At 41.0% G+C, this 57,160-nt stretch carries 60 protein-coding genes (1 of these 60 running past the window's edge); 34 read left to right on the top strand and 26 right to left on the bottom strand.

Going from position 1 to position 57,160, the window contains the following annotated elements:
- Window positions 1-310 carry the end of an NAD(P)/FAD-dependent oxidoreductase gene (locus SY85_RS21685; protein WP_082886647.1) on the top strand. Its footprint begins 1,022 nt before the window's first position, so the window shows 310 of its 1,332 coding nt (coding positions 1,023-1,332); the start codon falls outside the window, past its left edge; its stop codon occupies window positions 308-310.
- 379 nt (window positions 311-689) lie between these two features.
- Here SY85_RS21685 and SY85_RS21690 read toward each other — a convergent pair whose 3' ends face one another.
- The gene (locus tag SY85_RS21690) at window positions 690-1,145 is read right to left on the bottom strand and encodes a hypothetical protein (RefSeq protein WP_066407636.1); all 456 of its coding nucleotides are present in this window, start codon (window positions 1,143-1,145) and stop codon (window positions 690-692) included.
- Between the two features lie 335 nt (window positions 1,146-1,480).
- On the opposite strand from SY85_RS21690, the gene SY85_RS21695 reads away from it, so the two are divergent.
- The 7 genes from SY85_RS21695 to SY85_RS21720 all read left to right on the top strand — a co-directional run bounded on the left by SY85_RS21695 (window position 1,481) and on the right by SY85_RS21720 (window position 11,717).
- The gene (locus tag SY85_RS21695) at window positions 1,481-4,693 is read left to right on the top strand and encodes a SusC/RagA family TonB-linked outer membrane protein (RefSeq protein ID WP_066407638.1); all 3,213 of its coding nucleotides are present in this window, start codon (window positions 1,481-1,483) and stop codon (window positions 4,691-4,693) included.
- A gap of 20 nt (window positions 4,694-4,713) precedes the next feature.
- Window positions 4,714-6,150 carry a SusD/RagB family nutrient-binding outer membrane lipoprotein gene (locus SY85_RS21700; RefSeq protein WP_066410065.1) on the top strand — a complete coding sequence of 479 codons (1,437 nt, stop codon included), beginning with the start codon at window positions 4,714-4,716 and terminating at the stop codon, window positions 6,148-6,150.
- A 249-nt stretch (window positions 6,151-6,399) separates the two neighbouring features.
- Entirely contained in the window at window positions 6,400-6,564 is a 165-nt protein-coding gene (locus SY85_RS25505; protein WP_148661254.1) for a calcineurin-like phosphoesterase C-terminal domain-containing protein, read from the top strand.
- 290 nt (window positions 6,565-6,854) lie between these two features.
- Entirely contained in the window at window positions 6,855-7,205 is a 351-nt protein-coding gene (locus SY85_RS21705) for a VOC family protein (protein ID WP_066407641.1), read from the top strand.
- Between the two features lie 556 nt (window positions 7,206-7,761).
- Window positions 7,762-9,390 (top strand): NHL domain-containing protein, encoded by a 1,629-nt coding sequence (locus tag SY85_RS21710; RefSeq protein ID WP_158513018.1) that lies wholly within the window; start codon window positions 7,762-7,764, stop codon window positions 9,388-9,390.
- A 123-nt stretch (window positions 9,391-9,513) separates the two neighbouring features.
- The gene (locus SY85_RS21715) at window positions 9,514-10,947 is read left to right on the top strand and encodes a right-handed parallel beta-helix repeat-containing protein (RefSeq protein ID WP_066407645.1); all 1,434 of its coding nucleotides are present in this window, start codon (window positions 9,514-9,516) and stop codon (window positions 10,945-10,947) included.
- A gap of 155 nt (window positions 10,948-11,102) precedes the next feature.
- Entirely contained in the window at window positions 11,103-11,717 is a 615-nt protein-coding gene (locus SY85_RS21720; protein WP_066407647.1) for a GNAT family N-acetyltransferase, read from the top strand.
- Window positions 11,718-12,286: 569 nt separating this feature from the next.
- On the opposite strand, the gene SY85_RS21725 is transcribed toward SY85_RS21720, so the two are convergent.
- Both SY85_RS21725 and SY85_RS21730 read right to left on the bottom strand, forming a co-directional pair.
- Entirely contained in the window at window positions 12,287-12,853 is a 567-nt protein-coding gene (locus tag SY85_RS21725) for a GNAT family N-acetyltransferase (protein ID WP_066407650.1), read from the bottom strand.
- 261 nt (window positions 12,854-13,114) lie between these two features.
- A complete protein-coding gene (locus tag SY85_RS21730) occupies window positions 13,115-13,612 on the bottom strand; it encodes a hypothetical protein (RefSeq protein WP_148661255.1) in 498 nt (165 codons plus the stop codon).
- Between the two features lie 237 nt (window positions 13,613-13,849).
- Here SY85_RS21730 and SY85_RS21735 point away from each other — a divergent pair, with 237 nt between their 5' ends.
- Entirely contained in the window at window positions 13,850-14,275 is a 426-nt protein-coding gene (locus tag SY85_RS21735; RefSeq protein ID WP_226998938.1) for a rhodanese-like domain-containing protein, read from the top strand.
- A 15-nt stretch (window positions 14,276-14,290) separates the two neighbouring features.
- On the opposite strand, the gene SY85_RS21740 is transcribed toward SY85_RS21735, so the two are convergent.
- The 3 genes from SY85_RS21740 to SY85_RS21750 all read right to left on the bottom strand — a co-directional run bounded on the left by SY85_RS21740 (window position 14,291) and on the right by SY85_RS21750 (window position 17,110).
- On the bottom strand, window positions 14,291-15,109 hold the full coding sequence (locus tag SY85_RS21740; RefSeq protein WP_066407658.1) for a sterol desaturase family protein: 819 nt from the start codon (window positions 15,107-15,109) through the stop codon (window positions 14,291-14,293).
- Window positions 15,110-15,198: 89 nt separating this feature from the next.
- Complete coding sequence (locus tag SY85_RS21745) at window positions 15,199-16,125, bottom strand: lytic transglycosylase domain-containing protein (protein ID WP_066407660.1); 927 nt, start codon at window positions 16,123-16,125, stop codon at window positions 15,199-15,201.
- A gap of 385 nt (window positions 16,126-16,510) precedes the next feature.
- The gene (locus tag SY85_RS21750) at window positions 16,511-17,110 is read right to left on the bottom strand and encodes a hypothetical protein (protein ID WP_066407662.1); all 600 of its coding nucleotides are present in this window, start codon (window positions 17,108-17,110) and stop codon (window positions 16,511-16,513) included.
- Window positions 17,111-17,224: 114 nt separating this feature from the next.
- On the opposite strand from SY85_RS21750, the gene SY85_RS21755 reads away from it, so the two are divergent.
- From SY85_RS21755 to SY85_RS21765, 3 genes are all read left to right on the top strand, one after another.
- Window positions 17,225-17,473, top strand: coding sequence for a hypothetical protein (locus SY85_RS21755; protein ID WP_066407664.1), 249 nt, complete (start codon window positions 17,225-17,227; stop codon window positions 17,471-17,473).
- Between the two features lie 365 nt (window positions 17,474-17,838).
- On the top strand, window positions 17,839-18,105 hold the full coding sequence (locus tag SY85_RS21760; protein WP_066407667.1) for a hypothetical protein: 267 nt from the start codon (window positions 17,839-17,841) through the stop codon (window positions 18,103-18,105).
- A 10-nt stretch (window positions 18,106-18,115) separates the two neighbouring features.
- Complete coding sequence (locus SY85_RS21765) at window positions 18,116-18,319, top strand: hypothetical protein (protein WP_066407670.1); 204 nt, start codon at window positions 18,116-18,118, stop codon at window positions 18,317-18,319.
- Here SY85_RS21765 and SY85_RS21770 read toward each other — a convergent pair.
- Window positions 18,316-18,594: an acylphosphatase gene (locus tag SY85_RS21770; protein ID WP_066407674.1), complete on the bottom strand. Its 279-nt coding sequence runs from the start codon at window positions 18,592-18,594 to the stop codon at window positions 18,316-18,318. The two genes, SY85_RS21765 and SY85_RS21770, sit on opposite strands and share 4 nt — an antisense overlap.
- A 73-nt stretch (window positions 18,595-18,667) precedes the next feature.
- On the opposite strand from SY85_RS21770, the gene SY85_RS21775 reads away from it, so the two are divergent.
- Window positions 18,668-19,066: a DUF5684 domain-containing protein gene (locus SY85_RS21775; RefSeq protein WP_066407675.1), complete on the top strand. Its 399-nt coding sequence runs from the start codon at window positions 18,668-18,670 to the stop codon at window positions 19,064-19,066.
- 58 nt (window positions 19,067-19,124) lie between these two features.
- On the opposite strand, the gene SY85_RS21780 is transcribed toward SY85_RS21775, so the two are convergent.
- Window positions 19,125-19,640, bottom strand: a complete 516-nt coding sequence (locus tag SY85_RS21780) for a YdeI/OmpD-associated family protein (RefSeq protein WP_066407678.1) — start codon at window positions 19,638-19,640, stop codon at window positions 19,125-19,127.
- 105 nt (window positions 19,641-19,745) lie between these two features.
- On the opposite strand from SY85_RS21780, the gene SY85_RS21785 reads away from it, so the two are divergent.
- From SY85_RS21785 to SY85_RS21805, 5 genes are all read left to right on the top strand, one after another.
- Window positions 19,746-20,213, top strand: coding sequence for a nucleoside deaminase (locus SY85_RS21785; protein WP_066407679.1), 468 nt, complete (start codon window positions 19,746-19,748; stop codon window positions 20,211-20,213).
- Window positions 20,214-20,289: 76 nt separating this feature from the next.
- Window positions 20,290-20,544, top strand: coding sequence for a hypothetical protein (locus SY85_RS21790; RefSeq protein WP_066407681.1), 255 nt, complete (start codon window positions 20,290-20,292; stop codon window positions 20,542-20,544).
- Window positions 20,545-20,559: 15 nt separating this feature from the next.
- Window positions 20,560-20,775, top strand: a complete 216-nt coding sequence (locus SY85_RS21795) for a hypothetical protein (protein WP_066407682.1) — start codon at window positions 20,560-20,562, stop codon at window positions 20,773-20,775.
- Between the two features lie 190 nt (window positions 20,776-20,965).
- Complete coding sequence (locus SY85_RS21800) at window positions 20,966-21,565, top strand: hypothetical protein (protein WP_066407684.1); 600 nt, start codon at window positions 20,966-20,968, stop codon at window positions 21,563-21,565.
- Window positions 21,566-21,630: 65 nt separating this feature from the next.
- On the top strand, window positions 21,631-22,854 hold the full coding sequence (locus SY85_RS21805; protein WP_066407686.1) for a DUF4339 domain-containing protein: 1,224 nt from the start codon (window positions 21,631-21,633) through the stop codon (window positions 22,852-22,854).
- A gap of 51 nt (window positions 22,855-22,905) precedes the next feature.
- Here SY85_RS21805 and SY85_RS21810 read toward each other — a convergent pair whose 3' ends face one another.
- Window positions 22,906-24,336 (bottom strand): S41 family peptidase, encoded by a 1,431-nt coding sequence (locus tag SY85_RS21810; RefSeq protein ID WP_066407688.1) that lies wholly within the window; start codon window positions 24,334-24,336, stop codon window positions 22,906-22,908.
- A gap of 622 nt (window positions 24,337-24,958) precedes the next feature.
- Here SY85_RS21810 and SY85_RS21815 point away from each other — a divergent pair.
- Complete coding sequence (locus tag SY85_RS21815) at window positions 24,959-25,381, top strand: response regulator (RefSeq protein WP_066407689.1); 423 nt, start codon at window positions 24,959-24,961, stop codon at window positions 25,379-25,381.
- Window positions 25,382-25,400: 19 nt separating this feature from the next.
- Here SY85_RS21815 and SY85_RS21820 read toward each other — a convergent pair whose 3' ends face one another.
- Complete coding sequence (locus SY85_RS21820) at window positions 25,401-25,859, bottom strand: hypothetical protein (RefSeq protein ID WP_066407690.1); 459 nt, start codon at window positions 25,857-25,859, stop codon at window positions 25,401-25,403.
- Window positions 25,860-26,471: 612 nt separating this feature from the next.
- Here SY85_RS21820 and SY85_RS21825 point away from each other — a divergent pair.
- The gene (locus SY85_RS21825) at window positions 26,472-27,233 is read left to right on the top strand and encodes an oxygenase MpaB family protein (protein ID WP_066410066.1); all 762 of its coding nucleotides are present in this window, start codon (window positions 26,472-26,474) and stop codon (window positions 27,231-27,233) included.
- Window positions 27,234-28,089: 856 nt separating this feature from the next.
- Window positions 28,090-28,785 carry a helix-turn-helix transcriptional regulator gene (locus SY85_RS21830; RefSeq protein WP_066407695.1) on the top strand — a complete coding sequence of 232 codons (696 nt, stop codon included), beginning with the start codon at window positions 28,090-28,092 and terminating at the stop codon, window positions 28,783-28,785.
- 185 nt (window positions 28,786-28,970) lie between these two features.
- Here the strand turns inward: SY85_RS21830 and SY85_RS21835 are convergent, their stop codons facing one another.
- A complete protein-coding gene (locus SY85_RS21835; RefSeq protein WP_148661256.1) occupies window positions 28,971-29,198 on the bottom strand; it encodes a hypothetical protein in 228 nt (75 codons plus the stop codon).
- Between the two features lie 210 nt (window positions 29,199-29,408).
- Between SY85_RS21835 and SY85_RS21840 the strand changes: the two genes are divergently transcribed.
- Window positions 29,409-30,173, top strand: coding sequence for a YdcF family protein (locus SY85_RS21840; RefSeq protein ID WP_066407701.1), 765 nt, complete (start codon window positions 29,409-29,411; stop codon window positions 30,171-30,173).
- 319 nt (window positions 30,174-30,492) lie between these two features.
- Here the strand turns inward: SY85_RS21840 and SY85_RS21845 are convergent, their stop codons facing one another.
- Window positions 30,493-31,389: a phosphatase PAP2 family protein gene (locus SY85_RS21845; protein WP_066407704.1), complete on the bottom strand. Its 897-nt coding sequence runs from the start codon at window positions 31,387-31,389 to the stop codon at window positions 30,493-30,495.
- 611 nt (window positions 31,390-32,000) lie between these two features.
- Between SY85_RS21845 and SY85_RS21850 the strand changes: the two genes are divergently transcribed.
- From SY85_RS21850 to SY85_RS25205, 6 genes are all read left to right on the top strand, one after another.
- Window positions 32,001-32,957 carry a hypothetical protein gene (locus SY85_RS21850; protein ID WP_066407707.1) on the top strand — a complete coding sequence of 319 codons (957 nt, stop codon included), beginning with the start codon at window positions 32,001-32,003 and terminating at the stop codon, window positions 32,955-32,957.
- A gap of 99 nt (window positions 32,958-33,056) precedes the next feature.
- Window positions 33,057-34,481, top strand: a complete 1,425-nt coding sequence (locus SY85_RS21855) for a PP2C family protein-serine/threonine phosphatase (protein ID WP_066407708.1) — start codon at window positions 33,057-33,059, stop codon at window positions 34,479-34,481.
- Between the two features lie 2 nt (window positions 34,482-34,483).
- A complete protein-coding gene (locus SY85_RS21860; protein WP_066407711.1) occupies window positions 34,484-38,569 on the top strand; it encodes an FtsW/RodA/SpoVE family cell cycle protein in 4,086 nt (1,361 codons plus the stop codon).
- Between the two features lie 242 nt (window positions 38,570-38,811).
- Window positions 38,812-39,588, top strand: a complete 777-nt coding sequence (locus SY85_RS21865) for an FHA domain-containing protein (RefSeq protein ID WP_066410067.1) — start codon at window positions 38,812-38,814, stop codon at window positions 39,586-39,588.
- 9 nt (window positions 39,589-39,597) lie between these two features.
- Window positions 39,598-41,280: a serine/threonine protein kinase gene (locus tag SY85_RS21870; RefSeq protein ID WP_066407714.1), complete on the top strand. Its 1,683-nt coding sequence runs from the start codon at window positions 39,598-39,600 to the stop codon at window positions 41,278-41,280.
- Between the two features lie 211 nt (window positions 41,281-41,491).
- A complete protein-coding gene (locus SY85_RS25205; protein WP_082886648.1) occupies window positions 41,492-43,438 on the top strand; it encodes a serine/threonine-protein kinase in 1,947 nt (648 codons plus the stop codon).
- Between the two features lie 83 nt (window positions 43,439-43,521).
- Here the strand turns inward: SY85_RS25205 and SY85_RS21880 are convergent, their stop codons facing one another.
- Complete coding sequence (locus SY85_RS21880; RefSeq protein ID WP_066407722.1) at window positions 43,522-43,998, bottom strand: hypothetical protein; 477 nt, start codon at window positions 43,996-43,998, stop codon at window positions 43,522-43,524.
- Window positions 43,999-44,199: 201 nt separating this feature from the next.
- Here SY85_RS21880 and SY85_RS21885 point away from each other — a divergent pair, with 201 nt between their 5' ends.
- Window positions 44,200-45,153: an NAD(P)/FAD-dependent oxidoreductase gene (locus SY85_RS21885; RefSeq protein ID WP_066407723.1), complete on the top strand. Its 954-nt coding sequence runs from the start codon at window positions 44,200-44,202 to the stop codon at window positions 45,151-45,153.
- Between the two features lie 5 nt (window positions 45,154-45,158).
- On the opposite strand, the gene SY85_RS21890 is transcribed toward SY85_RS21885, so the two are convergent.
- The 3 genes from SY85_RS21890 to SY85_RS21900 form a co-directional block, all read right to left on the bottom strand.
- Window positions 45,159-45,431 carry a hypothetical protein gene (locus SY85_RS21890; RefSeq protein WP_148661257.1) on the bottom strand — a complete coding sequence of 91 codons (273 nt, stop codon included), beginning with the start codon at window positions 45,429-45,431 and terminating at the stop codon, window positions 45,159-45,161.
- Between the two features lie 99 nt (window positions 45,432-45,530).
- Window positions 45,531-45,797, bottom strand: coding sequence for a short-chain dehydrogenase (locus tag SY85_RS21895; protein WP_066407730.1), 267 nt, complete (start codon window positions 45,795-45,797; stop codon window positions 45,531-45,533).
- Window positions 45,798-45,829: 32 nt separating this feature from the next.
- Window positions 45,830-47,077 carry a DEAD/DEAH box helicase gene (locus SY85_RS21900; protein WP_066407732.1) on the bottom strand — a complete coding sequence of 416 codons (1,248 nt, stop codon included), beginning with the start codon at window positions 47,075-47,077 and terminating at the stop codon, window positions 45,830-45,832.
- 657 nt (window positions 47,078-47,734) lie between these two features.
- Here SY85_RS21900 and SY85_RS21905 point away from each other — a divergent pair.
- From SY85_RS21905 to SY85_RS21915, 3 genes are all read left to right on the top strand, one after another.
- Window positions 47,735-48,229 (top strand): DUF4251 domain-containing protein, encoded by a 495-nt coding sequence (locus tag SY85_RS21905; protein WP_066407735.1) that lies wholly within the window; start codon window positions 47,735-47,737, stop codon window positions 48,227-48,229.
- Window positions 48,230-48,477: 248 nt separating this feature from the next.
- Entirely contained in the window at window positions 48,478-49,398 is a 921-nt protein-coding gene (locus SY85_RS21910) for a YihY/virulence factor BrkB family protein (protein WP_082886649.1), read from the top strand.
- A 308-nt stretch (window positions 49,399-49,706) separates the two neighbouring features.
- A complete protein-coding gene (locus SY85_RS21915) occupies window positions 49,707-50,810 on the top strand; it encodes a BON domain-containing protein (protein WP_066407741.1) in 1,104 nt (367 codons plus the stop codon).
- Between the two features lie 199 nt (window positions 50,811-51,009).
- Here the strand turns inward: SY85_RS21915 and SY85_RS21920 are convergent, their stop codons facing one another.
- Both SY85_RS21920 and SY85_RS25730 read right to left on the bottom strand, forming a co-directional pair.
- The gene (locus tag SY85_RS21920) at window positions 51,010-51,621 is read right to left on the bottom strand and encodes a c-type cytochrome (RefSeq protein WP_066407743.1); all 612 of its coding nucleotides are present in this window, start codon (window positions 51,619-51,621) and stop codon (window positions 51,010-51,012) included.
- A gap of 34 nt (window positions 51,622-51,655) precedes the next feature.
- Window positions 51,656-51,811, bottom strand: a complete 156-nt coding sequence (locus SY85_RS25730; protein ID WP_158513019.1) for a hypothetical protein — start codon at window positions 51,809-51,811, stop codon at window positions 51,656-51,658.
- Window positions 51,812-51,905: 94 nt separating this feature from the next.
- Between SY85_RS25730 and SY85_RS21925 the strand changes: the two genes are divergently transcribed.
- A complete protein-coding gene (locus SY85_RS21925; protein ID WP_066407746.1) occupies window positions 51,906-52,184 on the top strand; it encodes a YMGG-like glycine zipper-containing protein in 279 nt (92 codons plus the stop codon).
- A gap of 35 nt (window positions 52,185-52,219) precedes the next feature.
- Here the strand turns inward: SY85_RS21925 and SY85_RS21930 are convergent, their stop codons facing one another.
- Window positions 52,220-52,519, bottom strand: coding sequence for a hypothetical protein (locus SY85_RS21930; RefSeq protein WP_066407749.1), 300 nt, complete (start codon window positions 52,517-52,519; stop codon window positions 52,220-52,222).
- Between the two features lie 85 nt (window positions 52,520-52,604).
- Entirely contained in the window at window positions 52,605-53,177 is a 573-nt protein-coding gene (locus SY85_RS21935) for a hypothetical protein (RefSeq protein WP_148661258.1), read from the bottom strand.
- A gap of 438 nt (window positions 53,178-53,615) precedes the next feature.
- On the opposite strand from SY85_RS21935, the gene SY85_RS21945 reads away from it, so the two are divergent.
- The gene (locus SY85_RS21945; protein ID WP_066407754.1) at window positions 53,616-53,924 is read left to right on the top strand and encodes a hypothetical protein; all 309 of its coding nucleotides are present in this window, start codon (window positions 53,616-53,618) and stop codon (window positions 53,922-53,924) included.
- A gap of 77 nt (window positions 53,925-54,001) precedes the next feature.
- Here SY85_RS21945 and SY85_RS21950 read toward each other — a convergent pair whose 3' ends face one another.
- From SY85_RS21950 to SY85_RS25735, 6 genes are all read right to left on the bottom strand, one after another.
- Window positions 54,002-54,220, bottom strand: coding sequence for a hypothetical protein (locus SY85_RS21950; RefSeq protein WP_066407757.1), 219 nt, complete (start codon window positions 54,218-54,220; stop codon window positions 54,002-54,004).
- Window positions 54,221-54,339: 119 nt separating this feature from the next.
- A complete protein-coding gene (locus SY85_RS21955) occupies window positions 54,340-54,987 on the bottom strand; it encodes a YdcF family protein (protein ID WP_066407759.1) in 648 nt (215 codons plus the stop codon).
- Between the two features lie 72 nt (window positions 54,988-55,059).
- A complete protein-coding gene (locus SY85_RS21960) occupies window positions 55,060-55,248 on the bottom strand; it encodes a hypothetical protein (protein ID WP_066407761.1) in 189 nt (62 codons plus the stop codon).
- Between the two features lie 155 nt (window positions 55,249-55,403).
- On the bottom strand, window positions 55,404-56,285 hold the full coding sequence (locus SY85_RS21965) for a bestrophin family protein (protein WP_066407763.1): 882 nt from the start codon (window positions 56,283-56,285) through the stop codon (window positions 55,404-55,406).
- Between the two features lie 462 nt (window positions 56,286-56,747).
- Window positions 56,748-56,930 (bottom strand): hypothetical protein, encoded by a 183-nt coding sequence (locus SY85_RS25510; RefSeq protein ID WP_148661259.1) that lies wholly within the window; start codon window positions 56,928-56,930, stop codon window positions 56,748-56,750.
- Between the two features lie 25 nt (window positions 56,931-56,955).
- Entirely contained in the window at window positions 56,956-57,117 is a 162-nt protein-coding gene (locus SY85_RS25735; protein ID WP_158513020.1) for a hypothetical protein, read from the bottom strand.
- Window positions 57,118-57,160: the final 43 nt, after the last annotated feature.

The following is a 57,160-nucleotide window of genomic DNA, read 5'->3' on the forward strand; positions in this document are numbered from 1 at the left end:
ATTTGCTTACAAGGATAAAGGTAGCATGGCCATCATTTCAAAATACAAGGCAGTAGCTGACTTACCGAAGATTTCATTTAAAGGATTCTTTGCCTGGCTGGTGTGGTTGTTCATACATATTATTCCGCTCATTGGTTTTCGCAATAAGGCGAAGCTGGCGTTTAGCTGGTTCTGGTCGTTTATTACTAACGATCCAACATTACGATTGATTATACGCCCTGATGACAAAGCCGTACAAAAATTGAAAGCAATGAAGGGGCACTGTGATGACGAGCCTGTTTCTTTGAGTAGCAAAAGACAGGCAATCTAAATAAGGCAATAGTTTGAGTTTGGTTATACTGCGGGGGAGCTTAGGCTTCCCCGTATTTTTTTGAACTAGGATTATTAAGATATAGATGGATTAAGAAGAAATAATTACATACCTATTATTGCAAGAGTTGACTTTTATAGGTCAACTTTTTTGTTCAATCTGAAACAGGGAGGCATACGATTTTGTCTGATTAACTTATCAAATGCAGGCCCGTTCCTTTAGAAGTAATTTTCCTTAATAATAACACAACAGCTTGTTTACAAATAGGTAACATACCTCTACTTACTTTGCCTTTACATTCATATAGCAAGCAATTTTTCTCCGCCTTTTGTATCTACAAGAGGCTTTTTTATGTTGGCACAGGAATGATCGTACTTCGTTATGCGGATAAGCCGTTGATCATCTGATAGGTGCTTTCTGATCCTATAGCCGGAAAGATCCAGGCCAGGGAAAATAATAGCGAGGCCACTTCAAATATACCCAGCTCGGAAATAAAGTCTACGCCTATGCTCACAACCCGCTGTTTCTGTTTGTCAAAAAGCTGAATGTTGGCGTGGTCTTCTTTATAATGGTATTTTAAATCGTTTACAGTAACAGCCCCGCTTTGACCATGTCGTTGCGGCTGAAACTCACCAAGTGTGATTCCATACTCCGATTTTAAGGCAATCTTCTGTTGCAATACGCCTACATCTTCTAAAAAGAATAAACGATGGTGCGTGTAATGTAAGCGGAATGCTTTTGACTCAGGACTGAAGGTTAACTCAGCTATTTGTTCAGGTCCTTCCAATGTCCAAAGGTGTAAACCATTGGCTTGTACATGTTCAATCCACTGCATAAACTTATGTATTAAATAAAGAAACTGTACGGCAAAATTTACTTCTTTTAAATTAGAATAACACCTCTGCAATTAAACTTCATAATTATTTAATACAGATATAGACCTATGGATGAGGTATAGGAGGGCGGTTGAAGAATTATGATTGTAAGATTATCGGTTATTCATTTATGTTAATGCTTCGTTCATAATAAGGTTACATTTTGTTTAGTTTCCCTTAACAATTTAGAAATATTACAACGCCATCTTGCACACGAAAAGCACAACATCATAAAGTGCAAATGATAAGTGCTAACTGCTTTTTGCTTTTTTCAATCTAAAAATATTTGCTTCACATGAAACTATTGACTGCAGCATCGTTGATGCTAAGCAGTGTGCTGCTGCCGTATGCAATGCAGGCACAGACTGCGACCAACAACCAAACCGACAAAGTCACTGCCTTATTAAGAGTGTCGGGTATTGTAAGGGATGCTGAAAGCAAGCAGCCTCTAACAGGTGTTACAGTAATGAACAATGGAAAAAAAGTATTGGGTACAACTGATGCTGATGGAAACTTTTCTGTTTCAGTAGCACAAGGTAGTACAATGATCTTTTTATCTGTATCTTTTTCACCACGATATTATTCTGTTACAGCTGAAGAAAAGGGAATCAATATTTTCTTAGAGCGTGATGCTAAACAGTTGGATAATGTGGTAGTTACTGCCTTGGGTATTAATCGTAAAGAAAAGGCGCTGGGTTACGCTGCTCAAAGCTTAGGTGCTAAAGATGTAAGTGATGCACGTACGAACAACTGGTCTAGTGCACTTTCCGGAAAAGTAGCGGGTTTAAATTTAATTGCTCCCGGTTCAGGCCCTGTAAACTCTACCCGTATTACATTAAGAGGTGATGGATCTATGGATCCTACGCTTAACCAGGCGCTGGTTATTGTTGATGGTGTGCCTATTCAAACAGGTATTCAATCTTCTGGTGTGGGTAACGCTTACCAGGCAGGTAGTGGTAACGACGTCCCTGTAGACTTTGGTAACGGTATTCAAGATATCAATCCTGATGATATTGAAAGTATTTCTGTATTGAAGGGACCCGGCGCAACAGCCTTGTATGGTAGCCGTGCAGCTGGTGGTGCTATCCTGATCACTACGAAGTCGGGTAAAAGTAACAACAAGGGTATAGGTATTACTGTTAACTCAAACTATAGTATCAATACGGTATTGAAGTGGCCCGACTACCAGTATGAGTATGGCCAAGGCACTGGTACCGCTCGTAACGCAGCTGGTCAAAACTATTACTCGTATGGCGCTTCTGCCGATGGCGCTAACACCGGTAGTACCAGTAGTGCCTTTGGACCAAAGTTCGACGGCCAAATGTATTATCAATACGATCCTTCATTAGAAGGACAAGGAAAGGAGCGTACTTTATGGCGTCCCTATAAAGACAATATCAAAGGCTTTGGGAGAACAGGCTTTACCCTTACCAATAATATTGCTTTAGAAGGCGGAAATGACAATGGTGGCATGCGTGCTTCTATCACCCATACCAAGAATGAATGGATCATGCCGAATACTGGCTTTGAACGTTTAACAGTACAGGGAACCGCTAATTATAAGATCTCTGATAAGCTGAAGGTTAATACCAAACTATCTTTTACCAATAAGAAAAGCGATAACCTGCCAGCAACAGGCTATAACAATCAGTCCATTGCTTACTTTATGATCTTCCAAAATCCAAGCATTCCACTGGAATGGTACCGCCCTGTCTGGAAGAAAGGTTATGAAAACCGCCAGCAAATTCACCCTTTTAGCTCTTTCATCGACAATCCTTACCTGATTGCATACGAAATGACCAACGCTATGAACAGTAATGCGTTTGTAGGAACTATGTCATTTGCTTATGAAATCAATAAGAAGTTTGACCTGATGGTAAGGGGCGGTGTAAACTCAAACAGTGAAGATCGTGAAATGCGTCGCCCATTTAATACGGCCAACTTCCTGAATGGTTATTACAAGCAGCAGAATATCGCTTTCCTGGAATCAAACATCGACTTCTTGGCTTCTTATCATGACAAGTTCTTCTCAGATTTAGATCTAAAGGTTTCTGCAGGTGGTAATGCTATGTCACAAACTAACCGCACTTTGAATGCTTATGTTGATGGTCTGGTAGTTCCAGATGTATATAAGCTTACGAACGGTTTAGCTGCACCAACTATTATGGTGAATGATGGCAACCGTAAGGTGAACAGCTTGTATGGTTTATCGGCTCTTTCTTATAAAGACAAATATTTCTTAGACTTTACAGGACGTATGGACTGGTGGAGTACGCTTCCGATAAACAGCAACTCTATGTTCTATCCTTCTGTAAATGGTAGTGCTATCCTAAGTGACATCTTCGCATTATCTAGAACTATATCATTTGCCAAGCTGCGTGCGTCATGGGCACAGGCGGGCTTTGACGCTACTTCTCCTTACATGACACAGAAGTACTATGAGCAAAGTGAGTTTCCTGGTTCTGCTACAGCGCCAATTACCTTGTTTGCTGCTAAGTTGAAGCCACAAGTACAAACCAGTTATGAAACAGGTCTGGATCTACGTTTCCTGAAAAACCGCTTCCGTGTTGATGCTACTGTGTATCGCAACTTTACAGCAAACCAGATCCTTTCTATTCCTATTGATCCTACAACTGGTTATACAAGAAAAGTGATCAACGCAGGTAAGGTGCGTAACCAAGGAGTAGAATTATTGGCAAGCTCAAAGAATATCTCCAATAAGAACTTTACGTGGAGTACTACAGTTACCTGGTCAAAGAATGCAAACCGTGTGATGTCTTTACCTGACGAAATTGAAAGCGATTTCTTAGTCATCAACATAGGAGGTAATGCTACACAACAAACAAGAGTAGGCGGTACTACAGGCGATATCTACGGCTTTGGTTTCTTACGTGCACCTGATGGCCAGATCATTTATACTAAAGACGGTTTGCCTGCTCGTCCTGCAGATGTACAATACATTGGTAATGCCTATCCTTCTTGGAAGGGTGGTATTCAAAATGAGTTTTCTTACAAAGACTTCCGCTTTAGCTTCCTGGTAGATGGTCAATATGGTGGTATTATCTATTCACAAACACACCACAAAATGACAGAGCAAGGTAAGTTAGAACATACGCTGCGTGGCCGTGAAGAGAACTATATAATTGGTGATGGTGTGGTAGATGATGGTACTGGCAAGTTTGTTCCCAACACTACTAAAGTACTGCCTTCACAATACTATGCTGATTACTATCGTCGTGCCAACGTAGAAGCCAACTCTTTTGATGCTTCTTTCCTGAAATTGCGTGAAGCGCGTATCGAGTACAATCTGCCTAAGAAGTCTTTAGGAAACTTCTTTAAGCAAGCCAGCATTGCTCTGTACGGAAGAGACCTGTTACTGATCACAGACTTCCCAATGTTTGATCCTGAAACAGCAGCACTTAATGGCTCATCTATCATGCCCGGTGTAGAAATGGGACAACTACCTTCTTCCCGCACTATGGGCGCTAACCTGACACTTAAATTCTAATGCTTTCAATTTCTACAGTCATGAAAAAATTACGTAACTATTTCTATATACTACCACTAATTGCCTTACTAACTGCTTGTGAGAAAGGCTTTGAAGACATCAACAAAGATCCCAATCGTATCTCTGAGATCAGTCCTGGTACCTTGTTAAACCCCACATTGTATGAGCTATCCAGTTTCAACATGCAAAAGAGCGATGATATCACCTTCGACCTGATGCAGGTAGCGCTAAACTTTCCAAGTGTTTCGGGTGGCATACACCGTTATGACATTACCGAAAATGCCGGTAACAGCACCTGGAATACCTACTACCGCTGGTTGAACAACATCAAAGAGATGAAGCAAATGGCTGACTCCACCCAGGATGTCAATTACCAGGCTATTGCTCTTACGCTAAATGCTTGGACGTATGCTAACCTGACGGACTGTTTTGGTGATGTTCCTATGGCTGATGCCGTAAGAGGTGATGAAGGTGTGCTGCAACCTAAATACAATACGCAGAAAGAGGTGTATACAAAGATCCTGGCGGATTTAGCAACAGCTAACACTCTGTTCAATGCTTCCAGAACAATGACCTTTGGTACTGATGTATTGTACAGCAACAACGTAACGAACTGGAAACGTTTTTGTAATTCCTTGCGCCTGCGTTTATTGTTGCGCGTTTCTAACAGATCAGAAATGGATAGCTGGAATCAGCTAAAGACAATGTTGGCCGATGCTAACAGCTATCCCGTGTTCACAGCCAATGATCAGGGCGCTGTATTAAAGCTTACGGGTATTACGCCATTGATCTCTCCATGGGGTCGTCCGCAAGACTTTACCACGGGACGTGCTGCTGCCAAGTTTTTCCTGGATAGCCTAAATGCCATGAGCGATCCACGCCGTGCGAAGTTTATGTCACAAGCCAAAAACAGTGCAGGCAATACCAATATAGGTTACCAGGGCATCCCTAGTGGTTATACAGGTAGTGAAAACCAGTTTGCCTATATCCCGTCCAACCTTTCCCAAGCACTGATTACGGGTGCAATGATCTGCCCAATACTTACGTATGCTGAGGTGGAGTTTATCAGAGCCGAAGTAGAATTCCGTGCTGGTAATACGGTCAATGCAAAAGCAGCGTATGAAAGAGGCGTAAAGGCAGCTATAGAACAATGGGGCTTGACCATGCCAGCAACTTACTTCTCTACACCTGATGCGGCTTATAACAATACATTGGAAAGAATCCTATTGCAGAAATATTATGCATTGTTCTTTACCGATTACCAGCAGTGGTTTGAATACCGCCGCACTGGTATGCCCAAGTTGCAATTAGGTGCCGGTATGTTAAATGGTCAGAAGATGCCTGCACGCTTTATCTACCCGGTAGCACAGCGCATTTACAATCCTGACAATTATAAAGCAGCTGTAGCTATTATGGGTGCTGATGATATCAACACAAAAGTGTGGTGGCAGAAATAACCATTAACTGTATATAGAGGTCTGCCACGGTTTTAAAAGATGTTTGCCTATCCTAAAACTGACTATAACCGTGGCAGACCTTTCTCCCATTAAAATTTTTAAACAGCTTCTAATACACAATACGAGAATTGATGCAACGTAGAAACTTTCTAAGAAGCCTGGGATTAGCTTGTGCATGGTTGGGAACACCAGCACTGGTAGCCAGTGCAGCCTAATATGGAGTAGCGTGATGCCCGGGACCCACTGGCAATGGAATTGTATGGCGGGCCAGAGCTTCCTAAGAAACTCAAGTTTGTAGAACCTACACTGACCGACCATATTTTCTTTGCCAGGCCCTCTGTTGGCGCTAAAGAAGTTATGGTAAAAGCTTCCGATCGTTTTGGAAATAGTTATACTGCCACCTTGCAAGCCTAGGGAACACTTACAAACCCAATATCCAATGAACAAAGCCGGCAACAAGAGCCGGCTTTTTGTTATCCTATATTTCAGTAATTCATATATGTAATCATTTAGGTAGAAACAAAACCCCTTTGATTGGTGCATGCTGTTGATAATATGATCTTTCTTCAATATTGACTGCTTACTATTATTGAAGCAATAGCAATCCTCTTCAATTTTTGCCATAAATTTAGGTACATGGAGCACGGGCTTTCGCTGATGTTGGAAGCCCTGTTTCCGTTAATCAGCAGCTAAATCTCTCTATTATGTCGTTTTTATCTCTTGAACCTTTCATACCATCAGGAAGCAATTTTGAAGGATCAAAACAACTCTTTCAGGAGTTGGGTTTTAAAATCAATTGGGATGCAGGCGATTATATAGGTTTTGAAAGAGATGGCTGCAAGTTCATTTTGCAGAAGTATGATAATAAAGCGTTTGCTGAAAACTTAATGATCAATGTGAAGATCAGTAGTGCAGAGGCGTTATGGAAGGAGGTAAATGAAAAAGGATTAATAGAGAAGTTTGGTATTCGCATTAATCCGCCAAAGCCTCAACCTTATGGTATAGAAGTAAACATGATTGACCTGGCCGGTGTATGCTGGCATTTTGTTGAATAGAGCCTTTCTTCTTATATCGGCATATACTAATGATTGATTTGCTGATTTGTTATGTGTAATCCTCAATTATTCTCCATAAAATTGACAATCCTCATCAACGCCATTAAATGATCTGGAGTAGAAGAAAGCTGCTGCTAAGCCTTTTACCAATTGGGCAAACTGTTGATATGCGTCAAGCAGATACATAATTGCTACAATATTCACGCTATCAAATACTCCACTTCATTCCCTATTTAGTGCTAACTAAATGCAACGATTCTTTATTGGTAAACTTATCAAATTGATACTTGAACGACTTTAATGGGCTTGTAATCGAAATATAGTTATTAAAGCCTGAATGTCATTCTATATTGGCAGGGTTTAGACCTATTCGTAGCTAAACTTCCTGTTGACTCGTACCTAACAAATGAAAAACAAATATTCACTTCTAATAAAGCTTCTCAAAATATGAAATCAATAAAGTAATTGCAAAACTGTAAAAGCGTTCATTAGTCAACAAATAATGAAGCTGTTTTACATCTTAATTGTCCAACGGTTTTCAGATTCTAATCCCCCTATGTTTAAACTACTTTCACAAAAGAAAGCCCTGTCTTTCTTATTACTGCTTCTTGCGCATTCTTCTTTTTGCCAAACGCTTTCTACTGTTGCCGGAAATGGTAAACAAGGATATAGCGGCGATAATGGTGTTGCAGTAAATGCAATGCTCAATCATCCATGGGGCATGGCAATTGATGATTTAGGCAATATTTATTTTGCTGACTATGTAAATAGTCGTGTTCGTAAGATAAATGCATCTAATGGACAGATTACAACTATAGCCGGCACTGGAAAGAATGGCTATAATGGTGATAATATTGATGCCCGCAGCGCACAGTTAAACGCTCCTATGAGTGTGGCTGTTGATCAACAGGGTAATATTTATATCGCGGATGATGGTAATTACCGGGTTCGGAAAATCAATGCCAATAATGGTAAGATCACTACAGTGGCAGGAACAGGCTTGCATGGTTATGCAGGCGATGGTGGCCCTGCTGCTAATGCGCAACTGGGAGACCCCTGGCATATTTCTGTAGATGGAGATAATAATCTTTTTATTACAGATTATAGCAATAACTGCATACGGAAAGTAAATGCATTAAATGGTGTCATAACCACTGTGGCAGGTACTGGTGTAGGAGGCTATTCTGGAGATGAGGGATTGGCTACCAAAGCCAGTTTAAATCTACCAGTAGCTACAGCTATTGATTCTTACGGTAATGTTTTTATTGCCGATTTTAATAATAATTGTATTCGTAAACTAGACACAGAGACAGGAATCGTCACTACGGTTGCTGGCAATGGCAGCTATGGTAGAAGTACAGAAGGTGTCCGTGCTGTAAATGCGGTATTGGCATATCCTGGTGGTGTTGCTATAGATGGAGATGATAACGTTTACTTTACAGATAGTGATAATGAACGTATTTGTAAGATCAATGCTTCCGATGGTATGATCTCTATTATTGCTGGAGGTGGTACTGGAAGCGATAGCCTGGCATTATCAGCTAAACTGAATGGTCCACAAGCTATTGCTCTTTCTTCTGGTAACTTATACTTTTCTGATACCTATGATTTCAAAATCAAAAAGATCAATAATGTATATAAGGAGACACCAGTGAAGATTGTTTCTTTCAGTGCTACTAGTAGTATGGAAAAGCTATCGTTGCAATGGCAAATAAGCGATAAGTGTAATACTAATCGCTATTTTATGGTGCAATACAGTACGGATAGTCTCAAGTGGTCTACAATAAAAACAGTGGCTTCAATTGACAGAATGAACCGGAATAGTTATGCTCAAACTGTAGCGGCTCCAACAAAAGCGGTAAACTATTATCGTTTAATAGCTGTCAATAAATACAATGATTCTGTCTATAGCGCCATACAGAAAGTGGATGTAGAATTGCCTGACAGGTCTGAGTCGTCTTTTGTACTTTACCCCAATCCAGTTACTCAAGATTTTTTTACATTAAAAATAGCAACTCCTTTAACCTCAAAAATTGGATTTACAATTACTGATTTAATGGGCAGAAAGGTTCTGGAAGGAGTAATTATGAGTCAGGTGCAGGTTATAAATGTAAATCGCTTTTCTTCTGGCATATATATCTTGAAGCTTAGCGATGGTCGTACAGGAAAGTTCAAGAAAATATAAAGAGGTAGGTGGCAACATATATCCAGGATAAGTCTGCTACATGCCACACCTAATACTTAATTAATACAATCCAATACCCGGTTCAATAATAAAACAGTTTATTACTAATAAGTTCTATTGAAAATGAAAAGTCCAATATTCATTCTTTGTTTTATATGCTGCGCACTGTTGGTGCGTGCTCAGGCTTATGAGGAGCGAGATATCAAATCATTTGGTGCTACTGGCAATGGCATAACCAATGACCATGCAGCCTTTCAGAAGGCTGCTGATTATTTTAATAAGAGAGGAGGGAATGGAAAGCTTATTATTTCAGAAGGGACATATGTTGTAGGAAAACAAACCTATACAAAAGGAAAGAATGGTGCTCCCTGTTATTGGGGAGAGGATTTGTTAAGTTTAGCAAACGTTCATGATGTAACTATTGAAGGTAAGCATGGTGTCAAGATTGTTTATGATAAAGGGTTGCGGTTTGGGGCCTTTGATCCGGCTACAGGAGAGCCCTATGAACATGGTAATAATTATTTCGTAAAATATACTTATGCCGCTATTATAGGTTATTGTATTAAAATTGATAAATGCAATAATGTAACAGTTGCAAATCTTGAATTAGATGGCAATAGCGGTTCGCTTATTTTAGGTGGTGTATATGGCGATGTAGGCCGGCAGTTGCCACATTGCGGAGTTTTTATAGGTAACAGTAAAGGCATTGTGATTGATGGCCTAAATGTCCATCATTTTGGGCTTGATGGAATTACTGTCGGTAACAAGGTCAGTTCAACTAAGGATAATATTTTACTTCAAAACAGCTCCTTTGAATATAACAGCCGGCAAGGACTTTCGTGGATAGGAGGCAATGAATTAAAAGTAAAAAGGTGCAAGTTTAACCATACTGGGCGCGGTGCCTTTAGTTCATCTCCTAATGCAGGTGTTGATATTGAAGCAGAGTGGGGGCCAAACCGTAATGCATCGTTTGAAGATTGCGAGTTTATTAATAACAGGGGTTGTGCTATGGTAGCTGATAGTGGAGATAGTGGGTACTGTAGCTTTTTGAATTGTACATTTTGGGGTACAACTACCTGGTCTATATGGGTTACTAAGCCTGGTTTTACATTTACCGGTTGTAATATCTATGGTTCTACTGTACATGGTTATAATTCTCCCAATGATAAAGATGCAACCAAGTATATTGACTGTCATTTTGAAGATAAAGAATATAACGGGCTGCCTCCTTATGGAACATTTCTGGTAGTAACAAATGGCAGTAGAAGAGTTAATTATTTGAACTGTACGTTTGTTAGTCATACCAAAAAGCTGATCTGGGCCGAGCTTATTGCTAATACTCCTCAGGAAAAGTATCAATTTAACAACTGTACATTCACGGTCTACAATACCAACTTGCCAGCGAGTGATTGGATTGCAGTTTTAAGAGGAATGCGCTATAAAAATTGCAAATTTGAATTCAGTAAAGAGTCCAGACAATTAGGCTATTGGTTAAATACCTGTTGTAATGGTGGTGGCAATATCGATGGTGGAGGAAATAAGACGAGTACACTTTAATAGAGGGTCTTAAAAGCCTATGCTACGTTTATAGTGATGCTGCTACAGCTCTTTGTAATTGAGAAGAGGGGCCTCACTTTAGCTGGTAAACTCAATGCATCATTGTTTGTAATAAACTAACTTTAGCCCGCTGCAACTGAAAGATTTCATTACAAATGACAAACAGTACTGACCGTTTAGATCTACTCAATCAATTATACTTTGAGCCATTGTCGCCAGGTAATTGGAGTCAGTTTGTAAAGCTGTTTGGCGAAAGAGGTGCCTGTGGTAATTGCTGGTGTATGTCGTTTCGGTTGAAGAAAGCAGATTTTGAAGAGGGTAAGATTGAAGACGGAAACAAACAAGCTATGAAAGGCTTAGTGTGGGCAGGGGAGCCAACTGGCCTATTGGGATTTTATCAAGGCGAAGCTATAGCCTGGTGTGCTTTTGCACCGAGGGAACATTTCTTAAAAGTAGAAAACTCCAGAGTGCATAAACGGATTGATGATAAACAAGTATGGTCTATTCCTTGCTTCTTTATTGATAAGCGATTCCGACGACTGGGTGTGTCGGTGGCTCTATTAAAAGCGGTCATAGAGTATGCTACTACCCAGGGCATAGGAATCATAGAAGCTTATCCTACTATTCCTACTCAAGAAAAGTTACCAGATGCTTTTGCCTGGATTGGTCTTTACAAATCTTTTGAGCGGGCAGGTTTTAAAATTGTAGACCGTACTTCTAAGAGCAGGCCAATGGTGCGCTATTATACATCAGCCAGGTTGGAGTCGTAATCCAGAAATAAAAAAGCCACTTGTAGAAACAAGAGGCGATCAAATTTGCTTGCAATGAGTTGAGCAAATAACTCCAATCTATATTAACAGGATATGAATGGAATGTTATCTTAGAATTAAGTATATCCGTCTCAACAACGCTAGTATTTAACAATTGGGTAACCTGTAATTAATACACAAGTAATAAGGATCGTGTTGCTTTACTGGAGGAGTAACTAACATATGAAACCCCATCTTTCCCGACACGAATTTGCGGCACTAGATCTCTCCATCCAGGCAGCGCTTGTTAATTACGAAGGCGTTGATTTGTGTACACATTATTATCGAGGAAATCAATGTGTGTTACTATATTCTCTCTTTGACTTTTATGTGGAAATATGACAAACCCGCCGATCTAAACAACTGGCAAAAATTGTTTCCTTTTCTAGTTATAAGCGATTGGATATGTTCCTCACCTCTATTGATATCAGCTTTGTAAATGATCTGTTAAGAGCTTAAGCAAGTAGTTTTATATTCACCTGTGTACTTAGTCTTACTGAAATAAGAAATCGATGCGTTAAGTATAGCGCTTAATTCCGTTGTACTTCAACCATTTGTTTATGCTGCAGTGAAAGTGTAAAGATCCTGTTGTTTTCATCTTCACCATCCTTGCGATCAAGATCTGGTTCAAATTGGTTTTTCAATAATAGACGTATCGAACTACTATTGTCTTTATGGGTAAAGGCTTCTAATCCTTTTAGATGAATGTGATTAAAACAGAAATCAATAACACACTGCAGCGCCTCGTTCATAAATCCTTGTCTCTGGTAGGCGGGCTCTAATTCATAGCCGATTTCAGCTGTTGTATGATCGGTTGAAAAATTCCAGAGGCAGATGGTGCCAATGAGTTTAGGATGTTCTTTCTGGCAAATGGCCCAATAAAGCCATTTCTTTTCCCTGATACCACGGTTAATGGTGTGTATAAAAGCACTGGCTTCTTTGAACGATGTTTGTTTAGCGCGTGCTACATAACGGTTCACGGCTTCATTTGAGCGTAATACTGATAAGTCTCTGGCGTCAGACTCCCATAATTGACGTAGGACCAATCGGTTTGTTGATAATAAAGGAAACGGTATGAAGCTTACTTCTTTTATCATTTTATGTGCAGGCGTTTGCTGCTTGTTAAAGAGTAGTGGCAGTAAGAAATGAGTGTTGTTTTCAGAGAGTGTAAAGGAATATACTTTGAATGATTTTCATATGTTAAGGCTAACGAAGTATTTCAATAGAAAGGTAGCAAAAGGATTGCTGTTTTACAAATGGAAGCATGCTTTAGCTGTAATAGTTTTTTAAACTATTGCAGTCTCTCCATTTTATTAATTGTTATGCATTTGTTGAGATAATTGCATGAGCAACTAAAATCAAAAGCGTTTGCCAATAGATATGCCAATCCAAGGCATGGCTCTATACTTATTGAAGATAGGGGTGAAGTTTACACGCCACATGAAGTCACTCTTGGTATGGCGTCTATAACCCAAACTAGGCACTAAACTCCAGATATGTTCGCTATAATCTCTACCACCAGCTGCGGCCTCTTGTTTAAGGGTCATTAGTCCAGCTGAACCTGACCAGGTGCCGCCTACACCAACATCAAGGAAAGATTTATTTATGTTTAAGGTAAACAAGTAGTTTACACCTAAAGGCACCGATAGTCTGAACTTTTCATCCCCAGAAAAATAGCCTATGCCTGCTCTAACACCAAGGCCCGGCTTATTAGTTAGTTGTCGTTCATAATTAAGTGAGGCAAAAATGCCGTTGCCCATAAACTCACCATAGACATCATTCTTTTTAAAGCTGCTTTGTGGAAATGCTGATAATGAAAATAATAGCAATAGGATTGGGGAAAGCTTTTTGTACAAGCAGTGAATTGATTTAGTTATGGTTTAGGTTGAAACGCTTTACAGAATACTTTATTGCGGAATTGGACTCAAGGTGGTCCTATCTACATCTGATAAAAGCTACGCATTGTACCGCGCTAACACATTTGGCTTCTGTTTTATGATTTTAAATAAAAATCAACATAATTCTTTCATACAAAAGAGAAAGGTTAAAGAAGAGCTTCTATCTTAGCTCCAAAGAATAAAAAGATGCTCACTATGTTACGTTCATTTCTGCTGGCTGGAGTTTTATTTATAGCTTTTCAGGGGAAAGCACAAAATCCAGAGAACTGGACTGCCAAACAGCTTATTGAGCCATCGGATTTAGCAACGGCTATCAATGGAAAGAAAGATATTCCTGTAATTATCAGTGTTGGGCCTGGCGCTACGATACCTAATTCTGTTGCTATTGGTATGGTGAATAGCCAGGAGGGGTTAGATAAGCTTAAGGTGCAATTGAAAGAGGTGGCAAAGGATAAGAAGATCGTTATTTATTGTGGCTGTTGCCCGTTTGAGCATTGCCCAAATGTGAGACCTGCCATCAATGCATTAAAAGAAATGAAGTTTACACAATATTATCTTTTAAATATCCCACATAACATTAAGAAGGACTGGATAGACAAAGGCTACCCTGTAACTAAATAATACTCTTGATAATCCTCAGGTAGTTGCTTGTTGTTTTTCTTGATCAACAACAGCAGTTGCCGTTTTTTCTTCAAACAGCCTTTCATATAATGGGCTTTCGGTATGTTTCCACTTGTCCCAAAAAGTGAAGTAAAGACCATAGTTATACTTAAACTGCTTGTGGTGTAAGGAGTGGTGAGTAGCGCCAATGAGCCAGCGGCCAACGAAGTTTTTATGAAAGCCCTTGGGGTATACTTCTATATCCAGGTGATTGATCACTGAGCTAAAGGTCATTATGGTAAGTTGAATAACCAATACATACAAATGCATGGGCAGAATCAGAAGCAAGATTGGTAAAAAAAGGGCTTGAAGGAGTCCTTCTAATGGGTGAAATGAAAAAGCTGTCCATGGAGAGGTAATGTTACTATCATGGTGCACTTTGTGTACAATCCGGAATACTTTAGGATGGTGCATCCAACGGTGCAGCCAGTAGTAATAGGTTTCATGTGCCAGCAGGGCAATAAATAAGCTTATAGGCATCCACCAAAGCGGATAGTCATAAATGTTCGTATAAACTTTAGTATAACCCTGTTGCCATAGCACCAGCATTAAGCTTCCGGCAACTGCAAAAAGGAATGCAGTGATCATACTCCATTTTACTTCATTTTTAAACTGTCCTGATTTATAACCTCTGCTGTTGATCTTGCGTTGCTGCCAGCGTTGGGGAAACCACACGTAGAAGATACCGTGAAAGAGCCCGGCTATGAGCAAATAGCGACCTACTACTACCAGAAACACTACCAGGGTAGCAAAGGCAAACCAAAGCGGTTGGCTAAAGTCGGGTAATGGTGTCATAATACTATTATACTAAAGAAAACATCTTATATAGGCAAATAGTTGGTTTGCCTCACATATTCCCAGATTTGCATAGGGAGCCAAGCTTTTCAAGGGGCTGGTAATTTGATCTCATATGTTTTACCATCTGTATTTAACGAGCGTCCATATAACCAGGGATTCAACTGGCGAAGCATTTTGTACGTAGTGCCTCTGGCTTGTGCCCATTCCGCCAGGTTGGGTATGTTGGTGTTGACCATTATACTTTGGGTGGGGATAGTATTATATTTTTCATCGTCTTTTAATACAAAACCTAACGAGGCAGCATTAGCCATTAAATATTTAAAGGTCAGTATGCGAAACAAGTAACGATTGGTTTCTTCTGGTAGCTGCAGATCGTAATAATATTTTGTGCCTTGAAAAGATACCTGTCCGTTATATCCCCCTTGTCCCATGTTGTAAGAAGCGGCAGCGGCTGTCCAACTACCAAATTTTTCATAGGCTGCTTTTATATATTGACAGGCGGCATCAGTTGATTTGATCAAATCAGACCGCTCATCTACTTGGTCGTTTACTGTTAGGCGGTAATTGGGTGCTGTGCTTTTCATAAACTGCCAATAGCCGCCAGCCCCAACGCTTGAGCGGGCACCACTTAATAGATTACTTTCAGCTACGCATAAATATTTAAAATCATCAGGAATACCATTGACTTGCAGGCGTTCCGAAATAATGGGGAAATAACGGTTCGCTAATTTTAACAAGTAAAGGATATTCGCTTGGTTATAATAATTAAACAACAGTTCCCGATCAAAGCGCTCTTTTACGTCCCAACGTTCAAGGGGTACTTTTTCCCCGGCAAAAGAGATTTCGGTAGGGTGTGGGGGCGCATGAAACTGTACTGCTTCACGGTCATCCTTCCCTGTTATACGTTTCAAAAAACCGTTTTCATCATTGGTGAAGCCAAACTGACCCGCTATAAAAATACCTAGCACTACACCAGCGGCAATATTGAAAATAGCAGCTATCCTTCGTTTCATACGCGTCTAATTGTTAGGTAAGCCTTAGGGTTCACAAAAAAGGTGCCTCTTGCCAATAGTTCGTTGTAGAGATTAACATTTAAACATGCAGGTCAGGTGGCCTATATGTACGTAACTGGTTTAAAGTAAGCTAATAGGTAATTCTATTGTTCTTTTAGAGTGATACTAAATATAAAGGTCAGCGCAAGCATGAGTTTATGCAGCTTCTTACCATCAGGTCTTCTTTACGCATATAGGGAGCCGCTTACTGATCAATGATAGTTCCTTCAAGAGGCAGATAAACTATTGTTATATAAATAATGGCTTGGTATAGAAAATAGTAGCTACTACCGTAGTTTCGGCAACAAGTATTTTGTGTAGGGCCTAACTATAGTTCAAAGGGAATTTAGACACCCGATTTATTTTCGTTACTGTCATTATTATCACCGCCCAGGCTATAAGTTTTGTTTTCTTCGTCACCCTGACCCAATGCGTCATGTGTAGTATCATGAGTTTCGCTGGCACCTACAGCCGTATCCAGGTCCGAGCCGCTTCTTTCTTCGCCAAAGCTTCTTTCGTTCAAACGTTCACCTTCCATGTCGGTACTATCTAACGATGCTTGCCGCAGATAAGCCTCATCTCGTGTAGGCATATAATCCTGACCCATTGCCAGTGTTTGCCGTTCTTCATTAGAAATATCTGCTTCTGTACCCATTACAATATCCGTTTCATCTTCTTCATCGTCTTCAAATAATCCTTCGCCTTCTTCATCGGCCGATGAAATAGTGGTATCTGCCATCATACCCAATGGAGGAACATTAACAAACTCCTGCCCGGGAATATCTTTTACATCTGGCAACTCAATAGTTGCTTCATCCGGCTTTAAGCGCTCTCGGTCGCGTTCTGAATCCTGTATGTCCATTTTATCCCTGGCTGGATCGTTAGATGTACGATCACCGCGGGTGCGGTTGGCTCTATTGTAGGGTTCCTCATTATTGTTTTTCATGCCTCATGCTTTACATTAAGACATTCAAAAAGTTGTGCCGTTTTGTAAGCGCTGCTGTTGTTTAAAACGGTATTTCATTGGCATAACATTTTCGGTTGGATCTAAAACACTTATATGAATACAATATCCCAGGACATTAAGCGTAATCTGCCTGCAGATAAAGGCCGTAATAATGATCCTCAACGTAGAGAGGAGTCAGCTCAGCAGCCAGGCGTAAGCACCTATAGCAGTAGCGATACAGATAGTTTAAATCAAGACTTGACAGAGACTGCTTCTGATAATTTTAGAGAAGAGGCATTTGGTAAGGATGCCGATCCCAACTATGATGAGATTGGTAATAGTAAGCAAGAGCACGATGAATAATACTTTAGAGCTTGAAAATATAGATAACGATTTCGTAATAATGACGTAATGATCAAGTAATAATAGATTGTTTGTTTTGTCAAACAGCAAACACATTTTTCTCTTAGCAGTTTTATTAATGAACACGGACAAGCCGCCTGCTCTCAGGTGGCTTTCTTTTTATGGGCTGGTATCCGTTTTAAATTGTGTCGTTTTTTGTACAAAAAATAGAGCTGCAATTAAAATTGGGTGATGGGGTTTTCAGAAAGCAGATTTGGTAATGCGTTTTTGGTTGATTTAAATTAAGTTGATCAGCTAAAGCTGGGATTTCCTCTGGTTAGGTAGTGTGGCATTTCGTTTGTCTTTTATGTTTAAACCCTTACTGTATGACGCACCGGAAATTTTGTAGCCTCACCAAAAAACAGAAAAAAACAGCCCTCTTAAAAACAGGGGTATTCCTGGCTGAGCGTAAGCTCGGATTCTTTAAAGCCATGCTTTACCAGGTCAATAATTTTTATGTGGAAGTGTTTTTTTTGAAATGGAGTAAAAATGCAATTGGATTCAGAACCTTTACTGCTGTAAAATCATTGCAACCTTATTTGCGAACCATTGATCTATCTACATTGCTGCAAAATCTTTACGTTAAACCCTAATACTTTTCTTTTGATCCAGCCAAACGATAAAGACCAGCACATTTATACTTCTTTACCAAAGCAAACAACGCCTGCTCCAAAAGAGGAGGACTTCAGCATGAGTGTAAATGACAATCCAAGGGCCAATGAAAATGTTTATAATGAATCATTGGTTAAAGAAAACAACGCTGAAAAGGAATCGGGTAGTGAGATAACTGATGGGGAAGGTGGTTAATATGATCCCCTTAAAATGGAAAATTGTTCAAACGTTTCTTCTGGAAGCGTTTTTATTTCTACTTCGGAAACCTCTGCTTTCCTGGGACCTTTTTTACACCAACTTATAAATTGGTCCAATGCATACTGGCTTCCACTGGCCACAGCTTCTACATGGCCTTCTTCTGTATTCTTTATCCATCCGGTAAGTTGTAGCTGGTCGGCTTCTTCTTTAGCCGTAGCTCTATAAAATACACCTTGTACTTTTCCTTTAATAAGTAAATACACTGTAGGCATACAGAAACGTTTTACACTGTTTTATGCTTGCAAAAGAAATCAATTATCTTGTAGCAAACCAAAACCATCTCATATGATTTTCTTATTGTTCCTGATTCTGTTTGCATTTGCTTTTGTTATTTTCCTGATTGCTTCACAATGGAAGGTGTTTGAAAAAGCAGGGCAGCCTGGATGGGCCTGCATAGTGCCAATTTATAATACCTATGTTCTGCTCAAAATTGCTGGTAAACCCGGCTGGTGGTTACTATTATTATTCGTACCATTTGTAAATATTGTCTTTGCTATCTGGACTGTAAACATGATATCCAAGAGTTTTGGTAAAGACGAAGGCTTTACTGCAGGCTTAATCCTTTTAGGTTTTGTTTTCTGGCCAATCTTGGGATTTGGCAGCGCTCAATATCTTGGTCCATATGGCGATCCGGAAGAATTCGCTGCTCGCCAAAATGCCAGCCGATTTGACTTTGAACATTGATGTATTTATTCCTCCATAAAAAAGCCCTGCAATCGCAAGGCTTTTTTTATGGGGAGTATTATAGCATTTCTTTGGATTTTTTAGCAGCCCTGATCATTGCTGGATAACCCATACCCGCAGCTAATGCAGACACTGCCTGGGCTATTCGTTTAATCCTTGTGGGTTCCGTTTTTGCGCTGTCTATCCAGCGTCCAAAATATAATTGGTGACCTTTGGTTAGTTGTAAGAAGAATGTCTGTGCATCTGGTTCATCAGCTAAGCAAGCCATAAAATCGGCGGGAGGCTTTAGCTCTCTTTCGTCTGCTTTTAGTTGTACCTGTACACTTTGGCCTTCGCCTTTTTGAATGCCCTTTCGCATAGCTGCATTCAATGCCATTATAAATTGTCCTTCACCCATGGGCAGCAGCGCCACTCTATCTATTTTGTACTGATCTAATTTTCCACTTACGCGAAATGATTTTTTATTTCCAGGTTTCAATTGTTCCGCAATAGCCTGCGATATTTCAATATACGTCCAGCCGGTTTTTTCGCCTTGCTTGTTAAAGCGTTTGATAAGAGTAGAAAAATTGATCATGTAAATGGTTTGGCCATGACTAAGATACAGGTAATCCTACAAGTTGCTTATTTTGTAAATGCCATTAAAAATTCAGTTTACATTATCAACATTTAATCTGGTTTGATGAAAGACGAAACTTTTCTTCAAAGGTCTTTGGCGCTTGCCAAAGAGTCGACAACAAAAGGCAATTTGCCTTTTGGTTGTTTACTAGTAGATAGTACCGGTTCTATACTTGAAGAGGCGGGTAATACTGTTAGTACAGATAAAAACCCAATAGCACATTGCGAGTTAAACCTGGTACAACAAATGGCTGGAAAATATACAGCCAGCTTTTTGCAGAACTGTACAATCTATTGCAGTGTAGAGCCATGCCCTATGTGTGCGGGCGCTATATATTGGAGTGGTATAGGACGAGTTGTATTTGCGTTGGATACAAACACCTACAATGCAATTGGTCAAGTAGATACTGCTGCTTTATTTGAAATTCCTTGTCAGGAAATAGTTGAAAAGGGAGGAAGAAAAGTTGAGGTTGTCGGGCCGGCTTTTCATAAGGAAGCTGTAGAATTCTATCGCTCTTTATTAAAACAGTAAGTGTTCTATTCTGTTATTTACCCGCTGTTCATGGCACTATATTAGTAGCTGTTCCGATGGTTTAAAACAACAGATTATGAAGGAGAAAGATAACAGAGATAATCAATCACAACCTCGTAGAGAAGAGGATAATACGAATAGATCTCATGGAGAGGGTACGCCTATTTACCTAACCAGTAATAGTACCTTACAATCGCCTGAAGAACATGCGCACGATCAAAGCGTGGATCCTAACAAGGATACAACCAGATCTGTATCAAGCGACGACCTGCATGATATCAAAGCAGGTAAATTAACCGGACGCGATGATACTAATACGGATGAGCCTTAATCTAAATACTTGATTATGACAGACAGAAAAGAGCAACCCGGACAAGGTCAGGAAAATAGGATTAATAAGCTGGAAACGCCGGGCCATGGGCCAGAGGGTGTTGATAAAGCTCCTGGGGAAGAGACTTCGCAGGACAATATACAGTTTACACAACAGGCCTTTAAAGGAAAGAAAGTGGACCGGGATATAACAAAGAAAGAAGATAAGCCTTTAGATAAGCAAGACCTTTGAGCGCATTTGTTAACCGGCAGATAAGATCATTGCTTTTTACGATTGAAGAAAACCGCACTTGCAGGCGGTTTTCTTTTTTATATACAATTGAGATTACAATTTTTACTTATCAAGTTTGTAATTACACAGTTCTTCTATTTTGGCTTGCATCTATGTCAGTTAATGTCAAGCTTTATAGAAATACTGACTTATGAGCCAACGAACACTAGGCATCCTAGGCATCATTGGAGCGCCATTTCTTTTTGTCACTTTCATTCCAGATGTACTGGTAGGGGAAGTGGACCAAAATAGTTCTTTGCAAGGCCTATTTGAGCTAATTTATATGTTGGGATGGATGGCTAGCATCATGGGGCTTACCAAATTACAGGCTACAGGCACCGATAAATGGGGGCGCTGGGTTTTGATCATACAATTAGCCTTTTTATCATTAGCTAATATTTGGAATATCTGGAACATTTTCCAGCCAAACGCCAATACCACTTTATACAAGATTTTAGATTTTACATGGCCAGCTAGTAATGTTTGGATGCTGGTAGTAGGTATAACCACTGTCAAAGTACATCGCTTAAAAGGGTGGCGTCGTTGGGTGCCATTATTGGTTGGATTATGGTCGCCAATAGGCTTGATGACTATGGGCATTTTAGGTCGTAGCCATACCTCTCTATACATAGCGGGTATTTATTCTGCCAGTGCTTGGTTTCTATTAGCTTTTATGATTTGGTTAACACCTATTGTGTATCCTTTTCATGCCCTTAAAAGGCAGCCTAAGCTGTACAATGGGCACTATTAATAACGCTTTCTTCACATATCAAGGTACACAATCTGTGCGTTATATGTAGTAGAGAAGCACCACCCATGGAGAAAAGCTACTTACTTCTTCATAATAACCAACAATCAGGTCCCTTCAGCTTAGAAGAGCTTGCTGGGAAGGCTTTGCAAGCTAAAGATTTGGTGTGGGTTATTGGGCAAAGCGCAGGATGGCGTTACCCGGAAGAAATTGAAGCCTTAAAAACATTTGTTCAGGACAATAGTCCAATACCTTCTACCTCAGCAGCTGGTGAGCCCAAGAAGGAAGTTGTTTCTTCTCAAACAATTGCCACATTTACTACTGAAAAGGCAGCTTCGCCTTCGACACGACACATCTATGTAAGTTTTCCATCAAATCCGGTCACTATAGTTGCAGAACAAGCCGCTGTGCCGGAAGCTGCTACGCAGTCTTTTGAAGAGCGGGTAGAAAAAATGCGGCAGCGTGTTGCCTGTGCAGAAACACAAAAGGAAATTCCACAAGAGCCTGAGGTAGAAACAAAATATAGCCGATCACTTGATGATATTAAAGCCGAGTACTCCAGCTGGATGCACAAACGAAAGCGTCGACCCAATATAGATGTTAAGCAAATAGTTATCGCAGCCACACTGTTTTTGGGAGTAGTTATGGGTGCCTGGACTGTATATCATTTTATATCTAATTCTTCTACAAGCGAATCGGGTAAAAAAGATGAACGTTTAGTAGAGTTTCATCCTACACCAGTCCAGCCAGCTTCAATGGTGAAGACGAATAAGGTTACCCAAGGCAATAGGCGGAGTAATAAAGCTGGGCGGCAGTCTAAGAATAGTAATAACTTATTTGTAAAGGCTACTCAAAGAGAGAAGAGTAATGACCCGGTTGCGCCACCGCAAGCTAAAGAAGGAGATATAGCTGCAAATGAAAAGAATAACTCACCGGGATCCGCAACCGAAAAACAAACTACAGCTAACAGCGAAAAAGCTGCTGCGGTTGTGGATCAATTACAACTGCAAGCTGATTATGTGGCAGCCAATAAACGTCAGCAAGGGGTAGGTGGCTTAGAAGTAGCCATAAAAAATAACAGCAATCAGATGATGAAAGTGGTAGCAGTAGATGTTATTTATTATGGTGAAGGGATGGAAGAGATCGATCGTAAAACACTTTACTTCAGCGATCTGCAACCCGGGCAAACACTCACCCGTAAAGCTCCGGCACATAAAAAAGCAGAGGGCGCCTATGCCCAACTTGGGCTTATAAGTAGCGAGGCCGGCAATATATTTTATGCCAGCAACTGATAAAATAGATATACTGACCTTGGTTGCGTAAGGTCAGTATATAGTATGCTATTAATAATTAGAAACCGCTTTAGACTCCTTTGTAATCAACCCTTTCAGGAATTCTAATTCTGCATCGCGGCCTGCAGCAATATCTTCAACCTGTAAAGGAATATTATAGTCAGGTTGTACACCCACTTGTTTCCCATTACCACAAGCACTAGTATATAAAGCAGTAGGCACTACAATAGTTATTTTAGTATTAGGCAATTTAAACTCAATGATCTCTCCTGTCAGGTCTAACCGCTCACCTGTTGGTTGACCAATGATAGTTCCTAATTTTCCACACTTTACAGATAGTGCTGTCATGTGAGCAGACGAGTAGGTGCGGCCACTTGTCAGCAAATAAAATTTAGCTGTTGTAAACAATTCGGGGTGCTTTAAGCTATCAGGTTGGTTGGGACTAAGACTTTTAAAATACCGGTTGGGGCCTACCAGTTGCCAGTCTTTACGAACCTGCTCCATTGTTTTATAGCGCCAGTTATCAGAAGGTACAGCCTTCATAAGTGGGCCATCCAACCACGTTTTGGAGCTGATATCAGTATAAGGATTTTTAGTGATGTAACCCAATACGATATTTCCAATTGTTGAATTGCCGGCACCATTCTTTCGCAGATCAAGAGCTACGTGTTTAATGCCTTGATCTTTGATTACCTGGAAAGAGGAATCAATAAAAGCGCGCGCTGCTTTGAGACTATTATAACTATTGATCTGCAGTACAGCCAGTTGGTATTCTGGAAACATGCGCAGTTGGTATATAGAGCCTTTACCAAAAGTAAGTTTCATATAGTCTTCAGTTGATATGCCTTCTACATCAACTGTTTGCTTTTTGCCTTTATTCTGAAAACTAACCTTGCATTGATTTCCCCAATTGTAAGTGTGCCAAAGAGAGAAGCCAAACAGGCGTTGGGTTGTTACGTAGCCAGAGCGCCGATCGTCGGCCGATTGCAGAGAGGTTAAGGTCTGAACAATTTCGTGCGCCGACCGGTTATTAATGGAAATAATTTCTGCACCTAATGGAATGGCAGCAGTACTAAACGAAACATTGGAACAATAAATTTTACCCTCGATAATGGATACTCCTAATGGAAATAGTTTACCACCTTGTTTTCCGTATGCAACAAACGCTTCACTTTCAAAGCCAACATCTAAAAAGGTGTGGCCGTCCTGAAATCCGGCTACAAATTTACTTACCAATAGTTCAAACGCTGATTGTTTAAGTGGGCGATCCAATTCTTTTCGAAGTTTTCTAAACACAGCATCAGCATCTTTTTTAGGCCACTGTGCGTATAGGGCTGGATGATTGTTTTGAAGCTGGGCATAAAGCGTATCCCAGTCTGCTTGTAATTGTGCAGGTTCTAATTGTCGACTGGCATCTTGCTGCGATTGAGCGCTAATAGCTAGGCAAGACAGCAGACTTATTACAAATAGGTAAAGTTTCATACCCCTCCAACGATGTATAACAGGAGAAGTTACTGTTAAGCCTATCCAATCTCTTATGTTTCGGATGAACTGTAGCAAACTGGGGTTGGATTGACTGTTACGGTTTCCCCAAGGGGTATTTATTACGCGGAGTTATAAACGCCGGGAAGAGCGGGCTATTGACCGGTTCTTAGTAGAAATAGAAGTTACCGGCAGTTTATCTGCTTTTACCGCCAAACTTCTTCATTTAGCCTAACAGTTTTAACAATGGCAAAAAGGCCTTATATCTTTGGTTGACCAATATCAATAAAGCATTCGGCATCCTATGTTAAACCTACTGCTTACTTCGTTTAAGGGGGTCGCAACCGAAACATATTACCTATGAACAACCGGTGAAAACACTAGACCGTTTCATCCCAAAAAGTTAAAAAGGCTGCTCAGGCAGCCTTTTTCTTTGATTAGTAAGCCATTTCGCTTTGGCACAATCTTTTAAGTAGTTAGGTGTTCATGCGCCAAAAGTGTGCTGTCTATAAAGTTGCTGTTGTTGAAACATAACTTGTTTATTTTCAAACCCCTTCTTTTATATAGTAGTATCTCTTTTGCGGAACAGACTAAATATAAATACACACTTGAGATATAGTACATGGAATCCGTTACAACCAATCCAGTCATATTATACGCTGAAGACGATCAAGATGATTTTGAATCTGTGCGGGAAGCTATGTTGCAGCAAACCGATCGTTTTAGACTGATTCACGCCAAAAATGGTGAAGAAGCTATAAAGTATTTACAAAATAGTACAACTGAGGCACTTCCTAACCTGGTAGTGTTAGACTTGAATATGCCTATCATGAATGGGAAGGAGACACTTGTATGGCTAAAATCCCATGAGGTATTCAAGAATATTCCCGTAATGGTGTTTACTACTTCCTCAAGGGAAGAAGACGTAAAGCTGTGTCAAGGGCATGGTTGTACGTTTTTCCGTAAGCCAACATTATATCGCGACCTGCTGCATGTAGTGCAGATCATGCTAAAAATGTGCGAGGAAACATTCAAGAGTGCTTAATACGAACGTTTCTTCCTTTTTAGATATTGGCCATATCCTTTCTGCGGCCAAAGAACCAACTACTCGTCGGAAAACTGAATAATTGTCCTAATCCTTTCCACTTTCCAGACGTTTCCCGTAATGAGCTTAGTGCTGCGGAATTGATATCACCGCGTAAGGCCGCATGTATGGCTTGTTCAAAAAGTAACAATACAGTTTTCGCACCAGCATCTGTAGAAATTGCCTGTCCGTTGGTGTAGGATAAATGTAATGCTACTTGTGTATATGTATTATCTAACGGAAGTAATGAAATACTGACTTGAAAATGTTTCTTGCTATCCGAAGGTTGGTATAGAAAACAAATGGCTTTGTTCACTGCATTTTCTTGGATGAATTGGATATGGGGGCTGCACTGTGGTAGGGTTAATAAACACCGGCGGGCTTCTGTTTCTTCAACTTCAACAAAGAAGTCTTTAGAAAGAAAGTTTTGACGGGGCATGGCTTTTCATTTTTAGTTTTCGATAGGGATTATTTTGTTATAGGCAATCTAAAATAAGACAGACTGTAAGCAATTGCAATCGAATTCTGGAAACTTTAGTGTAAACCCGTAGGTTGATATCTGTGTTTCACGGGGTTTTTAGCTCTATATAGTAATTAACAAATATGCGTATGCGCTGATGAATGAGCTGCTAGTAGCGAATTTGACACCGAAACTATCTTTTCAAATGATTACAAACTATTATGTAATGGCCAAGCAGGGCGGCTTTCCGCGATCCTGATTGCACGTACTTTCAACTATAATCTACTAAAACGTGATCCTGTATGAGTTCTAGGAAAAAGTTCAAGCTGCCATTGTCCAAAAAAGGGTAGAAGTAAAGGCTTTAACCTACTTCATCTTTCGGAGAGTGTTACTAAGTAACTCAAGTATTACAGTACTGCAGATCTCTAATAGAATGCATTTAAACAAATAGCCTCCGCTTAGATGAGGCTATTCGTTTACCATCCGTAATTATGACACTGTAAAAACTTACTTAAAATATAGAATCAAAGACCACGCCACCCTCCTGAAATGACAATTGAATTTAAGCTCCTTCTTATCTTTAATAACACTATGGAATATTTTGTAGATAAGGATTCAATTGTTCGTAAGATCTGGGGGAAGAGTGATACGATCCTTTTCATTTTTGCGGGCGCATCGGCCGAGTTTGCTCTTAATAGGGCAGTAGACTGGCTCTACTTTACCGGTAAGTTGCCTGCCGATCCCCTTGGACGCCTGTTCTCTACCGTTGCATATGCCCGCCAAATAGTATTTGCAAAAAAGACAGATGCGGAGACAACTATTGATAAAATCACCTCCATTCATAAAAGCATAGAGAAGGCGCGTGCCAGCTCAATCCCTGACTGGGCTTATCGCGATGTGCTCTTTATGCTCATACATTACTCCATTGCTGCGTATGAACTTTTAGAGAACAAACTAACACCTGCCGAAAAACAGGAAGCCTACGATGTTTTTTACCGCATGGGCTTGCGTATGGGCATCCCTGAGTTGCCCAGTACCTATGTAGACTGGTTGCCTGTGCGCCAGCAACACTTGGAAAAGGACTTAGTGCTTTCTGAATATAGCTTGGATCTTTACAAACAGTACAGAAAGCATTTAGGAGCCTTTCGCTATGCTGTATTAAAGCAGTCTCAGCTGCTGGTTGTACCACCACTGGTTAGGCAATTACTAAAGTTAGGCAGCGTGTCACTGCTTCGTCCTGTTGTACCAATTTATAAGTTTAGTAAGATTATAAATGCCGATTGGCTCATTAAAGTAGTGTTGTTGCCAAAGGCTTATAAGAAGCAGATTGAGGAATTAGATATATATCATTGATTTCAAAATTTCAGTCTTTCATGATTTTAGATTTGAAGACTTCAGGTTATTTGCTTCAGGTTTCATACTTCCCTTCTCAACCAGGCTGCCCATCATAACACCTTTTGGCTTTTGTCATCCAGAGCGATATTCAAGAATCTCAGAGATTCACACCTAAAATCCGACTGAAAGTCTTATGACTTTTACTGTTAGGCGTAATTTATTTCAGCATCTGCTCTCTCCTTAAAAGATGCTACCAAACCCTAAACGTCACTAATCCCTTAATCCCCGTACTCTGTGACCCTCCCTGCACTCGGTGTCTCTTTGGTACAAATTCTCTGCCTCATCGGCGCTATCGGCGAGAGGTCCCTGTGTGCGGGAGCTCCCATTTAGGGGCTGGAACCTTGCCTATCCTGTACCCAGCCTGTGGGTCTCTTGCACCTCTCCTGTACCTAATCTGTACCTCTTCTGTAGGTAAGTCCGTACCAACTGCACAGAAAAAGCCCTCTACCTGCCTTCCAGATTCACTACTCCTCCTACCATCCTCCTATACTGCCCCAACCAGCATCCATAAATCATGAAGTAAAATCATAATGGGAAGAGTCGAAAATGCTCCTAAAAGAGAGGTGTCAAAAGATACTAAAAGTAGGCAGGAGATTGTTTTGCTTTTAGGCTCAATAAAAACTGGTACAGTACCTAACTGACTGTTATTGGGTAATAAATGTAACGAGCATGTATAAGTGGTTGTAAATCATATTATTGATTTTAAGAAAGACATGTTGTTCTATACATTAAGCTTATATCGTATATTTAGTTGCCATATACTAGGTAAAAATCCTCGTAGAAACCCTAACTAACTAACTAACTGATAAGGATCATGGCATTTTTAGACAGATTCACCGAGCCCATATTACGCCAACAAATAGAGGAGAGGTTGGAAAGTATTAAATTGTTTGAAACTAGTGTGCCTGCGGTATTGGTGGTTCATGATGTACGCGATTTTTCACTGATTTATATTTCAAAAAGGGGATTAGATGCATTAGGTACAACGCTGGAAGAAATCAGAACATCTTTTACAGATTATCATTCCCGCTATTTCAACTTAGAAGATGCTGAGTATTACGCTGAAAAAATTGCCAGCTTTCTTGCCCGGAACAAACAAGATGAAATTGTAACCTATTTCCAGCAGGTAAGACTAGCTCCTGAATATGAATGGGTTTGGCATTTAAGCTCCACCCGAATATTTTTAAGAGACCAGGAAGGACAGCCTTTACTTTCGTTAACCCTGTCAATTCCAGTAGACTCCAAGAGCCATATCACCACCAAGGTAGAGCGCCTGCAACGGGAATATGATTTTTTGAGAAAGAATCAGCACATTTTTGCTTCACTTACGGGTCGGGAAAAAGAGATCCTTAGTCTTTTGGCCATGGGAAAAAATTCAGAGCAAATAGCAACAGCTTTACATATTTCAGAAATGACCGTTTCTACCCACAGGAGGAATATAAAAGCTAAGATCGGCGCACAAACACCTTATGATATTACCCGCTTTGCACAAGCATTTGATATGATTTGAGTAGTTTTTGAAGTGAAGTAAACGTCTTTATAATGCTATGTTTACTTTTTCAGATTACGATTAGGCTAAACTTAAAAGTAAATGCAGCCCATTAAGGACTGCATTTTGTTTTGGTAGACCGCTTCTATTCAAAAGAAGACGTTTAAGAAACGAATTCGGTTCGTTGCTACTTTTCGGCAGGGACTTTAAAACGGGCGTCTTTCTATTTCTTCTATGGCCTGGTCTATTATATTCCGATCTGATGCCCCAATAGCTTTCCACTCGCCATTAATTCTTTGCAAGGAAAAGGTAGAGGCCACTAATGTATCTTTCCAACTGGTTAAAGGGGTGAAAAAATAGCTTTTCTGCTTTTTACTTACCTCAAAAACCAAGGGGTGCCCATCAAAAAAGAGCATGATTAGTTCTACTGTCATAGTGGTAGGGATAAATAAACATGCTATACGTGGTCCGAATCTCTATATAGTTTACAATGAGCTGTTTAGGAAAGTATGGCCTATAGACTGGCACTTGTTCTTGAAGCTTCAGGCAAACTATATATTATAACATTAGCAAAAGTGACGAAAGAAGAGATGATAGAAAATACCTAGTAGTGAGTATTTTCGCGGCCTTTACAGAATTTCCCTATGTTTTTCATTCTTTCTAAGATCCTATTCTTCTTATTGGCTCCCCTGATCTGGATTATAACGACACTGGCTATGGCCCTTTTTGCAAAAAAAGACAAAAGAAGAAAGCGTGCGTTGGTAACCACTGCAGCCCTGCTGCTTCTTTTTACAAACCCATTTATTAGTAATGAAGCTTGGTTGTTATGGGAGCGTGGGCCGAAGCCAATAGCTACGCTTCCTACTTATGATGCTGCTATTATTCTAACAGGCCTGACCGATATGGATAAATCGCCTCACGACCGCGTGTATACTAATAAGGGCGCCGACCGGGTTTTACATACCCTTCAATTGTATAAACTGGGCAAGGTGCAGCATATCATTATTTCGGGTGGTAACGGTTCTTTAAAGGAGAAGATTACTACTGAGGCTGAAAGTTTACGTCAGCTGCTAGTGCAGGCCGGTGTGCCCGATAGTGTTATACTGATGGAAGACAAAAGCCGGAATACGTATGAGAATGCGCGGTTCACCAAGCAATTGCTTAGCCAGCATCCTGATTTAAAGAAGTTATTGCTGGTAACATCAGCCTTTCACATGCGCCGGGCAGAGGCTTGCTTTAAAAAAGCAGGTGTAGTGGCGGATACATATCCTGCCGATTTCTATACACACGACCGTTCCTGGGACCTCGACAAGCTACTGTTGCCGCAAGAAGCGGTGCTTTCTCTCTGGCAAAAGCTATTGCATGAAATGGCCGGCTATGTGGTGTATAAAGTGGTTGGGTACTGTTAGAGTGAAGCTTCACGCTATACGCTGTACGCTCCACGCAGAGCGCGCCGGAGGCGCGGAGGGAGGAACCACGGAGACATAGAAGCACAGGGAGGCACAGGGACGGCCACAAAGACACGAAGACGCAAAGGGGCGCTAAGTAAAAGAAGCAAAGAGGTTAAATGAAAAAGCACTCCACCAAAGGAGTGCTTTTGTTTTATAAAGAGGTTGGCTCTTGCTGTGAAGCGTGCAGCTTGTAGCTTGCTGCCATCCTTTCACGTTTGACGTTTCACGATAGGCTGTTTGCTGCGTACAGCGTATAGCTTGAAGCGTGCAGCGCTTCTTACTTAAACCGATAGTTCATCACCAACCCGTGCGACTGTCCCGTCGTATAAGGCAACAGGGTTAAGTTAGGATCTTTGAAGAGTTTGGTCTTATGAAACTGTGGTACCAGTATTCCGGATAGTGTACCCACTGCTGTTCCCAATAAGAGATCAGAAGGGAAATGCTTTCCGCCCATATGGCGTAAATAAGCCGTACCTCCAGTAGCTACAATAGCGGCACCATAAAACAAAAACCTCAACTTGGAGTCAGGGTGGTAGTCTGAAAACACTTTAGCAGTAAAGAAAGAGGCTGTACCTACCAATGCTACGTGCCCGGCAAAGAATGAGTTTTTAGCACCACCGCTTGTGCGTTCAGACATTGGCACTTCGGGGTTATAAGCCAACGGGCGGTAACGGTCAGTACTATATGTTGCGCCAGTATATAATAAACCCGTAACCGACATAGCTTCAAGGTACATCAGCCCAATTTTTCCTGCATCTTGCCGTATGTGCTTGTCTGCAAGTAACAAAAGAGGTAATGGCATAGAGCCATAAAAAAAGAAGTCGCTGGTATTGGCCGCTTTAGGAGAATACACATCAGCTGCCCAGCGGTCAAAGCCATTGATATCTTCTTTACGCAAGGAATTAATATCTTCTACGGTCGATGGATCCTTGCTGTAGATTTTTGTAAACGCATACATGGACCATCCCGAGCCCACAGCCGTAACCGGTATATCCACCGCGGGTTTTAATTTGTAAACGGGTTGTTTTTTGTTGTCAGTAAAAGCCTGGTTGGAATCTGTTGTTACAACATTTACCGTTGTTGTATCTATTAGCTTGCTACTTGTATCTGTTTGAGAGAAGGCTGAAAAGCCTGTTGCAACCACTACACTCAACGCCACTACTTCTTTTATCATGATCGGGTATTTTTCTAAGGGTTATTACACATTTACCTGTTCTCTGCTGATCTTTAATCAAATTGCAAGCCAAGCAGTATAATGCACATTGATCCTGGCTTGAAGTATTGGTTGTGAAGCTGTTATCGGCTATCCGTTATTTTCTGTTTACCCTCCACGTATTTCTACAGTGCTAAATTTTTGTGGATTACTAACCGTTTTTATGGATCAGTTAGCTCTTGAAGAGTTGTCTCCATTTCATTGACGTGAGACGACAAACATGAGACGCGAAAAGAGAATCTGACAGTGCAGTTCTACTTCAATAATCAAAGTTTAAAAACACCCGTTGCCTTAACAATACTTTAAATTGATCAGCTTCATGTACTAATTCAAGGGCTTGAACCGTTTAATACCCAATTGCTATCAAGCTGAGGATAGGCCTCATGGGAGCGGGGGACGGCAAAGTCATCAATTCCGATCAACGGAAAAGGTAAACTTATAAACTAGTGAACTTGTAAACTATTTTTACTTTTCACGTCTCACGTTTGACGTTTCACGAAGTCGCCCACACTTGACAGCGAATGAGTATAATCTGAATTGAATTACATTTACGAGAAAGAGAAAAACCCGGCATGAAATCAAAGCCCTCATTTTGGCAACGCATAGGCTTGCACGACTGGTTCCTGAAAAAAGATACGGAAGATACGCTAGCCACTACACCTACGCTGACACCTGATGCTATTTTTAAGTATATAGTGGATAAGTTCCAGGAGTCAATTCACGAACTTTCGTTTGCGGACCGTATTGTGTTTTACCACGAGTACATTATAGCCTTCAACACAGAAGACTATAAAGAATTCATGGAGAACAAGAAAGGCATCTTTGGCCTGATAGTACAAGAGTCAGTGAAGAAGTTTTACGAGCTGTTAAAAGGCTATCGTGCTCAAGGAAAAACAGTGGAACCCTCCGCCAGCAAGTGGGTTTTCCGTTTTGTATCGCACCCCGATTATTACAGAGGCGATAAAGGATTTATTGGCAAACTGCTGCCTGGTGCTACGCAAAAAGAAGAAAACCTGCGCGTTACCTTTATACCTCGCCAAACCGGTATTGCTCAAACCTCCGATATCAGCTTTGATATATTGAAAGGGTTTACCTTTTATAGCGAGGGGTACTATGAGGTGCCTTACATTGAAGAATTACGTTACGATGAACGCAAAGTAAACGTGGCTACACCAACCGGCACGTCTTTTGCCCGGTTCGAGGCCATTGTGCCCGATAAAGCATTTGCCGGGAAAAAGATCGAATACTTTATGCGCGATGAAGAGATTGTGGTTTCTGGAAAAGACGATACACGCGAAGCTTCAACTATTTTCCGTGTGCCATCTGAATGGGTGAATACACCGCACTTGCGTATTCGTTATAACCGGGCAGATGATAAGTTTTACCTGGCATCATTTGGTGAAAAAACCATGCTCAACGAAAAGGCAATTTCCAGAAGTGATACAGCAAATCCTACCTGGACAGAATTGCCGATCAACTCTAAGCTGGTCCTAAATGGCATTGTCGGTATCAATATTTTTAAATCATAAGCATTCGCATGTCGCATTTATTGTCGCTGGCTTTATTGGTGGTAGGTGTAAGTCTGCTAATTGCACATTTTGTAGATATAAAACGTACGCATAAGAGGAATGGCTAAACACTATTTTGGAATAACAGATGTCGGCCGGCAACGGGATAATAACGAGGATACGTTTTTTATTGAGCCCGTGTTGAATAAGCAATTCATTGCCGCCTGTGTGATTGATGGCGTGGGTGGTTATGAAGGTGGGGAAGTAGCTGCTGCTATTGCACAACAATCCATACTGGCGTATTTGCAGATTCCTTCTGGTGAAGTGCTTAGCATGATGCGCGAAGCCATGTCTTCTGCTAATGAAAACATCTATGCGGAAAAGACGCAAACTGGCAAGAACCCCAGCATGGCTTGCGTGGCCACGATGGCGTTAGTCGATACCACGCACAATAAATTTTACTATGCCCACGTGGGCGATACCCGCTTGTATTTATTTAGAGATAAGACACTGGTGAAAGTTTCAAAAGACCACTCTTTTGTTGGCTTCTTGGAAGACTCTGGCCGTATTACGGAAGAAGCGGCCATGCAACATCTCAAGCGAAACGAGATCAGCAAAGCGCTGGGTTTTGAGTCGCCACTTCCCAATCCAAGTGAGTATATTGAAACTGGAGAATCACCTTTCCTTCCCGGCGATACTTTGCTGCTTTGTAGCGATGGACTAACGGATATGATAGACTCAGCTGTTATCAGTTCCGTACTGAATAATGGCGATACGCTGGAAGGGAAATGCCGTTCCCTGGTAGACGCTGCCAACAGGGCCGGTGGAAAGGATAATGTTACTGTAGTGCTGGTGCAGCATCCTAAAAAACCATTGAAGCAGGCTGCAAAAAAGCCAGCAACGCCGGTAAAAAAAAACGAAAGCCAACCAGCTGAGCCACGTATTCAACAGCAGCCGGTTGTTACACCTGTAGCAACAGCTCGTGTAGCCAAGCCTTATAACCTGCCCATCATTTTATCTATTGCCTGCTTTGTGCTGCTGACAGCATTGGTATGGGCTTTGTTTTTCCGTGGACCCAAAGCAAGTACAACGCCAGAGTTGGCACCAACTGTTGCACCTACGCTGCAAGAGCAACGTTTAAATACGGCCTTAAATCGTATGACAGGCGATACCTTATGGTTGAGAGATTCGCTGGCCATGGCACCTATTTACCTGACCGATACACTGCACCTTCGAAAAGACACCTTAGTATTGAAGAGCCCCGGAAGCATACTGCTGGCCCGGGATAGCAGCTTTAAAACAACAGGAGCTTCTATCGTTATTGGCCCGCAGGCAAAGTATGTGTTATTTGAAAATCTGATTCTGCAGGATATGGTAATAGCTACTACGAACCCATATGTGCTCCATTTTAAGAACACCCGGTTTAGAAATAGCTACGTACAAATAAGACAAGGGATACGTTATAATGATAGCCTGTTTACGGGTAGTGTGCTGGATATGCAGAAGGCTATGAAGGATTCTTTACCGCAAAACAGAAACAACTAAGCATGGCATTGGACAAACAACAACAGAAAGGAAGAGGGTTGGAGCGCTTGTTTTTATTCCTGGTGAGTGTGGTATTGGGTCTTTTTTTCTATGATCTCTATAATGTAACCAAACGCGATTTTGCTGAAGTGCCGGGCCGCCTGGCCGATGGAAGCATAGTCAACCTGAATGCCGATAATGTAGATAAACGCATTCAGGCCTTATTGGAAAAAGGCTACTACTTTGAAGACCCGCGCGATATCAATGTTATTACAGCCGCTGTAGCACAAGGACTAAGCGTACAGGACGAAGAGATTGATAACATTGGCGAACTGAATAAGCAAAAGTATTATGTAGATGCGCAGCAAGCGTATAACCTGGGCGGTGAATCGTTTAAGAAAAGAGTCAAGCTTTCGCGAACCTTATTGGGTTTTGCGGGTCCTGATTCCAACCGTTTTGCACAAGAGTTAAAGGCTCCCCCGCGTTTGCCTGCTACTAATGAATTGGGTACGGGTTCACAAAGTATAAAGGGTACCATCTATAATAAACAAGGTAAGCCTGTGCAGGGCGTATTGATGCGGTTGGATATGCTGGTGCCGCAGGATAGTGCTTACAGCAATAGTGTTGAGGATGTAGACAAGGAAACAGTCGTTGCATCAACTGGTATCCGTCGTGTGTATGTTTTAGATTCAGCCGGTAATCGTCAGCTTGTTTCATTGTCCGCTTATGCCCGTACGGATGAAAAAGGCGTATATGCTTTTACCGGTTTGCCATCGGGTAAAGCTTTTGAAGTATTGCCGCTGCAACCGGGCTTTCAGTTTGGTGCGTCCAAAGGCGTGCAGGCATTAAATGAAAATACCATCTTCAATTTTACACAGGCTCCTCATAAAATCCGTTTATTATCCAGCAAGGATTTTAACAACCTGAAGCGGGAGCGTTCATTGATTGTACGTACGCCAGAAGAAGCATCAAAATGGTACTGGATCATTATTGGTGTTTTTTTTACGGGCTTTATCTTCCTACATATTTTTTTAAGCTGGAAGTTGCCACAGGCCGACCAATTGGTGTTACCAACGGTCATGCTGCTAACAGGTATTTCACTACTCACTTTATTGAGTTTGCAAGACCCATTGCGTGATCGTTTCCTGGCTAGGAGTACGCTTTGGTATTTTGTAATTGGCTTTATCGGCATGTTCATTCTTCAGCTGTTCAACCTGCGGCGCTTTACTGTCGACTCCGGTTTATACCGGTTGTTTGCTTTTAGGAATAACCCTAAGGCGGCTAAAGGCTGGCAATGGGCGGGTGTGGCCATTACTTTATTGATCTTGACCATTCTGTTAGGAAGCGGACCAGAAGGGAGTGGGGTAAAGGTGAACCTCTTTGGCTTTCAACCCAGTGAAGTAGTAAAGTTTTTGATCGTTGTGTTTTTGGCGGGCTTCTTTTCCATGAACGAAAAGTTCATTTCGGAATATGCCACAATGAAAAAGCGCTGGGGCTTTTTTTATATCGCCTTGGGAGCCATACTGGCATCCATACTCTTGTTTTTAATGTTGGGTGATTTGGGGCCAGCCATTGTTGTGTGCTTTACGTTTATCATCCTGTTTTCCTTTTCGCGTGGCGACTTTGATTATACCATAGGAGGCGTTGTATTGTTTGTTTTGGCCAACTGGGCCATTAAAAATGTATGGCTGGCCACAGTGGCTACAGCTGTTCTTTTAGCATTAGCCATGCTGTTTCACCGGAAGCAGTTGAGTGAATCGGCTGTTATGGCCCTGGTGGTGATAGCCAGCTTTTTACTGTTAGATCAAATACCTTTTATCGGCGATGTATTTTCCGGACCAGTACAGCGTCTTGTAGATCGCAAGCTGATCTGGATAGATAAATGGGATAACGATGTATTTGGTGGCGACCAGGTAGCTAATGGTATTTGGGCTATGGCCAGTGGTGGTATAACAGGGCAGGGTATTGGTGAAGGATTTGGAAAAACCATTCCGGAAGCACATACCGACATGATCTTGCCAGCCCTTGGTGAAGAGTTAGGCCTGGTGGGTATTATCACTGTCTTCATTTTATTTGTTATTTACTTACATCGTTCTATTGTTATTGGCCGTCAAACCGGTACACCTTTTCTGTTTTATTTGTGTGCAGGTATTGGTGTCAGTACGTTTGTACAGTTTCTACTAATTGCTGGTGGATCGGTAGGTGCTTTACCGCTTTCTGGTGTGTCATTGCCTTTCATTAGTTATGGTGGGTCTTCATTGGTTTGTAACCTTTTGGCAGCGGGCTTCTTGCTGTCGTCCTCTGTGGTGCAAGGCACTGCTGTGCAATTGCGGTATGTATCGCGCCAGCAAGACCGAAACCTGATCCCTGCTCTTATTGCCGCCTTTATAGGCGTTCTTTTATTGGGCATTAATGTTTCCCGGTATCTGTTTCAAAATGACAAATGGGTAGTGCAGCCTGCACTAGTGGCTGAACGTAGCGGCGCTCGTATGTTTAGCTATAACCCTCGCATTGCCATTTTAATGAACCGCTTACAGGCGGGTACGCTGTATGACCGTACAGGAAAGATATTGGCAACCAGCAAGCCGGAGTTAGTTACCCAACAACAGGATTCATTACGGGTAGCAGGTTTAAATCCTGCCTATCTGCAAAAGCTTTCGCATCGTCGCTTAGATCGCTACTATCCATTTGCCGAGCATATGTTCTTCTGGACAGGCGATGCAAACACGGGTGTTTTTTACGGTGGTACCAATGGTTACTTTGCGGAGTATGAGCTAGGTCCCGAGCTACGCGGTTTTGAAACACCTATAACGGCGTATAATGTTACGGCTGGCCGGTACCGTGAAGATCGTTTTCTGCCGCAAACCGTAAGAGAGATGACGGTGGCCAAGCGGGATTACAGTGTGTTAGCACCCTTGCTGTTGGCTGGCATTAATAGTAAAGAAGTTGAAGCTTTTAAACAGCGCAATCGCGATGTGCAACTATCGATGGATGCTACACTCCAAACTGGTATACAAACGGCTTTACAGGCCGATGATTCTTTGCGTAATAACCGCATATCGGTTGTGGTCTTAGATGATTCTACTGGCGATGTGCTTACATCTGCAGCTTATCCTTTGCCACCGGTGCAGGATTGGGACCAGCTAACCCTAAGTGTACGGGAACAAAACAAATTGGGTTATTGGTTAACGGCTACCGATCTGGGCTTTACCTATGCCACTCAGCCAGGCTCTACGGCCAAAATATTAACCGCTTTGGCTGCCTTTAATAAACTAGGAGAGGCTGCTGCCAAACGCAGCTTTTTGATTCGGCCGCAAGACCTCATACGCGTAAAAGGTGCAGAGCCCGATGAAACCGGAACCATCAATATGGAACGGGCCATTGTGAAGTCGAATAACTCGTACTTTATCAAACTAGCCAATGAAGAACGGCTACAGGAACAGATGGGAGATCTGTATATACAAACCGGTATGTTCCTGCGAGGTGTAGGTGGCTATTTCTATGGAAAGGACACCACCAATGAAGAACAGGAAAACCGTTGGCGTGCGTTGTGGCGAAAAACAGAGTTTCAAAGTGTAAATAGCTATAACAAAAATGATATACGCAAAACCCGTGGACGTGGCGTTTCCGGGATGGCCTGGGGGCAAGGTGAGTTGATTGCCACTCCCGCTGCTGTAGCTCGCTTAGTAGCAGGTGTGGCCAATGGAGGGGTGATTGTACCTCACCGTTTTGTTTTGAAGATCAGTGATTCCACCATTCAAACCCAACGAGGAATGTCTATCGTCAAAGAGCCTGTTTATGCCGATTACCTGACCGACTATATGGTGAAGCAAAGTGCTAATAAAGTGAATCGGTTAGGCATTAAGGTGGCAGGTAAAACAGGTACACCGGAACGCATAATAAGAGGAAGACGCATTAACGACGGCTGGTACACCTTTTTTGCACCAAAAGCCCAGGGCGGTGGCCACATTGTGGTTTGTATTCGTATAGAGGATACTAAAGGTTCCAGCAATGCTGTGGCCTTAGCTGGCAAACATATTATACCGCAGTTATTGAAGCAAGGTTATATCAAAGGGTTTGAAAGCACAAAGCCATCAACCCCAGAGTAAACTGAGCAGAATTTGGACTGCTAATTGTTAACTTAGAAGCTGTTTGAGTTAGTTGTTCAGAATTGGTTATGAGGGTATTTGGGAGCGAAACGAGGAGGATTTTGTAGCCATAGTCCAAACGCCTAAGGCGAAAAATCCGACGAAGTTGCAGCCCAAAAGACACCATGAGCCATATCAAATAATTAATTCAAACAGCTTCTTATACTGTGCAAGGCGAAAGCCGCGCACGCAATACAACTACCATGGTAGATTTTTTTAAACAATCAACAGATAAACCACAGGATGTAAAAGCCATTCGCGATGCGCTGTTACAGTTTATAAAAGACCGGTTGCGAAAAGCAGAAGGAGGGGAAGGTGCTAATATAAAAGGCCTGCATTTGTTTGTAGCCTGTATAGAGGAAGACCGGCATTTATATGAGTCAGCGCTTTACCTGGAAGACCCCGACCGGTTTAAGGAAGAAGAAGTGCAGCGTATTGCTGACGATTTTGCTATTGAATTGCCCTCAAACTGGGCAATGGAAATTTCTTTCGTAGATAGTCTGCCTGCGGAAGCAGTCAAGATTCCCAATACCGATGCTGGCTTATTTATTCAAACGCGTAGCCTGGTTATTCAGAAAGAAGCAACTGCCTATTTGCGTGTTTTGAATGGTGAAGCTGAAAAGGAAGTATATACCATTCACTCAAAAGATGGTAGTATCAATATTGGTCGGGAAAAGAAAACACAAGGCACCGATGGGTTCTTCCGGATCAACCATATCGCTTTTATTAGTGACAGCCAAGATCCGGCTAACAAATATGTAAGCCGTCAGCATGCGCATATTGAGTTTGATAACGACACAGGCCACTTCTTGTTGTTTGCCGATGATGGCGGGATACCGCCACGCAATAAGATAAAGGTGCGATCAAGACAGGATGCTACGCCGATCAAGATCTTTAGCACGAGTATCGGTCATTTATTGCAAGATGGCGACCAGATTATGTTAGGTGAATCAGCTATTGTTGAATTTAGTTACAAGTAATAGTGTAGAATGGGTAAAGTGTTTACGATAACAGAAGGCTTAGAGAATATGGGCGCTTTGAAAACTGGCGGCCAGGGTTCTGTATACAAAGGACGGCGTATTGGAGAGATCATTACCGCCGTGAAATTGATTCCTACGCCTATCTATAGTGAAAGCCCGGATGATAAAAACTTTCTGGACTTTCAGAATGAAGTACAGAAACTAAGGAAAGTAAATGAGTCTCCTAACCCTAACGTGGTGAAGATCTTAAGTTCAGGTATAACCGAAACTGGCGCTTTCCCTTTTATTGAAATGGAGTTTATAGAAGGCCCTGATCTGGAAGAGTTGTTGAAGGAGCCTCATGCACCGGTGTTTTCCATCAAGGATATTATTAAGGTAGCTGAGCAGCTGTCTTGTGCATTAGCACATTGTCATCGTGTGGAGGTAAAACATGGTGATATCAAAAGCAATAACGTAAAGTTTAATGTGCATACAGGTAACTATGTTTTGCTTGACTTTGGATTAGCGATCATGTCTGATGAACAGCGCCGTACTTCCTTGCGACATGCCGGTGCTATTGAGTTTATGGCGCCGGAACAGAGCGAAGGCAAAATGTTTTTTGAAACCGATGTCTACAGTTTTGGCGTTATACTTTATGAACTACTGGGTGGTCGTGTTCCCTTTCCGCTGACGGACAAAGGCGAAACGGCGCGCAATAACGTTATGCTGGCGCATATGGAAACGCCACCACCCGATGTGCTGGCCTTGCGTCAACAACACTTTCCGCAAGATTGGTCTGCAGAGAAGAAAGAACATGAAATGCAAGTGCCACAATGGTTGGTTAGCCTGATCTATCAATGCCTAGAAAAGAAACCAGAAGCCCGATTTTCAAACGGAGTGGATTTGCATGACGATATCGCTCTCAATAGTACACGTTCTGCCAAGGTTGAAGGCAATACTGTGGAAAGACCTGCGAATCAAAGCCATAACATGCATTGGCAGGAAGAAGTAACACGAAAGGAAAACCTGATAAACGAATTAAAAGAGGCGCTCAACGAAAAGGAAAATGAATTAATTGCCATCCGGAGAAATATAAATTATTCAACAACTCGCTCTGGCAATAGAGGGGTTCCAACGGCTGCCTTTATGCTATTATTGTTACTAACAATAGCGTTTGGTGGATTAGCCGCCTATTCTTTCTTTAAGCGTCAAAATGTATCGTCGCAGCAGGTTTACAATACAGATACCGCGGAGCCAACTAGCAATTCCAGAACCAATCGTTATGAGGCGGATGAGCCAATTGCCAGCAATACAGTTTCTGATAATGGAATTGGCCGGGGGGCTGAATCAAACGCACCCAAACAAGAGCAAGACACTGTGGTAAAAGAGTCAGAGACACCTACGCAGTCGCAATTTGAGTCTACACAACCAGCAGGGAGTACAGCTAGTGATCAACAGCAACAGGATACTGGAACAAATACAGCTGCAGCCCTAAGTGGCCCAAAGTTTACAGTTGCCGTTGAACGAGCCTACTTTTATAATGAGCCAGATGAAAAGACGCGTCGGGCTGCCTATATGATTCCTTCTGATAGTCTTTTCTTACAATCATCGGAAGAGCGGAATGGCTTTGTTTATATCGTCTTTACCAATGCCAATGGTCAAACATCCAAGGGTTGGCTGCGTAAGCAGGATCTGAAACTGATAGCCGAGTAAGATTTCACGTTAGAGTAGTATGTACAACTCGCAAGCAAAACGGGCAATGGGCTTTATACTATGTTCATTTAACTAGTTCCTATTATAGTTAGGTTTTGTTTTTTGGAGTTTGGTATTTGGAATTTGGTTTCTGGTATTTAGTATTTCCTTAAACCATTAATTTAGAAAGGTATTAAGAAGGCATTTTACAAATGCATAGTAAATTTAGGCCATGGCAAGGGTGTTTACCATTACTGAAGGATTGGAAAATATGGGGGCTTTGAAAACAGGCGGACAAGGTTCTGTATATAAAGCACGCCGTATTGGTGAAATTATTACTGCTGTTAAGATCATTCCTACACCTATATATGGTGATGAGCACGCAGACAAGAATTACATTGACTTTCAAAACGAAGTAACAAAGTTGAAGCGGGTCAATGAAAAGCCGAATCCAAACGTGGTAAAGATCATTAGTTCTGGATTAACCGAGTCTGGCTCTTTTCCGTTTATAGAAATGGATTTTATTGAGGGCCCCGATCTGGAAGAACTACTAAAGGCCCCGCACGACCCTATTTTTACAATCAAGGAAGTAATTAAGGTAGCCGAGCAACTTTCCAATGCCCTGGCTCACTGTCACCGACTGGATGTAAAGCATGGCGATATCAAAAGCAACAACGTTAAGTTTAATATTCACACAGGCAACTATGTCCTGCTTGATTTCGGTCTGGCGGCTATGTCCGACGAACAGCGGCGTACTTCCTTACGCCATGCCGGTGCCATTGAGTTTATGGCCCCTGAGCAGAGTGAAGGGCATACCCTAATGCAAACGGATATCTATAGTTTCGGGGTAATCTTATATGAGTTACTGGCGGGTGTAGTGCCCTTCCCTTTAACGGATCGCGGTGAAATGGCGCGTAATACCATCATGCTGGCACACTTAGAAACACCGCCGCCTTCAATAATGCCTTTACGCCAGCAACACTTGCCGGAAGGATGGAGTGAGGAAAAGAAAGCGCATGAAATGCGGGTGCCAGACTGGTTCTTGAAGATGATTGCCCGGTGTTTAGAAAAAAAGCCGGAAGCCCGTTTTGCCAATGGTTCAGAACTACATGACTATATTGTTCGCAGTAGTATCATAGCAGAAGAGCGCGTAGAATCAAATGCTGATCAAGTAGCTATGTTGCAGGTGCAAAATGTGCGATTACAACGAGAAAATAAGCAACTACAGGAGCTGATTGGCCAGTACCAGGCAGCGGCCGTAAACAATCACAGGCCAATAATACAGCCATCATCCACGAACCTGGATACAATAGCAGAAGCAAAGCCTTATACATCTCCTGTGTCTAAGCGAAAGCCTTTTCCAATCTATACCATTTTAACCTTGCTAGCCTTAGGTTTGTTTTTTTTGTGGGTATTTGTTCTGCGCAAGAGCCCGGGTAATGATAAAAGTCAATCATCAAATAATACAGAGTCTGTAAGGCCGCGAACTATTATCGGGCAGTATAAGGTTATTGCACCTCGTGCCTATTTTCATGACGAGCCGGATGTTAATTCTCGCCGCAGCGCTTATATGGTTCCCTCTAATGAAGTGGTATCCGTGTTAGATAGTAAAAATGGCTTTTTTTATACCGAGTTCACCAACAATCGCGGTCAAACGTCAAAAGGTTGGTTGCGTGAGCAAGATTTGGTGACGGTAGATGAATGGGAACGCCGGAAACAAAACCAGCAGGCGGTGGGCCAGTTAACCGAAGCGGATATTCAAACGCAGTTACAAGAGGCGCGGGATTATATAGCCAACCGTCAAATTCCGGAAGCCTTACACGTCTATAACTTTCTGGCACAACAGAATGTTCCCGAAGCCATGTATGAATACGGCTCTTTAGCCCTGCAACGCAGAAATCAGGAAATAAGTTGTGGTGAGGGATTTGACCTGGTTAAAAAAGCAAGTGATAAAGGATACACACCTGCCAAACGTACGTTGGGTTTTCTCTATCTTTTTGCAGATAATGAGCAGGTATTGCGGTTGAATAATTATGAAACCTGCCAGTATGAAAAGAATGTATTTCGGGGTTCTAAGTTGCTGATGGAAGCCATAATGGAAGGAGATACAACCGCTAAGCGTTTAATGGAGGAATTTAATCAACAGCGGACCAATCAGGACAGTGGAGAAATACAATGATGGGAGATCGTAAGTATTTTTCTTTTATAAAGTGTCGCCCTGCTGATTCTTATTCTTCTTAAAGCCCCTTTTTAATTTTTCTTTTAAGCGGTTAAACCAGGAATTTGATTTCTTTTTTTCTTCTGCCGTTGTTTTCGAGGAGCTGTCTTTAGGTGTTTTAGATAATCCGGTATCTGTATTCGCCAGAACAGGGGGGCATTTAGTTGCGTAGTATCGTCAATCCGTTGAACATAGTTGGTTGAAACGCCTTTGTATTGTTGCCGATGTTCTGAATTATGAGTCCAAATATCTGGATCAGGGCTATAAATGGTTACTTTCTGGCTTAGCTTTTCGGGAAGATCTGGGCTGGTGGGCTTTTTGGTTTGCCATGTCATACCACCATCAATCGTATAGACAAAGTTGTTTTGGGTGGCATCATAATATACATTAAGCTTCGGGTAGTAGTAAAACTTGTATCCGCTTACCTCTGGTTCTATTGTCGGTTTACGTAAGCTAATGAACTCTTTGACAGCAAACCCAATCAAAAGAAGAATGATTATACCGATAACCAACTTTTTCATTAAGCTCAGTAATTCAAAAAACGTTCCGCTATTAAAATAAGTCTTTTCTTATAGCTCTAAGGTGACGTTTCATGTTTCACGTCTCATGTTTCATGAAAAGCTGTTTCTTGCGTGCAGCTTACAGCTTTTAGCTTCCCTCACTCACCACTTTCCATCCTAGCACCAAGTTTGTAATCAAATAGAAGAACTAACAAAAAAGCAATGGATTTGTACGACGTAATCATCGTAGGAGGTGGGCCTGCCGGGCTTAATGCTGCTGTAGTACTGGGGCGTTGCCGCCGACGTGTGTTATTATTTGATTCAGGCTTGTACCGCAACAGTAAATCGCAGGGCATGCACAACTATCTAACAAGGGATGATATCCTGCCACTTGACTTTTTAAAGATCTGCCAGGAAGAACTTAAAAAGTATGGCGTAGAGCGGCGTATTAAACGGGTAGTGAAGGCTCAAAAAAATGCGGATAATGTATTTGTGGTGGAAGATGAAAAAGGGAAGGAATACTTGGCGAAAAAGCTATTAATTGCCACAGGCTTAATGGATAATGTTCCTGAAATAGAGGGTTTTAAAGAAATGTATGGAAAATCAATTCACCACTGCCCTTATTGCGACGGGTGGGAGGTTAGGGATAAACGACTGGGCGTATATGCAAAAGATAAAGACGGATCGGAGTTAGCTCTATCATTGAAAGGTTGGAGTGAACATATAACGCTCTATACTGATGGTAAGAATAAAGTAAAGCCTGCAAAGCGGGAGTATCTTGAAGCAAATAATATATCCGTAGTGCGATGGCCGATACAGCGCCTGATAGGAACTGATGGACAACTAGAAAAGATTAGTTTTAAAAATGGTGAGGAACAAGCCTGTGATGCCTTGTTTTTTGTAAATGGCTATACACAGCACTGCAACTTAGCTGAAACGTTTAATTGTGAAATGGGAAAGAAGGGTGTAGTAATTACCAATCGCTTTCAACAAACCAGCATACCAGGATTGTTTGTAGCTGGGGATGCTGATAAAGACATGCATCTAGTGGTAGTAGCAGCTGCAGAAGGAGCCAAAGCTGGTGTTATTATAAACAAAGAACTACAAAAGGAAATCAGTACAAAAAACCTTCAGGCTCAAAAAGGTTCATCATCCGTTGTGCCTGAAAGTTTTTGAGTAAGTTATTTCTTCTTTACTACCGGTAGGGTAAGAAGGTTTTCAAGAATAGCTTCGTTTAGTTCAGCAGCTATGTCTTGTATCCAAGTGGGTAATTCTTGTTCGGCTGTTTTCCAAATGCCATCAGCATCTTTATTCATTTGGAAAGAAATACGCTGGCCTTTCTCGTCTGGAACATCTATAGAATAAGTTTCAGTAGTTGTATGAGGATGTTGTCTAAAGTTAAACTCCCTTTGCCGCTCACCCGCTTTGATCACTTTAGAAAAATAAATGTTCATCAGTATTGTTTCGTTAAAAAAATAAGGAATCGTAATAGTTAAGCAAGACATAAGAAGTCAAAAGAGTTATAGAAACTCTTTTGACTTCTATATAAAGATTTAGAATGTTTCTGAGTGCAAGGTCAAACGGGTAAAGTCTGAGCCACTAAAGATCTTTGCCAGGTTTACGTTTTTTGATTTGTTGTACTCGTCAAAGTGAGGACGTGTAACAATTCGCCAAAAGTTTTTAGACTTCAGGTCATTGTAATCCCTGTCTTTAATAAACAAACCATAGATAGAATCTCTTTTCTTGAAATCAATCTTTACATAGTTGTTTTTTTCAGAGGTTTTCGTGTCTAAGAACTTTTCGATTTCTTCTGTATTCATGACTGAATAGCGTTTTAAGTGAAGTAATGCTTTTATTGATTGGCTGGCGTGTTATTACGGCGCCATGGCTTTTTTGATGAAGGTCTGTTTTTCGGACCTGTATTTCTTTTCTGTGCTGGGGCAGGCGGTGCTTGCTCCGTTGCGTTACCTTTAAACGGATGTTCGTCTACCACAGGAATGGAAAGCTTTATAAGCTTTGTTATATCCTTTAAAAAAGCACGCTCTTCATGATCGCAAAAGGATAAAGCAATACCCGATGTGCCAGCCCGTCCTGTACGACCAATTCGGTGTACATAGGTCTCTGGAACGTTAGGTAAATCGAAGTTGATCACATGAGTGAGATCATCCACATCAATACCGCGGGCTGCAATATCTGTAGCTACCAACACGCGTAACTTACCCGTTTTAAAGTTATGTAAAGCTCTTTCACGAGCGCCTTGCGTTTTGTCGCCATGGATGGCATCTGAACGCAAGTCCTGCTTATTTAAGTCACGGCTAATGCGATCCGCACCATGTTTGGTCCGGGTAAACACTAGTGTTCGTTTTATATTGGCTTCATTCAGTAAATGAACCAGTAACTTCGACTTGTCCTTTTTACTGACGAAATAGATAGCTTGTTCTACTTTTTCAGCTGTAGTGGAAACAGGCGTAACCTCTACTTTAGCTGGGTTGCGCAATAAGTTCCTTGTCAGTTCGGCAATCTGCGCTGGCATGGTGGCCGAAAATAACAGGGTTTGTTTTTCCTGCGGCAGCTCCCTCACAATTTTCTTGACATCATGTATAAAGCCCATATCCAGCATACGATCGGCTTCATCTAATACAAAATGTTCCAGGTAATCCAAGTGAATATAATCCTGGTTCATTAAGTCTAATAAACGCCCTGGCGTAGCTACCAATATATCAGTTCCGTAACGGAGCGCAATAGTTTGTGTATGTTGTGAAACACCACCAAAGATCACTTCATGTTTCAAGCCGGTATGTTTACCATAAGCGGCGATGCTATCTCCAATTTGCGAAGCCAGTTCGCGAGTAGGGGTAAGAATTAATGCACGAATATGTCTATAACCTTTTGATTCATAATGATTCTCTACAAGTCGCTGTAATATGGGCAGAACAAATGCTGCCGTTTTGCCAGTTCCTGTTTGAGCTAATCCTAATAAATCCTGGCCTTTTAAAACAAGAGGAATGGATTGGGCTTGTATGGGTGTAGGATGTGTGTATCCTTCTTTTTGTAAAGCCTTTAAGAGTGGTTCTATAAGGCCTAGTTGTTCAAAATTCAAAATATCTAAATATTAACGATAAATAATACTAACTAATGCAGTGTAAACTAACAATGAGAAGTCAGGTTGTATATTCTCATCTATTGGACCGGAGAGGCGTACACGCTTAGTTATCGGGTCTTGTAAAAGGAGTATACGGGCGCAAAGATAACTTTTTACTTGCTAAGGGATTGGTAAATCAGCTAAGTATTCAAGCTTTAGACGGGTTGATCTTAAGTAATCGCTTTATTATCAATAAGGTATGGCATGCTAAAACAGCATTAATTAAGATTATCTTGTTCTCGAATATTCGATATTTTGGCGTTAACCTTCCTTTGAGCTATAAACTGGTTAGCCGTAAGAGAAAAGAAGTTTAAAAAGTGAAGGAAAGTTGAACATGTCAAATAATGGCTTAAATGAACTGTAGCTAGCAGTTGTTGACAATCAAGTATGTATGCTAACTGTTCCTTTCATTAGACTTCCTGACACAGAGCGTTAATATGTTGTAACGCATTTTTTATGCAGCTATCTTTTCGGTGGTTGTAAAAACAGCAATCATTTATTGTTTTGACAAATGCTTATGAAACTGATTTACTTTAACGTTTGCCAATGTTCCTAACAGTTATTTGTAGAGTTGTGGTATAGCATTTGAGGCTTTTATCAATACAATATTTATAAATGAAAACTCCACTATTACTTCTTAAACATGCTGCCGTTTTTCTATGCAGTATTGTCTTATTTGTTACTTCTGTACAAGCCCAGGATGATAAAAAGCAAAAGGGGCAAGATATCAAGCAATTACTTGATAGTAAGGAATATATATTCAAAGCACAGCAGGTAACACCTTCCAGAGGTGGTGCAAGGCAGCTTACGTCTGAATACGATTTGCGCTTATTGGGCGATTCGTTGGTGGCCTATTTGCCCTATTTCGGTCGGGCCTATTCCGCGCCTATTGATATTAAAGAGTCTGGATTACAGTTTACTTCCACCAATTTTGGCTATGAGTTGAGTACGCGAAAAAAAGGTTGGGATGTTGTTATGCGTCCCAAGGACGTATCCAGCATACAACAGTTGGTGCTTATGGTTTCATCATCTGGAAGAGCCACATTGCAGGTTACGAGTACCAACCGTGAACCTATTTCTTTTAACGGACAAGTGTTAAGTCGATACTAAGGACGGCTAAAGTTCAGCAATAATGCACTTGCAAGTGAGTATACAATGCGTTCACTTAATTGAAAGAAGATGGGATAAAAGAGATGCGATATTGAACACACAAGTAGGCTTTATCAAAATACTAATAGCCTGGTTTCCTAGCCAGGCTATTAGTATTTAAAATGGGCGGTTGGCAGTGTTTTTATAGTAGTGCTTAAACGTTACTGTAGAATGCATAACTTCAGCAGCTACTGCCTATTAGTGTTACAATGAAAATAAAGCTCCGATACTACTTTGTTCTATTTATCCGGCTGATTAAAGATTCCATAAGCGAGTTGCTAATAAATGATCCGTTACGTATGGCTGGTGCCACCGCTTTTTTTACCACGTTTGCCTTGCCACCTATATTGGTTATTTTAATACAGGCATTTAAGCTGGTGTTGGGGCCTATGCGTATTAGGAACCGATTGTTCGAAACACTTGCAGGTATAGTAGGTAATGAAGCGGTAGAGCAGATCAAAGATATTCTAAACGCTTTTCGCAATCTGGCGCACAACTGGTATGTGATCTTGGGCGGGTTTATTTTTCTAGTGTTTGTAGCTACTACCTTGTTTAAGATTATTAAGGACTCTATTAATCAAATATGGAAGATCCGCGTGCTGGAAAGAAGGGCAATTAGTTCTAAGCTTCTGGAACGGCTACAGGCTGTATTGGTGATCCTGTTTGCTGGAATTTTATTTGTTTTTGGCTTACTGGTAGAAACCTCGCAGGCTTTTCTTGGAAATTATATTCAAAAACTGTTTCCTTCGCTTGCTTTTTATTTCAATAATGTGGTTCGAACGGCTTTTTCCGTATTATTTGTTACACTCTGGTTTGCTATAATGTTTCGCTACCTTCCCGATGGTCGGCCACGTTGGAAAACAGCGCTGACTGGGGCCTTTGTAACTAGTTTATTGTTTAATGGTGGTAAGGTTTTATTGCGCTTTTTGTTAAGCTATAATAATCTCAACAGTATTTATGGAACATCAACCTCTATTGTTCTATTGTTATTGTTTGTATTCTACTCTTCACTCATCTTGTACTTTGGAGCTGCCTTTACTAAAGTTTGGAGTATCTATAAAAAGCAGCCTATTAAACCTCTTAAATATGCTGTCAACTATCAGATAACTATAATGCATGAAGAACGATAACTTTATTCTTTAAACACTGCATTTAGTTACTACCTCAACAGTTGCACAGCATGCAGCTGTAATATTCTATCGATTATAACATAATAGAATATTTCCAAAAGCAGACTCACTTCAATGATCTGTATTTGCCAAAGTCCACTTATTCCCTTAAACATTTTCGGGTTTCTAATTTTATCTTTTCGGATTTTTTTCTTCGACCACAATCCTTTTCATTCAACTTAAATCCTGCAAATCCGCGGTTCTTTGGGCATAATTTTTTCTTCCTCTCCATTGCAACTCTATATTTCTTCACTTTTAAAGCATTCCATATGGAAGATCAATATCGTAACGAACACAATCAATCCAATAACCCTAAGCGGGAAAACAACGACAAGCATCGGCAGCGTAATCAGTACAATCAGCAGGGTAATACAAATCAAGGATATAGTGATTTGGATGGGGATGGATTTATTGGGCATACAGGCGGTTTTTATGGTGGAACTAGCTATCTGGGTGCTAATTATGACGATTGGAATAATAACTTGGGACCAAGCTCTTCTAACGAGCAATACCGCAATGAAAACCAACAGCGTAATCGCAATCAGCAAAACTATCAGCGTAGTAATCGCTTTAGAGATGATCAATATTATTATAATCAAGATAATCCCTACGGCAATTCCAATTATCAGCGTATGAGCGACAATGTGGGTTATGAGCGTGGTTTTGAAAACCAGCAGCCAAACTTTGGAAATCGTTCTAAATATGACGACTACCAAAGTTATAATAAGAGGGAAGAGGGCCAGGGCTATAGGGGTGCCAGCAATTATAATATGAATAGGGAATCATTTGAAAACCAAAGGCGTAACGAATACAATCAACGTGATGAAAGGTTCGGCGGCCAATACGGAAGAAGACAGGGCAACTATAGTACTAAAGGGGATTGGGATCGATCTGGTAACCAAAGTCGGAGTCAACATAACCGCAACGATGATCGTAATTGGTTGGAGCGTACAGCCGATAAAGTTTCTTCCTGGTTTAGTAGCGATGATGATAACAGAAGCCAGCGTGAGCAGCGTGCAAATATGAGTGGGCCTCACCGTGGTAAAGGCCCTAAAGGTTATCAACGCTCGGCTGAACGCATTCGAGATGATGTGCACGATCGTTTACATGATGATCCATATGTAGATGCTTCTGATATAGAAGTGGATGTCAATCAAAGCGAGGTGATCTTAAAGGGATATGTAGCAACACGTGAAGCTAAGCGCAGAGCTGAAGATATAGTGGAATCGATATCTGGTGTAAGAAACGTTGAGAACCGCTTACGTGTGGGCCAGCCCGATACTCATTCTGGAAGTAGTGATATTTATAGGAATAGTTCTGATAAAAATCAAACGAAGGGTAAGGGTGATGCAGATAGAGATATTACCGTTTAAGGCCTGGTAGATATTATTTGTAAACTGTTTTCTTTTAATGAAAGGTTTTATGTAAAAAAGGTTGCTCTTGCATCTTAATGGAGAAGCAGCCATTGGACATTCTTCAGGCAAGTAATTTAGCCAGTTTTATCCTTATATAAAGAAACCCCGCTCGCGCGGGGCTTCTGTTTTGGCCTAGGAGAGAAAAGGAGAATATAATTTAGGGTTTGCTAATTTTTACTTCATTTGGCGGTGTAGGCGCTGGTACTCTATTGCTAATAGAAGGTATTGTTTTTAAGTAAGTATATATAGCGTTCAAATCATCATCAGTCATTTTTGCAAAAAACTGCCAAGGCATTGGTGGTAATATATCACGACCATTGTCAGCTCCCAGATGTTTTCCTTTACGTAGCGTATTGACAAATTGCTCTTCTGTCCAGGCGCCAATACCGGTGGCTGAATCTGGAGTCAGATTGGCTGCATAGGAAATACCCCATGGCCCGGCAAATGCGGTGATGTCTGGACTCATAGCAAGCCATTGACCAGGCTGTGTAACGTTTGAACTAAAGGTTGGTATACTGGTATTAGCTGGATGACCAGACAATAGTTTTGTTGAATCCGGCACAGGGCCTTTCGGCGTCATGACTTTTGGTGAGTGACAATCATGGCAAACGTTAGTTAGTACAATATATTCGCCACGCTTAACCAGGTCGTCATGTTCCATATCTCTGGAGGCGGTAATATTGTTTTCGGGAGTTGCTTTATTATCGCTATTGTTTGAACAGGCTGCTAAAACTAGCGTGCCCCATACGAGGGAGAATGTAATACGCATAAACGTTGGTTTGGTATAAGGGAAGTACTACAAATTATAAAAAGCAATGCGCTTTTACAATACCCAACGGTAAATAAAATAATAAAAACACGATGTTGTCTACTTTCTTTCGGGAAATTTGTAGGATAAGCTCTACCGTTAGACTACTGGTTCTCTTCTTTTCCACGTTTGGCAATGTTTTGGTTTGCATAAAGAGGTGATGCCTTTTCCTTCGTCGCTTGATTAATCAGACTAGTGTGGATAGTGACGAAGAGAAAAGGAATTTGTAATGTAAAAGTGTGAATATGAAAACAGTTTTGTGTCGATTGGCAATTATCGTTGGGTTAACCCTATTTACAAGTACTCTGGTTCCTGTTCAGGCACAGGAAACAAAAAAGACAACAAAAAGTAGAAAGGGGAAATATGCAGCCATAGGAGCAGTTGCAGGTGCTGGTACAGGCATAGCTGTCAGTAAAAAGAATAAGAAGGGCGCTGTTATAGGAGGTGTTGTTGGGGCAACGGGAGGGTATCTATATGGTAAGCACCGCGATAAGAAGAAAGGCCGTAAACCCAAAAACCAGTAATGTTCATCTGCCAAGTAGTATAGAAAGTAAATACATTATACGTATTTACTTTTTCTTTTTATAGACTTGTCATAATATTCCGGTTCCTTCTTTTGTACCCATTTAATAAAATGGGTGATGCTTTCATCTTGATGTATTCGTTCAATAGTGTGATAGTATCGTTTCAATTCTGCTTCAGAAAATACCGCATGAATTTTATCGTGACAAACCTTATGTAAAAGAAGGGTGGTTGTATGTTTGCCTCCTTTACTGATAGGGATCAGATGATGTCGGTTGTAGGGTGCTGCTAGTTCGCGGTTACATAAGGGGCATAGATCTGGCAACTCGTTTTTCATGGCGCTCTATCTGGACAATAAATATGCCCCAGCGTTATATTCGATCACGTTTTAAGAGTATTACAACAGTTAAAAAAAGATAGCGTTAATCTTTCTTTTTTTTCCGTATTGATTGGGATGAATTTTCAGTCATACGGTAGTTGGTGCTAATGCCTGTACCGGTAGTACCCCACATTCCCGGCCCTGCATAAGGGTTCTTTCCATTCACTGTATTAACCACTGTTCCATGGATACCTGCGCTTCCGGTAGAGCTACCTGAACCTACAGAACCACTGCCAGTAATACCGCCTGATGTAGTTGATCCGGTGGAGCGTAGTAAAATATGACCATTTGCTACCCCATATGTACCTCTTCCTACACCCATATAGTCTTTATAGTTTAACGTAGAAAAATAACCATTGGCCCGGGCATTCAATGTGCGGACGACAGGGTCATTAATTTGATAACTACCATTGACTGCAGGTGTATTTTTCCAACCCAGACTGCTGTTGGGTATGGTGGGCGCTTTGGCTTCAGATGTGTTAGTGCTTTCTAGTCGCTGCACGTTTTTTTGGGTGGCTGCGTTTTTGGTGTTTGTAGGAACTTTTGTCTGTTTTTGAGCATCTGCCATATTCATCAATCCTATAAATACCCCAGCACATATTAACAATCGTTTCATTGCTCACTAATTATACATTTAATAAAGCCACAAATGCACTGCCAGTTTGAAGAATTGGGAGCGTTAAGTTAAAGAATATCTAAAGTGAATCATTGTAATCGACTGCACTGGCACTATGGTTGTAAACAAGTTATAAGCAACAGTTTTATGAATAGTGTGAATCATGAGGGATACCTTCCCCAAGCTTTCAAGGAGGCTTTCCAAAAAGGTCAAGGTAGAATTAGGTAGGTGCTTAAATGCCAGGTTAGATCAAAAGGAGCGGCAGGATATTCGTAATCAATCAGGTGCCGATCGAAATAGTGTAGCTGATCTAGATGATGGGAGCACATTAAGGGCTGCAGTACAGGTAGAAGTGAAATGGTTTGCGAGATCAAGGCATAGGGCAAGCTACAGACATACAACTATTAGAACCTTATTTATTAACGTAAAACGTAAATTATGAAAAAGCTAATTGGAATTTTTTTACTGGTTGTTGGTTTTAGCCTGACATCCAATGTACAGGCTCAAAGCAAAGCCAAAAAAACCGAAGAAAAGGTAGAAACCGGTGCCAAAAAAGTTGGAAATAAAACAGCAGAAGTGGCTTCAAAGGGAAAATCGAAAGTTACTAATACTGTTTATAAGGACAAAGTGGGACCTAATGGTGAGACAATTTACATTGACGATCACAACCGGTATTATTGGATTGATAAAAAAGGACATAAGAATTATATAAAAGAAGAAGAGCTTAAGAATAAGACAGAAGAATAGAAAAGCAAATTGCAGAATGGTTTGTCTTGAAAGTTAAATGCCGTAGTCTAACTCCGGCATTTAACTGATAAATCGATTTATGGAATGCCCAGCGTTTCCTCATTACCTGTTGAAGAACCGCTATTGTCCTGTTGATTACGTTGTTGATCTTCGCTTCTATTGCTGTCGCTGGAATGGGTTTCTCTATCTGGAATAATCCAATTTGGCCGGTATTGAGGTGTATTCGAATTACTCACTTGTTCAGTCACTTGTTGATCAGTTTGTCTTGTATTTGATTGGTTTTTATCTGTAGTCATAATGGGTGATTTTTAGCAATGGAATGCGGAAAAAACAGTGCCAGATGCTTCTCGCCCACAATAATAAATAGGGGATAGTATGCCTTTTATTTAACAAGACGGCTTTATAAGCTGTGGGCTCAATGCACTAATTGTTTATTGAATCCAAGCGCAACTAATGCTTCATAAGCCTGCCATATATTGGTAGGTATGTGTTGCTCAATTTGAAAACCTTTAGCTGGATAGAGCTTAATGCGTTGAAGATCGCCAACCATTATATTAATGACTTTTTCAAGTGGAATTTCGTCATTAGCATATTCTGTAAAAGGGATTTGTGGCGAAGTAACGATTAACTCTTTATCAGGCCAATGCTTTTTAAAAGTGGCAAAGCTGCGGCGCTCCATGTACGGCTTTTGTACTACAATAAACGTATTGAAATCAAACTTGTTGTTTTTTAAAAGCTGCTGCGTAAAGAGGATATTTTCACCTGTATTTGTTGATTGGTCTTCAAGTAAAATAACTTCTTTGGGTACGCCTTTTTCTATGGCAATGCGGGCAAAACGTTCGGCTTCACTCTCTGTCCACATTTCATGTGTAAGCCTGCCTAGGCCACCTGAAAAAATAAGAATAGGAGCCCAGCCTTGGTGATATAGCTCTGCAGCTCTTTCTGCTACACGCGTGTCATGGCTGCCTAAGGTAAGAATACAATCTGCTTTCTGTAATGTGTGTTGCATATGGTGGTAATCCCATAGCTTTTGCGCCAATTGTAAGACTTGGTCTGTTATCATAGACCAGCGAATTTACTCTTTAAGTTTGGCTGTTGGAGTGTGTTCTGAATAATCAAAGAAGTTTGAAGAATATTAATCGCGGTCTGTCATTGCTTCCTTATGCTGCTGTTCTGCTTCTGCCTCTTCTTTTAAGTCAGTATCGTTATCCTGCTTTTGATTTACCTGTTCAAATGGACTAACTCTTTCATCATCCCTTCTCCCTTCCCGCAGCAAATCGTCTCGCTCTTGGTTTTTAGAGGTGTCATTTCTGCCGTTGGTCATACTATCCTTTTTTTAGGATAGCCACTAAATTGATGCCATGACTGGATGAGCAGTCTAGAGTCTACGGTAGACAGTCCACGGCATTTTCCTACTGTTGACTGACGACTGTAATCTGTGGACTTTTTCGACTTTTTTTTCATAGAGACCCTGTACCCCTAAGCCAATATCTCCGCTACATTTCTTTTAATGTTCTCGTACATGCGTTGCATCGGGAGGTCGTTTGTGTCGTTGCCAAATGGATCTTCAATTTCTTCAGCAATTAATTCTAAGCTTCCTAATACATAAAAGACAAAAACAACAACAGGTATTATTAAATAGCCTAGGCTGAAAACATAACCTACAGGTAAAGAAATGATATATAAGAAAATGAATTTCTTTATAAAGTTACTGTAGGAAAAGGGGATAGGTGTGTTCTTAATTCGTTCGCATGCACCGCAGATATCTATGAATGCCGATGCCTCGGTATTCATAAAAAGTAGCTGTTCGCTGGTAATTTGTTGTTGTCTTTGTAAAAGCAATAAGCGATTCATGATCAATGAAGCCACCTGGTTGGGAACATGCTTTGATCGATCAAAGTTGGGAATTTCCGGGTGAGGCTTTTCGTCTAAAGAAAGGCGTGTTGCTTCGGATTGCAAATGCTGTTTTAACTCCAATGCAAAACGGGGAATCAGTTGTATAAAAAAGCTGCGGTTCTTATCATCATCCTGTGCCAGTAGACTGTTTAGCTTAATGGCCAGGTTTCGACTCGTATTCACTAATGCACCCCATTGCCGTCTTCCTTCCCACCAACGGTCATAAGCCGTGTTTGTACGAAATACCAATAACATAGAAATAGCAAAGCCCAGTAAACTATGTAATACCGAGATGTTTTTGATAGAGCTTTCTTGCGATAATTTAAAATAATGCAATTCTAAATAGGCTATCAGCCATGCATAGAGGGCAATAACAATTAACCAAGGAAAAAGCTTCCGGAAGGTATCGGACTTCGGAAAGCCAAGTATAAAACGGGCCCAGTCTTTAGGGTTATAACTGATCATACTGAAAAATGAAAGTGCAAAGGTAGTTGAGTAGATCAGAGTTGCCGGCTTCGTTTTAGCGAATTGATTTCAGACGGCTTTGATTTAAACATTTTATAAAAAAATAAGTTGTAAAAGATGTCATTTAGTGGCAATGGATATATGGCTTTTATCGAAAATACATGCTGGTAATTCCGCCTATCTTTAATAATTTTTCTAATGTAGGTTTCAGATGCCGTTTTATAGTTTCTATGTATGAAAAATGGCGCTTCATTTAGTTTATACTATGGGCAGGCTCTCCATCAAAATAGATTTGTTACAAATCTTCAGATAATGGAAAACAATGTCAAGGCCGAACTAAAAGCTGATCTTTGGGATGCGCTTCGTTTGTTGATGCTAATTCTGGCAATTGTATTTGTGTTTGTAGCACTGATTATTTACTTCCCCTTTTAAAGATTAAGTCCACACAACCTTATATCCTGTTTAGATAGAGTTGCCCATTATAGAATGGTGTTTCCAAGGATAAACCAATACAGTTCTGTACGCATCTGTAGAGCGTAAATACATAGTGCCGATCCGTAGTTGATCTATTGATTGCCAAGGGGTAAGAGTACTGTTTTCATTTAGTGTAAGGTTAATGGCGGTGTACGCAAGTTCTGTAGCCATTGTTACAGGTAATTATTTGCCTGTTTTATCGGCTGTACAAAGCCGTGAAACTAAACAGGAAGAGCGAAAATGCCATCAGTAATAAAATAATAAGGGTTAATTGAAAGCGAATAGATCGGCCTCGGAAAGCCACATTTTTCTGTAAAGCTGTTTCCAGCTTGGTCAAAGTCACATTAATTACTTTCATAAAGTTTAATGGTTAAGGCTAATGGGGCATACCTGAACGGTAT

The sequence above is a fragment of the Flavisolibacter tropicus genome (assembly GCF_001644645.1).
Lineage (GTDB): Bacteria > Bacteroidota > Bacteroidia > Chitinophagales > Chitinophagaceae > Flavisolibacter > Flavisolibacter tropicus.

Coding starts and splice junctions, on each gene's coding strand:
- SY85_RS21770 (WP_066407674.1), bottom strand. CDS start 18,594: ATGCCTACAGTGTATTTACTTATTAAAGGAAAAGTACAAGGTGTATTT.
- SY85_RS21915 (WP_066407741.1), top strand. CDS start 49,707: ATGGAAGATCAATATCGTAACGAACACAATCAATCCAATAACCCTAAG.
- SY85_RS21850 (WP_066407707.1), top strand. CDS start 32,001: ATGAAATCAAAGCCCTCATTTTGGCAACGCATAGGCTTGCACGACTGG.
- SY85_RS21735 (WP_226998938.1), top strand. CDS start 13,850: ATGTTACGTTCATTTCTGCTGGCTGGAGTTTTATTTATAGCTTTTCAG.
- SY85_RS21955 (WP_066407759.1), bottom strand. CDS start 54,987: ATGATAACAGACCAAGTCTTACAATTGGCGCAAAAGCTATGGGATTAC.
- SY85_RS21960 (WP_066407761.1), bottom strand. CDS start 55,248: ATGACCAACGGCAGAAATGACACCTCTAAAAACCAAGAGCGAGACGAT.
- SY85_RS25205 (WP_082886648.1), top strand. CDS start 41,492: ATGGCAAGGGTGTTTACCATTACTGAAGGATTGGAAAATATGGGGGCT.
- SY85_RS21720 (WP_066407647.1), top strand. CDS start 11,103: ATGACAAACAGTACTGACCGTTTAGATCTACTCAATCAATTATACTTT.
- SY85_RS21870 (WP_066407714.1), top strand. CDS start 39,598: ATGGGTAAAGTGTTTACGATAACAGAAGGCTTAGAGAATATGGGCGCT.
- SY85_RS25505 (WP_148661254.1), top strand. CDS start 6,400: ATGGAATTGTATGGCGGGCCAGAGCTTCCTAAGAAACTCAAGTTTGTA.
- SY85_RS21880 (WP_066407722.1), bottom strand. CDS start 43,998: ATGAAAAAGTTGGTTATCGGTATAATCATTCTTCTTTTGATTGGGTTT.
- SY85_RS21840 (WP_066407701.1), top strand. CDS start 29,409: ATGTTTTTCATTCTTTCTAAGATCCTATTCTTCTTATTGGCTCCCCTG.
- SY85_RS21710 (WP_158513018.1), top strand. CDS start 7,762: ATGTTTAAACTACTTTCACAAAAGAAAGCCCTGTCTTTCTTATTACTG.
- SY85_RS21740 (WP_066407658.1), bottom strand. CDS start 15,109: ATGACACCATTACCCGACTTTAGCCAACCGCTTTGGTTTGCCTTTGCT.
- SY85_RS21860 (WP_066407711.1), top strand. CDS start 34,484: ATGGCATTGGACAAACAACAACAGAAAGGAAGAGGGTTGGAGCGCTTG.
- SY85_RS21750 (WP_066407662.1), bottom strand. CDS start 17,110: ATGAAAAACAATAATGAGGAACCCTACAATAGAGCCAACCGCACCCGC.
- SY85_RS21905 (WP_066407735.1), top strand. CDS start 47,735: ATGAAAACTCCACTATTACTTCTTAAACATGCTGCCGTTTTTCTATGC.
- SY85_RS21965 (WP_066407763.1), bottom strand. CDS start 56,285: ATGATCAGTTATAACCCTAAAGACTGGGCCCGTTTTATACTTGGCTTT.
- SY85_RS21950 (WP_066407757.1), bottom strand. CDS start 54,220: ATGACTACAGATAAAAACCAATCAAATACAAGACAAACTGATCAACAA.
- SY85_RS21805 (WP_066407686.1), top strand. CDS start 21,631: ATGGAGAAAAGCTACTTACTTCTTCATAATAACCAACAATCAGGTCCC.
- SY85_RS21935 (WP_148661258.1), bottom strand. CDS start 53,177: ATGAAACGATTGTTAATATGTGCTGGGGTATTTATAGGATTGATGAAT.
- SY85_RS25730 (WP_158513019.1), bottom strand. CDS start 51,811: ATGCAAACCAAAACATTGCCAAACGTGGAAAAGAAGAGAACCAGTAGT.
- SY85_RS25735 (WP_158513020.1), bottom strand. CDS start 57,117: ATGAAAGTAATTAATGTGACTTTGACCAAGCTGGAAACAGCTTTACAG.
- SY85_RS21925 (WP_066407746.1), top strand. CDS start 51,906: ATGAAAACAGTTTTGTGTCGATTGGCAATTATCGTTGGGTTAACCCTA.
- SY85_RS21795 (WP_066407682.1), top strand. CDS start 20,560: ATGACAGACAGAAAAGAGCAACCCGGACAAGGTCAGGAAAATAGGATT.
- SY85_RS21775 (WP_066407675.1), top strand. CDS start 18,668: ATGATTTTCTTATTGTTCCTGATTCTGTTTGCATTTGCTTTTGTTATT.
- SY85_RS21755 (WP_066407664.1), top strand. CDS start 17,225: ATGAATACAATATCCCAGGACATTAAGCGTAATCTGCCTGCAGATAAA.
- SY85_RS21800 (WP_066407684.1), top strand. CDS start 20,966: ATGAGCCAACGAACACTAGGCATCCTAGGCATCATTGGAGCGCCATTT.
- SY85_RS21700 (WP_066410065.1), top strand. CDS start 4,714: ATGAAAAAATTACGTAACTATTTCTATATACTACCACTAATTGCCTTA.
- SY85_RS21825 (WP_066410066.1), top strand. CDS start 26,472: ATGGAATATTTTGTAGATAAGGATTCAATTGTTCGTAAGATCTGGGGG.
- SY85_RS21930 (WP_066407749.1), bottom strand. CDS start 52,519: ATGAAAAACGAGTTGCCAGATCTATGCCCCTTATGTAACCGCGAACTA.
- SY85_RS21695 (WP_066407638.1), top strand. CDS start 1,481: ATGAAACTATTGACTGCAGCATCGTTGATGCTAAGCAGTGTGCTGCTG.
- SY85_RS21830 (WP_066407695.1), top strand. CDS start 28,090: ATGGCATTTTTAGACAGATTCACCGAGCCCATATTACGCCAACAAATA.
- SY85_RS21760 (WP_066407667.1), top strand. CDS start 17,839: ATGACGCACCGGAAATTTTGTAGCCTCACCAAAAAACAGAAAAAAACA.
- SY85_RS21810 (WP_066407688.1), bottom strand. CDS start 24,336: ATGAAACTTTACCTATTTGTAATAAGTCTGCTGTCTTGCCTAGCTATT.
- SY85_RS21705 (WP_066407641.1), top strand. CDS start 6,855: ATGTCGTTTTTATCTCTTGAACCTTTCATACCATCAGGAAGCAATTTT.
- SY85_RS21920 (WP_066407743.1), bottom strand. CDS start 51,621: ATGCGTATTACATTCTCCCTCGTATGGGGCACGCTAGTTTTAGCAGCC.
- SY85_RS21835 (WP_148661256.1), bottom strand. CDS start 29,198: ATGACAGTAGAACTAATCATGCTCTTTTTTGATGGGCACCCCTTGGTT.
- SY85_RS21690 (WP_066407636.1), bottom strand. CDS start 1,145: ATGCAGTGGATTGAACATGTACAAGCCAATGGTTTACACCTTTGGACA.
- SY85_RS21815 (WP_066407689.1), top strand. CDS start 24,959: ATGGAATCCGTTACAACCAATCCAGTCATATTATACGCTGAAGACGAT.
- SY85_RS21865 (WP_066410067.1), top strand. CDS start 38,812: ATGGTAGATTTTTTTAAACAATCAACAGATAAACCACAGGATGTAAAA.
- SY85_RS21945 (WP_066407754.1), top strand. CDS start 53,616: ATGAAAAAGCTAATTGGAATTTTTTTACTGGTTGTTGGTTTTAGCCTG.
- SY85_RS21715 (WP_066407645.1), top strand. CDS start 9,514: ATGAAAAGTCCAATATTCATTCTTTGTTTTATATGCTGCGCACTGTTG.
- SY85_RS21910 (WP_082886649.1), top strand. CDS start 48,478: ATGAAAATAAAGCTCCGATACTACTTTGTTCTATTTATCCGGCTGATT.
- SY85_RS21895 (WP_066407730.1), bottom strand. CDS start 45,797: ATGAATACAGAAGAAATCGAAAAGTTCTTAGACACGAAAACCTCTGAA.
- SY85_RS21780 (WP_066407678.1), bottom strand. CDS start 19,640: ATGATCAATTTTTCTACTCTTATCAAACGCTTTAACAAGCAAGGCGAA.
- SY85_RS21790 (WP_066407681.1), top strand. CDS start 20,290: ATGAAGGAGAAAGATAACAGAGATAATCAATCACAACCTCGTAGAGAA.
- SY85_RS25510 (WP_148661259.1), bottom strand. CDS start 56,930: ATGGCTACAGAACTTGCGTACACCGCCATTAACCTTACACTAAATGAA.
- SY85_RS21890 (WP_148661257.1), bottom strand. CDS start 45,431: ATGAACATTTATTTTTCTAAAGTGATCAAAGCGGGTGAGCGGCAAAGG.
- SY85_RS21855 (WP_066407708.1), top strand. CDS start 33,057: ATGGCTAAACACTATTTTGGAATAACAGATGTCGGCCGGCAACGGGAT.
- SY85_RS21725 (WP_066407650.1), bottom strand. CDS start 12,853: ATGATAAAAGAAGTAAGCTTCATACCGTTTCCTTTATTATCAACAAAC.
- SY85_RS21845 (WP_066407704.1), bottom strand. CDS start 31,389: ATGATAAAAGAAGTAGTGGCGTTGAGTGTAGTGGTTGCAACAGGCTTT.
- SY85_RS21885 (WP_066407723.1), top strand. CDS start 44,200: ATGGATTTGTACGACGTAATCATCGTAGGAGGTGGGCCTGCCGGGCTT.
- SY85_RS21820 (WP_066407690.1), bottom strand. CDS start 25,859: ATGCCCCGTCAAAACTTTCTTTCTAAAGACTTCTTTGTTGAAGTTGAA.
- SY85_RS21785 (WP_066407679.1), top strand. CDS start 19,746: ATGAAAGACGAAACTTTTCTTCAAAGGTCTTTGGCGCTTGCCAAAGAG.
- SY85_RS21745 (WP_066407660.1), bottom strand. CDS start 16,125: ATGAAACGAAGGATAGCTGCTATTTTCAATATTGCCGCTGGTGTAGTG.